General features: G+C 39.8%; 59 protein-coding genes (1 of these 59 only partly in view). 47 read left to right on the top strand and 12 right to left on the bottom strand.

All coding sequences use genetic code 11. The features are described 5' to 3' along the window. Positions 1–239, bottom strand: partial view of a MurR/RpiR family transcriptional regulator gene (locus I588_RS19555; RefSeq protein ID WP_010758597.1) — the beginning only. It extends 484 nt beyond the left edge of the window; 239 of the gene's 723 nt are visible here — the first part of the coding sequence; it begins with the start codon at positions 237–239; the stop codon falls past the left edge of the window. 157 nt (positions 240–396) lie between these two features. Here I588_RS19555 and I588_RS19550 point away from each other — a divergent pair, with 157 nt between their 5' ends. After that, on the top strand, positions 397–582 hold the full coding sequence (locus tag I588_RS19550; RefSeq protein WP_010758596.1) for a hypothetical protein: 186 nt from the start codon (positions 397–399) through the stop codon (positions 580–582). Between the two features lie 53 nt (positions 583–635). Continuing rightward, positions 636–851 (top strand): hypothetical protein, encoded by a 216-nt coding sequence (locus I588_RS19545; RefSeq protein WP_010758595.1) that lies wholly within the window; start codon positions 636–638, stop codon positions 849–851. Positions 852–934: 83 nt separating this feature from the next. Here I588_RS19545 and I588_RS19540 read toward each other — a convergent pair whose 3' ends face one another. Continuing rightward, positions 935–2875 (bottom strand): oxidoreductase, encoded by a 1941-nt coding sequence (locus I588_RS19540; protein WP_010758594.1) that lies wholly within the window; start codon positions 2873–2875, stop codon positions 935–937. A 15-nt stretch (positions 2876–2890) separates the two neighbouring features. After that, positions 2891–3400, bottom strand: a complete 510-nt coding sequence (locus I588_RS19535) for a DUF3237 domain-containing protein (RefSeq protein WP_010758593.1) — start codon at positions 3398–3400, stop codon at positions 2891–2893. A gap of 153 nt (positions 3401–3553) precedes the next feature. Here I588_RS19535 and I588_RS28075 point away from each other — a divergent pair, with 153 nt between their 5' ends. From I588_RS28075 to I588_RS19505, 6 genes are all read left to right on the top strand, one after another. Beyond that, entirely contained in the window at positions 3554–4807 is a 1254-nt protein-coding gene (locus I588_RS28075; protein WP_010758592.1) for a PucR family transcriptional regulator, read from the top strand. 471 nt (positions 4808–5278) lie between these two features. Further along, positions 5279–6745, top strand: coding sequence for a Na+/H+ antiporter NhaC family protein (locus I588_RS19525; RefSeq protein WP_010758591.1), 1467 nt, complete (start codon positions 5279–5281; stop codon positions 6743–6745). Further along, positions 6729–7928, top strand: a complete 1200-nt coding sequence (locus I588_RS19520; RefSeq protein ID WP_010758590.1) for an NAD(P)/FAD-dependent oxidoreductase — start codon at positions 6729–6731, stop codon at positions 7926–7928. Before I588_RS19525 ends, I588_RS19520 begins: the two co-directional genes overlap by 17 nt. Positions 7929–7940: 12 nt before the next feature. Beyond that, positions 7941–9749 carry an aryl-sulfate sulfotransferase gene (locus tag I588_RS19515; protein ID WP_010758589.1) on the top strand — a complete coding sequence of 603 codons (1809 nt, stop codon included), beginning with the start codon at positions 7941–7943 and terminating at the stop codon, positions 9747–9749. A 93-nt stretch (positions 9750–9842) separates the two neighbouring features. Beyond that, entirely contained in the window at positions 9843–10835 is a 993-nt protein-coding gene (locus I588_RS19510) for a YeiH family protein (RefSeq protein ID WP_010758588.1), read from the top strand. A 24-nt stretch (positions 10836–10859) separates the two neighbouring features. Continuing rightward, entirely contained in the window at positions 10860–11519 is a 660-nt protein-coding gene (locus I588_RS19505; RefSeq protein ID WP_010758587.1) for a Crp/Fnr family transcriptional regulator, read from the top strand. A gap of 98 nt (positions 11520–11617) precedes the next feature. Here I588_RS19505 and I588_RS19500 read toward each other — a convergent pair whose 3' ends face one another. Then, on the bottom strand, positions 11618–13525 hold the full coding sequence (locus I588_RS19500; RefSeq protein WP_010758586.1) for a BglG family transcription antiterminator: 1908 nt from the start codon (positions 13523–13525) through the stop codon (positions 11618–11620). 189 nt (positions 13526–13714) lie between these two features. Here I588_RS19500 and I588_RS19495 point away from each other — a divergent pair, with 189 nt between their 5' ends. The 8 genes from I588_RS19495 (at position 13715) to I588_RS19460 (ending at position 21291) form a co-directional block, all read left to right on the top strand. Further along, entirely contained in the window at positions 13715–14029 is a 315-nt protein-coding gene (locus tag I588_RS19495) for a PTS sugar transporter subunit IIB (RefSeq protein WP_010758585.1), read from the top strand. A 25-nt stretch (positions 14030–14054) separates the two neighbouring features. Further along, positions 14055–15323, top strand: coding sequence for a PTS sugar transporter subunit IIC (locus I588_RS19490; protein ID WP_010758584.1), 1269 nt, complete (start codon positions 14055–14057; stop codon positions 15321–15323). Between the two features lie 21 nt (positions 15324–15344). Then, on the top strand, positions 15345–15689 hold the full coding sequence (locus I588_RS19485) for a PTS sugar transporter subunit IIA (RefSeq protein ID WP_010758583.1): 345 nt from the start codon (positions 15345–15347) through the stop codon (positions 15687–15689). A 10-nt stretch (positions 15690–15699) separates the two neighbouring features. Beyond that, the gene (locus I588_RS19480) at positions 15700–16506 is read left to right on the top strand and encodes a histidine phosphatase family protein (protein WP_010758582.1); all 807 of its coding nucleotides are present in this window, start codon (positions 15700–15702) and stop codon (positions 16504–16506) included. Positions 16507–16828: 322 nt separating this feature from the next. Next, positions 16829–18262, top strand: coding sequence for a glycoside hydrolase family 1 protein (locus tag I588_RS19475; protein ID WP_010758581.1), 1434 nt, complete (start codon positions 16829–16831; stop codon positions 18260–18262). Further along, positions 18262–18861 (top strand): YczE/YyaS/YitT family protein, encoded by a 600-nt coding sequence (locus I588_RS19470; protein WP_010758580.1) that lies wholly within the window; start codon positions 18262–18264, stop codon positions 18859–18861. The genes I588_RS19475 and I588_RS19470 overlap by 1 nt, the downstream gene beginning before the upstream one ends. Positions 18862–19163: 302 nt before the next feature. Continuing rightward, complete coding sequence (locus tag I588_RS19465; RefSeq protein ID WP_010758579.1) at positions 19164–20444, top strand: L-lactate MFS transporter; 1281 nt, start codon at positions 19164–19166, stop codon at positions 20442–20444. Positions 20445–20733: 289 nt separating this feature from the next. After that, positions 20734–21291, top strand: a complete 558-nt coding sequence (locus I588_RS19460; protein WP_010758578.1) for a hypothetical protein — start codon at positions 20734–20736, stop codon at positions 21289–21291. A gap of 121 nt (positions 21292–21412) precedes the next feature. On the opposite strand, the gene I588_RS19455 is transcribed toward I588_RS19460, so the two are convergent. Beyond that, positions 21413–21778 carry a hypothetical protein gene (locus I588_RS19455; RefSeq protein WP_010758577.1) on the bottom strand — a complete coding sequence of 122 codons (366 nt, stop codon included), beginning with the start codon at positions 21776–21778 and terminating at the stop codon, positions 21413–21415. A gap of 287 nt (positions 21779–22065) precedes the next feature. Here I588_RS19455 and I588_RS19450 point away from each other — a divergent pair, with 287 nt between their 5' ends. The 17 genes from I588_RS19450 (at position 22066) to I588_RS19375 (ending at position 36385) form a co-directional block, all read left to right on the top strand. Next, complete coding sequence (locus tag I588_RS19450; RefSeq protein WP_010758576.1) at positions 22066–22758, top strand: MarR family winged helix-turn-helix transcriptional regulator; 693 nt, start codon at positions 22066–22068, stop codon at positions 22756–22758. Between the two features lie 17 nt (positions 22759–22775). Continuing rightward, entirely contained in the window at positions 22776–23207 is a 432-nt protein-coding gene (locus I588_RS19445; protein ID WP_010758575.1) for a GNAT family N-acetyltransferase, read from the top strand. A 155-nt stretch (positions 23208–23362) separates the two neighbouring features. After that, positions 23363–23521 (top strand): hypothetical protein, encoded by a 159-nt coding sequence (locus I588_RS27615; RefSeq protein WP_010758574.1) that lies wholly within the window; start codon positions 23363–23365, stop codon positions 23519–23521. A 303-nt stretch (positions 23522–23824) separates the two neighbouring features. Next, positions 23825–24280: a hypothetical protein gene (locus I588_RS19440; RefSeq protein ID WP_139244023.1), complete on the top strand. Its 456-nt coding sequence runs from the start codon at positions 23825–23827 to the stop codon at positions 24278–24280. Between the two features lie 252 nt (positions 24281–24532). Further along, the gene (locus I588_RS19435; RefSeq protein WP_010758572.1) at positions 24533–25000 is read left to right on the top strand and encodes a PTS sugar transporter subunit IIA; all 468 of its coding nucleotides are present in this window, start codon (positions 24533–24535) and stop codon (positions 24998–25000) included. A gap of 24 nt (positions 25001–25024) precedes the next feature. Beyond that, positions 25025–25861 carry a rhamnulose-1-phosphate aldolase gene (gene rhaD / locus I588_RS19430; protein ID WP_010758571.1) on the top strand — a complete coding sequence of 279 codons (837 nt, stop codon included), beginning with the start codon at positions 25025–25027 and terminating at the stop codon, positions 25859–25861. 11 nt (positions 25862–25872) lie between these two features. Beyond that, positions 25873–26175 carry a PTS sugar transporter subunit IIB gene (locus I588_RS19425; RefSeq protein WP_010758570.1) on the top strand — a complete coding sequence of 101 codons (303 nt, stop codon included), beginning with the start codon at positions 25873–25875 and terminating at the stop codon, positions 26173–26175. 24 nt (positions 26176–26199) lie between these two features. Next, positions 26200–27624, top strand: a complete 1425-nt coding sequence (locus tag I588_RS19420; RefSeq protein WP_010758569.1) for a PTS galactitol transporter subunit IIC — start codon at positions 26200–26202, stop codon at positions 27622–27624. A 2-nt stretch (positions 27625–27626) separates the two neighbouring features. Further along, positions 27627–28673 carry a 2-hydroxyacid dehydrogenase gene (locus I588_RS19415; protein WP_010758568.1) on the top strand — a complete coding sequence of 349 codons (1047 nt, stop codon included), beginning with the start codon at positions 27627–27629 and terminating at the stop codon, positions 28671–28673. Between the two features lie 25 nt (positions 28674–28698). Then, positions 28699–30765: a BglG family transcription antiterminator gene (locus tag I588_RS19410; RefSeq protein ID WP_010758567.1), complete on the top strand. Its 2067-nt coding sequence runs from the start codon at positions 28699–28701 to the stop codon at positions 30763–30765. Position 30766: 1 nt separating this feature from the next. Next, the gene (locus I588_RS19405) at positions 30767–31330 is read left to right on the top strand and encodes a hypothetical protein (RefSeq protein WP_010758566.1); all 564 of its coding nucleotides are present in this window, start codon (positions 30767–30769) and stop codon (positions 31328–31330) included. Between the two features lie 60 nt (positions 31331–31390). Next, positions 31391–32548: a lactaldehyde reductase gene (gene fucO / locus I588_RS19400; protein ID WP_010758565.1), complete on the top strand. Its 1158-nt coding sequence runs from the start codon at positions 31391–31393 to the stop codon at positions 32546–32548. A gap of 335 nt (positions 32549–32883) precedes the next feature. Continuing rightward, positions 32884–33741 (top strand): glycosyltransferase family 8 protein, encoded by an 858-nt coding sequence (locus I588_RS19395; protein ID WP_010758564.1) that lies wholly within the window; start codon positions 32884–32886, stop codon positions 33739–33741. Positions 33742–33783: 42 nt separating this feature from the next. Further along, complete coding sequence (locus I588_RS19390) at positions 33784–34560, top strand: CatB-related O-acetyltransferase (protein ID WP_010758563.1); 777 nt, start codon at positions 33784–33786, stop codon at positions 34558–34560. 677 nt (positions 34561–35237) lie between these two features. Continuing rightward, positions 35238–35441, top strand: coding sequence for a Blp family class II bacteriocin (locus tag I588_RS19385; protein WP_010758562.1), 204 nt, complete (start codon positions 35238–35240; stop codon positions 35439–35441). 383 nt (positions 35442–35824) lie between these two features. Continuing rightward, the gene (locus I588_RS19380) at positions 35825–36013 is read left to right on the top strand and encodes a leucocin A/sakacin P family class II bacteriocin (RefSeq protein WP_010758561.1); all 189 of its coding nucleotides are present in this window, start codon (positions 35825–35827) and stop codon (positions 36011–36013) included. A gap of 84 nt (positions 36014–36097) precedes the next feature. Next, the gene (locus tag I588_RS19375) at positions 36098–36385 is read left to right on the top strand and encodes a bacteriocin immunity protein (protein WP_010758560.1); all 288 of its coding nucleotides are present in this window, start codon (positions 36098–36100) and stop codon (positions 36383–36385) included. A gap of 229 nt (positions 36386–36614) precedes the next feature. On the opposite strand, the gene I588_RS19370 is transcribed toward I588_RS19375, so the two are convergent. From I588_RS19370 to I588_RS28240, 5 genes are read right to left on the bottom strand one after another with little or no spacing between them, the layout of a single operon-like run. Next, positions 36615–37982 carry a bacteriocin secretion accessory protein gene (locus I588_RS19370; protein ID WP_010758559.1) on the bottom strand — a complete coding sequence of 456 codons (1368 nt, stop codon included), beginning with the start codon at positions 37980–37982 and terminating at the stop codon, positions 36615–36617. 12 nt (positions 37983–37994) lie between these two features. Beyond that, complete coding sequence (locus tag I588_RS19365; RefSeq protein ID WP_010758558.1) at positions 37995–40145, bottom strand: peptide cleavage/export ABC transporter; 2151 nt, start codon at positions 40143–40145, stop codon at positions 37995–37997. Positions 40146–40173: 28 nt separating this feature from the next. Then, positions 40174–40923 (bottom strand): response regulator transcription factor, encoded by a 750-nt coding sequence (locus tag I588_RS19360; RefSeq protein ID WP_010758557.1) that lies wholly within the window; start codon positions 40921–40923, stop codon positions 40174–40176. A gap of 4 nt (positions 40924–40927) precedes the next feature. Further along, complete coding sequence (locus I588_RS19355) at positions 40928–42226, bottom strand: sensor histidine kinase (protein WP_010758556.1); 1299 nt, start codon at positions 42224–42226, stop codon at positions 40928–40930. Between the two features lie 43 nt (positions 42227–42269). Next, positions 42270–42392, bottom strand: coding sequence for an EntF family bacteriocin induction factor (locus I588_RS28240; RefSeq protein ID WP_010758555.1), 123 nt, complete (start codon positions 42390–42392; stop codon positions 42270–42272). A 211-nt stretch (positions 42393–42603) separates the two neighbouring features. On the opposite strand from I588_RS28240, the gene I588_RS28070 reads away from it, so the two are divergent. The 5 genes from I588_RS28070 (at position 42604) to I588_RS28235 (ending at position 44505) form a co-directional block, all read left to right on the top strand. Further along, entirely contained in the window at positions 42604–42732 is a 129-nt protein-coding gene (locus tag I588_RS28070; protein WP_010758554.1) for a hypothetical protein, read from the top strand. 43 nt (positions 42733–42775) lie between these two features. Then, on the top strand, positions 42776–42916 hold the full coding sequence (locus tag I588_RS27000; RefSeq protein ID WP_010758553.1) for a bacteriocin: 141 nt from the start codon (positions 42776–42778) through the stop codon (positions 42914–42916). Between the two features lie 103 nt (positions 42917–43019). After that, positions 43020–43643, top strand: a complete 624-nt coding sequence (locus I588_RS26530; protein WP_010758552.1) for a CPBP family intramembrane glutamic endopeptidase — start codon at positions 43020–43022, stop codon at positions 43641–43643. Positions 43644–43686: 43 nt separating this feature from the next. Then, positions 43687–43884: a hypothetical protein gene (locus tag I588_RS19345; protein WP_010758551.1), complete on the top strand. Its 198-nt coding sequence runs from the start codon at positions 43687–43689 to the stop codon at positions 43882–43884. A 342-nt stretch (positions 43885–44226) separates the two neighbouring features. Continuing rightward, positions 44227–44505 carry a CPBP family intramembrane glutamic endopeptidase gene (locus I588_RS28235; RefSeq protein WP_425387127.1) on the top strand — a complete coding sequence of 93 codons (279 nt, stop codon included), beginning with the start codon at positions 44227–44229 and terminating at the stop codon, positions 44503–44505. A gap of 423 nt (positions 44506–44928) precedes the next feature. Here I588_RS28235 and I588_RS19340 read toward each other — a convergent pair whose 3' ends face one another. Beyond that, positions 44929–45651 (bottom strand): CPBP family intramembrane glutamic endopeptidase, encoded by a 723-nt coding sequence (locus tag I588_RS19340; protein ID WP_010758550.1) that lies wholly within the window; start codon positions 45649–45651, stop codon positions 44929–44931. An 88-nt stretch (positions 45652–45739) separates the two neighbouring features. Between I588_RS19340 and I588_RS26985 the strand changes: the two genes are divergently transcribed. Next, positions 45740–46639 carry a helix-turn-helix domain-containing protein gene (locus I588_RS26985; protein WP_245569603.1) on the top strand — a complete coding sequence of 300 codons (900 nt, stop codon included), beginning with the start codon at positions 45740–45742 and terminating at the stop codon, positions 46637–46639. 112 nt (positions 46640–46751) lie between these two features. Here I588_RS26985 and I588_RS19330 read toward each other — a convergent pair whose 3' ends face one another. Then, the gene (locus I588_RS19330; protein WP_010758548.1) at positions 46752–47471 is read right to left on the bottom strand and encodes a GntR family transcriptional regulator; all 720 of its coding nucleotides are present in this window, start codon (positions 47469–47471) and stop codon (positions 46752–46754) included. A 192-nt stretch (positions 47472–47663) separates the two neighbouring features. On the opposite strand from I588_RS19330, the gene I588_RS19325 reads away from it, so the two are divergent. The 8 genes from I588_RS19325 (at position 47664) to I588_RS19290 (ending at position 57615) form a co-directional block, all read left to right on the top strand. After that, positions 47664–49025: an N-sulfoglucosamine sulfohydrolase gene (locus tag I588_RS19325; protein ID WP_010758547.1), complete on the top strand. Its 1362-nt coding sequence runs from the start codon at positions 47664–47666 to the stop codon at positions 49023–49025. A 15-nt stretch (positions 49026–49040) separates the two neighbouring features. Then, positions 49041–49964, top strand: a complete 924-nt coding sequence (locus I588_RS19320; RefSeq protein WP_010758546.1) for a PTS sugar transporter subunit IIAB — start codon at positions 49041–49043, stop codon at positions 49962–49964. Between the two features lie 24 nt (positions 49965–49988). Next, positions 49989–50819, top strand: a complete 831-nt coding sequence (locus tag I588_RS19315) for a PTS mannose/fructose/sorbose/N-acetylgalactosamine transporter subunit IIC (RefSeq protein WP_010758545.1) — start codon at positions 49989–49991, stop codon at positions 50817–50819. Further along, positions 50809–51627 carry a PTS system mannose/fructose/sorbose family transporter subunit IID gene (locus I588_RS19310; RefSeq protein WP_010758544.1) on the top strand — a complete coding sequence of 273 codons (819 nt, stop codon included), beginning with the start codon at positions 50809–50811 and terminating at the stop codon, positions 51625–51627. The genes I588_RS19315 and I588_RS19310 overlap by 11 nt, the downstream gene beginning before the upstream one ends. 17 nt (positions 51628–51644) lie before the next feature. Beyond that, on the top strand, positions 51645–53186 hold the full coding sequence (locus I588_RS19305) for a PHP domain-containing protein (RefSeq protein WP_010758543.1): 1542 nt from the start codon (positions 51645–51647) through the stop codon (positions 53184–53186). Positions 53187–53328: 142 nt separating this feature from the next. Beyond that, a complete protein-coding gene (locus I588_RS19300) occupies positions 53329–54444 on the top strand; it encodes an anaerobic sulfatase maturase (RefSeq protein ID WP_010758542.1) in 1116 nt (371 codons plus the stop codon). Beyond that, positions 54444–55223 (top strand): sulfite exporter TauE/SafE family protein, encoded by a 780-nt coding sequence (locus I588_RS19295; protein ID WP_010758541.1) that lies wholly within the window; start codon positions 54444–54446, stop codon positions 55221–55223. The genes I588_RS19300 and I588_RS19295 overlap by 1 nt, the downstream gene beginning before the upstream one ends. 817 nt (positions 55224–56040) lie before the next feature. Next, on the top strand, positions 56041–57615 hold the full coding sequence (locus tag I588_RS19290) for an ABC transporter substrate-binding protein (protein WP_010758540.1): 1575 nt from the start codon (positions 56041–56043) through the stop codon (positions 57613–57615). Positions 57616–57671: the final 56 nt, after the last annotated feature.

Below are 57671 nucleotides of genomic sequence, written 5' to 3'. Positions count from 1 at the left end.
GAGACCCCTTGACCACTGGGACGAAATTGATTTTTCAAGTAATAGAACAGCTCCAAATACCCCGAAAACTCCAGCTTCTGTGCTAAACGAACAATTGCCGCGGGTGAAGTAAACAAACGCTGAGCCAATTCACGTAGGGAAACCCCTTCCAATTGATCTACGTGACTAATCAGGTACTCAAGGATTTCTTGCTCATTAGCTGAAAGCTTTTTCCCCTTCATTATAATGTCCAAGTCCATTTGTTTTCACCGCCCCTTAGAAATAAGTATAGCATAACGGAGATTGTTGAATAGCAAAAATTATAGGAACGACTCTATCTAACTAAGGGTTAATTTTTTATTAAGAATCGCCGGGACTATGCGTATAGGTGAGGTAAACTAGAGAGGAGGGAATCCTATGATGGAGTTACAAATTGTACCTGATAAAAAACAGGTGCGTCTTCAGCAGCGTGTATTGTCGCGAACACTAACAGAAATAGTGTTTATCCATGAAGCCTATTCTCATGTAATCGGAACCGAAGCCAAGTGTGCTTTTTGCAAAAAAATACCGTCAGCTGCAAAAACAGTTGAAGCGAAGTACTGAACGATTAACAGAGCTTTAAAAGGAAGAATAAAAATCAGCAAGGGAGAAATTCAATGAATTCAGAACAGTTTGCCGAATTAGAAGAGTATGTACAGACGCTGGCCTTTCAAGTAGGCACATTGCGCAAGCAGCAGCTAACAGTTAGTCAAAAGCAGTCGCTGCAGCAATTAGAGGCAGATTATCAGCAGTACAAAACCTTATATGATCAAGCAGTCGCAGAACAAAAATCATGCCAGATACAATCAGTACAGGTAAAAGAAGAATGGTAAAAAGATCCAGTACATTTGCAGAAATTCTCTAACAGTTTAGAGCTGCTGCATAAAACGTACTGGATCTTTTCCTTTATCAATTTTTAAATGGCGCTGCCAGCATAAAAGCCGTCGCGAATCGCATCTCCGATTTTACCGATTTTACTACTGTCACCAACTACTCGGGTTTTGGTGTGGTATTTTTCCTTAATGCCGTTAACAGTCGAGAGTACTGGCTTCATACCGAAAGCGTTAATTACAGTATCTGCCGGAACTTTTTCAGTCGATCCATTGGCTGTCTCTACGACAACTCCATCCGCCTCAATCGCGGAAACCTTTGTGCTTGTCAGCAGGGTGACATTGTTAGCTGCCAATGCGTTCATTAAGGAGATCCGGTTGATAAACATCGCATCTTCCGCACAAGCTTCCTTCATTTCAATAATAGTAACCTTTTTGTTCATTTCCGCCGCCATTTCCAAGGCACCGTCACAGCCAGTAGAACCGCCGCCGCAGACGACAATATTTTCGCCTTTGATTAAGGATTCATCTCGGTGAGCGGCTACCATCGTCACCACATTCGGTAAATCAATTCCCGGTAGGTTTGGTACTAACGGTTCAGCCCCACAGCCTACAAAAATTTGATCACATTCGGCTAAAATTGGATCATCTGGAGAAACAAAGGTGTTCAGCTGAACGTCCACACCCAGTTTTTGCAATTGGGTCTCATACCAGTCACTAAGTTTTTGGATATTTTGTTTAAAGTTAGCGGTAGCGACATCTCGCATAATGCCACCCAAGCGATGGTTAGCTTCAAACAAGGTAACTTTGTGTCCTCTTATAGCAGCGACACGTGCTGCCTCCATTCCAGCTGCTCCCCCGCCAACTACGACGATGTGTTTTTGCTGATCAGCTGCTTCTAGTTTAAAGCGACGTTCTTCCATGGCTTGGATATTCACTGAACAGCTCAGCTTCGTATGGTTGTTCCAAATTCGTCCGATACAGTTTTCATTGCAGCGAATGCACGGACGCACATCTTCTCGTCGGTTTTCCAGTAATTTATTTGGCAGTTCAGGGTCGGCAATTAATCCGCGGCCGATCATGGCAAAGTCAACATTGCCGGACTCAATCAATTCTACTGCTGTTTCTGGATTATGGGTTCCAGCATTCAATAAAGGAATCTTCACAGCTTTGCGCGCAGCTTCGGTTACATAAGACATACAAGATTCACCTAAATAAGAAGGAGGGAAAATGTAGTCTAAGGTTTCGTAGCAGCCAGCATCAATATCTAAGGCATCGACACCTTCTTCTTCTAGCAATTGGATCAAAGGAATAGAATCCTCCAAAGTTCGGCCGCCTTCAAAACGGTGATCCAAGGAAATCCGGAATAGAATCGGCATGTCTGGTCCCACCGCTTTACGAATGGCCTGGATAATTTCCCGTGGGAAGCGAGCAAAGTTGTCTGGTGACCCACCATATTCATCGGTTCGTTTATTCCAAACAGGAGACATAAACTGGTCAACTAAATAGCCGGCATGTGCATGAATTTCCACGGCGTCAAAGCCAGCATCACGAGCCAAGCCAGCCGCAAAAGTAAAGCCATCCATAACTGCCTGAATGTCTTCCTTAGTCATCTCGCGACAAGGAACATTGGGATCAAAAGCAGATGGAATCGGTGAAGCGGACATTGGCGGCCGGCCTAATGTATCTGGAAAGGCATTCCGACCAGTTCCGCAAGTAATTTGGCAAACCACTTTGGTACCATAGCGATGAATCGAATCACACATGGAGGTCAGGGCCGGCATCACAGTAAAGGAATCCAGAGTACCCTCCATAGAGCCCTGAGCGATTTCTTCGTTTAGCGGCTGACAGCCTAAGATGATCATTCCGGCACCACCTTTGGCCCGTTCCACAAAATAATCAATTTCTTGCTCGTCCTTGCGACCGTTAGCAAAAGCTGAGTTAGTTCCCATCGGCGACATCACGATCCGATTTTTTACTTCCATTTTTCCAATTTTAAACGGGGTAAACAATGCACTATAATTCATAAAATGACCTACTTTCTATTCGTCTTTGGCAAAGGGAGTCGCATAATAACGATAAACATCATATTGGATCACAATCGGATCACTGGTAAAATCAACGCGGCCAATTCCAAAGCAAGCCACTCGGTTGCACCAGTCGTAGCGGGGATCATCGGTATCCAGCACAGGCATTGGCTGAGTGCCCATTACAGGCGGGAATTTTCCATTGGCATAATCCGCAGCCGCTTCTTCTGAGCCTAAATCAATCCGGCCTTTATAGAACATGTTAATGTTGGCACCATCATCAGTTTGAATCATCGTTCGGCAGTCCACATCAACAATCCCGTTTGGATGAACAGTAGACCAATCCGCCCCAACTGGCAAAATTTTTCCTTGCAGCTTCGGTCCCCAAACTTTTCCACCAGCAATTGTTCCCGTTACTCGCGTACCTCCCGTTGGCAGCTTTTGAATGAACATGTCGGCATTAACGTCGATTGAATAAGTGAAAATGTGCTCAATTTCGAATTTGTTCAGCTTAAAATCTTTCATTTTTCATACCCTCCTAAATAATTATTATTGTGAAAATAATAACATGTAAACGTTTTTAAGCCATCGGTAAATTCAATGATTTTTACGGACTGTATCGTCAAAAATACCAAGTAATGCTAAAATTAGATTATCAAGGGTATTGGGGGAGAAGCAATGAATGCCTACACAGAGAGTATGCTGGCTGAGTATACCAATCAAGTAATCAGCCATATAGCCAAGGGCTGTACCATCGAAGAATTAGTTGTATTTACCTATCAAACCTTTGATCTGTCGATCATCGTGACCGATCCTGGATATCGTTTTATCACTTATGCTGGGGATGAAGAGGTGGGTGATCCTTATTGGCATCAGATTATTCATAGCGGAGAACCCACAGACCATACGATTATGGAACACTACATTAATGATGGTCTGATGACCGCCATTACCAGCTCAAAGGAGGCTCTTTACATTGACTGGGGTGTTTGTGAAGACTATCCTCAAACCTGCGGACCGGTCTATATTGATAGTAATTTAGAAGGCTTTGTCAGTGTGTTGTTTATAGATGAAGCGCTGTTGGATTTTTCCTTGCAGTTAAACAACCTGTTGTGTCAATTCTGTACGATTTTGATGCGGTCGAAGAATTTCCGCCTGAAGTACGCCATCAATCCAGTGAAGGAGCTGCTGGCACAAAAATTCTTTGATACAGTAAATTACCCAACTGTGGCTTCTTTAGAAGAATATTTGGCTACTGTTCAAATTGAAGAGCCCTTTTGTATTGCTGTTCTATCAGAAAGGGATCAAGATCCAGTCGTTTTGTCGCACATTGAAAGTCGGATTGTTAAAGGCCGCTCAGATATCCTTTATTTAGTGAAGGATCAGAAACTCTATTTACTGTTTCATCAGCTGGAACAAAAAAAACTGGAATCGAAATTTTCAAATCTTGTTCAGAAGTACGGGATCTATTGTGGTATCAGCACAGTTTTTACTTCATTAACGAATCGCCATGTTTATGTCCAGCAAGCGGAGTTAGCTTATCAAACGGCTAAATTGCTGGAACAAAGCAGCTGTTGTATATCTTTTGCTGAGACATTGTCAGAAAGTCTGTTATTGCAGCCGGTGCAGAAATTATTACCTGAAAATATCGTACCGAAGTCGCTGCAGCGATTAATGAACTATGACAAAATGCATGAAACGGAATTGGCCAAAACTTTAGAAATGTATTTGTACCAGCGAAATGATATTAATAAAACATCTAAGGCACTTCATATCCACCGTAACACACTGATTTATCGTTTGAATAAAATCCGTGATTTAACAGAGACTGATATTGATAATCCCAAGATGGCATGGGATTTACAGCTAGCCTTTCAAGCAAAAAAGATATTGGAAAATGTGAATCTGAACCTGAATTTAATACGCAGGTAAAAGGCAGAGACTGGATGTTGTAATTGCTCGGCTTAATGTCAAAATTTACACTTTAGTTGATGCTATCGAGAAACTGTTAACAAACTTGAATATACTGACTAAAAGATTAGCCGAACGCTAATCTTTTTTTGTTGTAGTCTTCTTCAATAACTTTCACGCATTGCTTTTCAGTAATAAATGAAAATGTTTATTTATAAAACAGGCGGGTTATTGCTGTTGAAAATCAGCGGTCATTGTGATCTTTCGCACATTTTGTAAAAAAATTGGTTAGTAATTGATGAAAGTGTCAGAAAGGCGACATTTTTTTCAAAAAGGATATGATAAATTCTAATTGTGAAATACATAACAATGAAACGGGCAATTCCCAATTAAAACTATAACAATAATCAAATTTTGAATAAATAGAATCGCGTCAACGTAGTGGATCAGATGGTTGCAACACAATTTTTTCAAATTGAAAGGAGCAAACAGATGGAAGAGAAGCAACAGCCAGCGATTGAGTTTTATGGTGGCAAAAAAATGGCCATCCTCCCGATTGTGATTTACATTTTTATCGGCGCCGTATTGGCAATCGGGTATCAGTATTATTCAATGAGAGGTTTAGTAGTTGCAGCATTTATTGGGTTAATTGTCGGTTTTTTATTTGTAAAAAACAAGTCAAAATATTGGGATATTGTCATTGGCGGACTGACTCAGTTTGGGAATGCAAAGCTTATTTTCACCTTCCTGCTCATTGGGATTTTTACTCGCCTGCTCTTAACAGGCGATATTGGAAGCGGCTTCATTTGGCTTAGTGTCCAATTGAAGGTTTCTGGTAGTCTGTACGTTATTTTTGCCTTTTTAGCATCAACAATTATTGCCATGGGGGCTGGTGCGCCGATAGCTGCCGTGTTCTCCGTTGTACCAATTTTTTATCCGCCTGGTGTTCTGCTTGGTGCACAGCCGGCGGTCCTGATCGGCGCTTTACTTAGCGGTGTTTTCTTTGGAGATGCCCTGTCACCTAGTTCACAAGTAATTAATACAACCATCAATACACAACACGACGCAAAAACGAAGGAACCAGCAGATTTAGGAATTGTCTTTCGCGAACGAACACCGATTTTAGTGGCAACTGCGATTTGTTCAATGGTTTTATTCTTCATCTTTGGCAATGCCAATGTTGGAGATGTTCAAGGAAATTTGCAGCTGGTCCGCGAGCTGGCAAATGTGACGGGCTTGTTCATGCTGATACCAGTGACTATACTGCTGACCATCAGCTTCAAGACCAAGAATTTGTTTCTTGGCTTGTCCTTCGCTACGTTAATTGGTTTTGTAGTAGGTCTGGTGAGTGGCAGCTTTGCTTTGTCTGACATTGTTGCCTTGAATCCCGAGCATACACAAATCAGCGGGATTATATTCGACGGTATGTACAGTATGGTGGACATTACAATTTCCACGATTCTACTGTTCGGTATGATCGCTGTCGCTGTTCAAGGCGGCGTGATTCAATTAGCTTGCGATCATATTTTAAACAGCAAGCTTTTACAAACGGCAAAAGAAGCGGAAATTGTTATCGCTCTTGGTACCGGAGTGGTCAATGTTTTACTGTCAGGCTGTGTGCTGCCGGGCATTCTATTGTTCAGCAATATGGCTGATACCATCGGGCAACGAAAGAATATTTCACCTAACCGACGAAGCTATTTAATGATCGGAATGGCGACTAATATTACGGCGATTGTCCCGATTAACAGTGCGTTTGTAATGGGAATTATCACCATTATTAATGAAATGGGAATGGAGCAAAGTGTAGATGTGACGCCATTTGCCATATTTGCTTCCTGTTATTATTGTTTGTTGCTTACGTTTGTGTGCATCTACTGGCTGTTCTTTAAAAAAGAAAAAGTGGTAGATCATATGCCAAATGAGAAAGGATGTAGTCAAAATGGATCATCAGTATGAGGTCATTATCATCGGCGGCGGTCCTGGCGGTCTCGCAGCCGCAATCTATGCCGGCCGAGCCGAAATGAAAACCTTAGTCATCGAAAAAAGCGGCTACGGTGGTCGAATCAAGGAAACCAGCGAAATTAAAAACTATCCAGGAACAATCTTTGATTCCGGCGAAGGGCTTATGAAGAAATTCGAAGCCCATGCCAAAAGCTATCCAACCGTTGAATTCAAACGAACGACTGTATCAGAAATTGAAGAAAAAGACGGCCTGTTTACAGTAAAGACCAAACGCCGCGGCGATTTCCAAGCCAATGCCGTCATTATGAATACCGGAACGGAACCTCGAGTACTGGGGATACCCGGGGAGAAAGAATTTGTAGGAAAAGGCGTTTCCTATTGTGCTACCTGTGATGCTGAATTCTTTAAGGACAAAGAAATTCACATTTTAGGAGCCGGTGATCAAGCGATCGAGGAAGCGGAATTCTTAACCAAATTTGCAAAAAAAGTCAGCATCATCGTGCTGAAAGACGAAGGTTGTCTAGATTGTAACGAAGTCGCAGCCAAATCAATTGCCAGCAATCCAAAGGTGCATTTCATCTGGAACGCAACCTTAGCTGAACTCAAAGGAGAAGAACGTGTCGAAAGTGTTGTCATAAAGAATGTTAAAACAGGCGAACAATTTGAAGAGCCTTCCAGCGGTGTCTTTTTCTTCATCGGAATGATGCCAAAAACCGAGCTGGTGAGAAACATGGTTGATTGCACACGACAGGGCTTTATCTTAGTCAATGAAAAACAAGAAACTAGTAAAGCCGGTCTGTATGCCATCGGTGATTGCACCAACACCTTCCTACGCCAAGTCATTACGGCTGCAGCAGATGGTGCCAAAGCCGTGGTAGCTGTAGAACGCTATTTGAAGGAAAAGCATGAACTAGATGCGCTCTTGGCAGATACAACTGAAAATGTCGCCTTTATCTTCTACAATCCTTACCAGTCAGAAGACATCGAAGCCTCCGGACAGCTGGAACGTCTGCTGAAAGAGGATTATAAAATTTACAAATATGATATCAGCCGTCAAAATCTATTGTTTAAACGGCTAGGCCTGAAGGAGACCGTCAGTGTCGCCTTATATGAATCAGGTCAATTGCAGCAAGTTGTTACGGATTTAGAAGCAGTGCTTCAAAAAATAAAAAATTAGGAGTGAAGAAAAATGGGTCAACCAAAAGTATTTCCACATGGTACAACAGTCTACAATCCTGAAAAATGCTGGAACGGTTATACAATCGTACCAACAATCAATGATGGTGTATTGCTCTTTGACATGAATGGAAACGAAATCCGTCGTTGGAAAATGCATGCAATGCCGCCAAAATTATTGCCAGGCGGATATGTATTAGGTCAATCTGGTTTTCGTCATCCTGATTACGGTATGCAGGATGGTGTGAACGTGATTCAGATCGACTACGATGGAAACATTGTTTGGGAATTTGATCATTATGAAGAAATTAATGATCCTGGCCGCGATCATCGCTGGATGGCACGTTCTCACCATGACTATCAGCGTGAAGGCAACCCAGTCGGCTACTATGTCCCAGGTATGGATCCAAAACCATTAGAAGGCAACACCTTAATCTTGGCACACCGCACCATCCACAACCCCAAAATTTCTGACAAACGCTTGTTGGATGACGTAATGTACGAAGTGGATTGGGAAGGAAACATTTTATGGCACTGGTCAATCAGTGATCACTTTGACGAATTAGGCTTTGACGAAGTGGCAAAAACCTTACTGTTCCGTGATCCCAATATGCGTTCATCTGACGGCGGTGTCGGTGACTACCTGCACGTTAACTGCATGAGCTACCTTGGACCAAACAAATGGTACGACCAAGGCGATGAACGCTTCAAACCAGAAAATATCATCTTTGACTGTCGTGAAGCAAATATTTTAGCCATCTTAGACAAAGAAACCGGCAAGATCGTATGGCAAATTGGACCAGATTTCAATGCTTCTCCTGCTTTGAAGAAACTAGGCTGGATCATTGGTCAGCACCACTTCCACATGATTCCAAAAGGCCTGCCAGGCGAAGGAAATCTAATGGTATTTGATAATGGCGGATGGGGTGGATACGGCGCACCAAATCCTGGCTCTAAGCTAGGTGCGAAGAACGCCTTGAGAGATTACACTCGTATTTTGGAATTTGATCCAATTACGCTGGAAATCATTTGGCAAGTGACACCAAAAGAATTAGGTCATGCTATTCCAACGGATGCAAGCAAGTTCTACAGTCCATATGTATCAGCAGCACAACGCTTGCCAAACGGAAACACATTGATTACTGAAGGTTCAGACGGACGCTTGATTGAAGTGACGCCAGATCATGAAATCGTATGGGAATGGATTTCGCCTTACTATACTCATAGCAAACCAGGTGAACCAACCAATAACATGATTTATCGTGCGTATCGTTACCCATATGATTATGTACCACAAGAGCCAACACCAGAAGAAGTAGCAATTGAACCAATTGACAACATTACTTACCGTGTACCAAATGCAGGTGCTTTCGGGGCGAAGAAGGTTATTGAAGTTGAGGGATCATTACCATACTACGCAGAGGTTGCACTATGTGTAGCTACGGACGATGAAGACGATGTAGTTACCCGCGAAAAAGTCTTTGATGTAGATAAAGAATTCTTTGTTCCAATGGCTGCAAGCGACTTCGAAGTCGTAACAAGAAGCGATATACCAGTACTTGTATTGTTCGGTGCAGAAAGATGTCAACACTGTAAAGCTCTCCACCCAGTATTGGAGGAAGCGCTGAAAGAAGAATTCGATGGCAAATTCACGTTACGTTATGTGGATGTGGATGCTGAAAAAGATTTGGCAGAAAGCCAACGAATTGCTGGTATTCCTGTCGTCGTTATTTACAAAGACGGAAAAGAAATGCAACGCTTCAACGGAGAACGTGATTACGATGACATTTGTGATTTCTTAGAGGATGCATTAAAAGGATAAATACCAATGAGAACACTCCTGTCTAAAATCTAGACAGGAGCCGTTCTCTGTTCGTGTTCTATCTGAAAATTTTATGACAGTAGGTGAAGAGTAATGGAAATAATGAAAAAAAGAAGCTTTTGGATTGCGGCAGCTGTAACCTTGGCCTGTTCTCTTTTAGGAAAATATACAGCGTTGCTTCCGGGAGCGAAATTGATTGGAGCACTTGTGTTATCTCTTTTGTTTGGGATGGTGCTGCAGATTCTCCCTTCAATCAAACAACAAGCTGCTGATGGTATTGGTTTTATTTCTAACAAATTTTTGCGTTTAGGTATTATTTTGCTAGGCTTTCGCTTGAATTTAATGGATTTAACCGAATCAGGAATTAAAACAATTGCATTGGCAATCGTGGTTGTAACCTTTACAATTGTATTAACCTACTTTTTATGTAGAAAACTAAAGGTCAGCAAGGAATTAGCTATTTTAGCTGCTTGCGGTTGCGGAGTTTGTGGTGCAGCAGCTGTAATGGGTGTATCTCCGCAGGTCAAATCAAAAAAAGATGATGCCGTATTAGCGGTGGCGGTTGTATGTATATTAGGTACTTTGTTTACCTTAGTCGAAATCGCTCTTAAACCGATATTAGGAATGACGGATGTACAATTAGGGATTATGAATGGTGCCTCCTTGCACGAAATTGCTCATGCTGTAGCTGCTGGTGGTGCTAATGGTGAAATTGCATTGAATATTGCCTTGATAATGAAGCTTTCACGAGTCTTACTGCTGGCTCCGGTAGCCTTTATCGTTGGTATTTGGTATCAAAAAAGCTCTAGCACTTCACAGGAAAAACAAAAGCTGCCAATTCCTTGGTTTATGGCAGGTTTTCTCGCTTCAAGTATTGCCGGATCTTTTTTGCCGATTCCTGTTAGTGTCATTAATCAACTGGTAGCTTTAGCGTATATTTTTCTAGGGATGGCGATGGCTGCTTTAGGCTTAAGTGTTAACTTTAAGGTTATCTCTGAGAGAGGAGGCTCGGTTCTTTTTGCTTCTTTTATCAGCTCGACCTTGTTGCTGTGCTTGGTAGTCACTGCCAGTTTATTGTTTTTCTAGAAAACAAGAAGGGGTGCATTGCATATGGATCAGCTAAAGTTTATTGATTATTGTCTCAACCATCCACTTGTTACTGTCAATGGTCAAGAGAAGGCCTACAAAAAAGGTACATTACTAACAACAGCTGGTGCCGAAATCACTAAAATAGGCATTGTAACAAAGGGTGTTTTGAAAACCTGTAACTATACCCGTGTTGGTAAAGAATTATGCAGCACCATTTTTGACCAGGGAAGTGTAGTTTTGGAATACTTACATCTAATGAAAAAAAGATACTATACCTTTGATTTGATTGCTGTCTCGCCTTGCACGATTTGTTGGATTCCGATTAAGATTTTTGATGAGATTGCGCTAAACAATCAGCAAGGTTTGGCTTTGTATGTTGAGCATTTAGCGCATCGTGGCATGGAAACCCAGCGCTTAGTCAGTTGCTTAGGATATAAGACTATTCGAGAGCGCATTTGCTATTGGATTGCCAGCTCCAATAACAACTTGGAGTTGAATCAAAAGAATATTCCCAAAAATATCAAATTACCCGGATCACAAGAACTGTTTTCCGCTTTGCTGCATGTCACCCGTGCCTCGATCAGTCAAGAGCTTAATCGTATGGAAGCAGAGGGATTCTTTACCCGGAATCGAAATGTGTTAAGCAATGTGAATGACACGAAAATTCTGGCCACTTTATAGTAAACAATGTCGATAACCTGGTTGTCGGCATTTTTTCTAGTACGCAAAAAAGACCGATAATTTACCGGCCTTGAATGACATAAAACAAACGATTTTTATCAAATCTTCGAATAGATAAACTGTCGGAATTCACCAAAGGTTTTCAACTTCTTAATTTCCTTGTAGGTATTCGGCTGATCAAACAAGGAGATCAAGGCCTCGTAAATATCTGCAAATCGCCGTCGATCGACATCGTTAATTGCTGCTAGTAAAACGACATGAACACGTTTATCACCCCAAACAATACCCTTATCGGAAACAGCGACACTAATCATTGTTTTGTGAGCATCCATGTAAACAGAGTGAGGAATGGCAATTGATTCAAAGGCTGTGGAAGAAGCATTTTCTCGTTCCAACACATGACCTAGAAACTCTTCTGGCACAATATGTTCACTAGCTAGTTTCCCGCAAATTTCTTCGACTACCTCTTCGCGTTGACTACCCTGCAGCTGACTAGTGAAGAATTTTTCATCAAAGTAATCATCAAAATTCTTTCGTAAAATATTTTTCTTCCAATCCAAACGTAAGCTGCCGAATTCATTAATCAGCATCAGCCGCTGTTCCTCCGTGAAGAAGGGAGAAATATGAATGACTGTGTAAGCTTCCGTCTTGGGTACTGGCAGCGTGGTGAGCAACAATTCAAAATATAATCCTTCTGTTTCAGAAAACTCGGAGATCACAGTTTGGATATTCAGCTCATTGCCAAAATGCTGGTTTAACTGCTCATACAATTTTACGTCTAAGTTCATATATTTAGGACATAGCAATACTGCTCGTATTTTGGACTGATTTCGTTTCTGACCCTCCAGCTCGGAACCAATATGCAAAGCAATATAGGCCGTTTCGTCCTCGCTGACGGGAATATTCAGCAGAGAGCTTAAGCGCAGTGAAAGATAGACGGCAATGTCATAAACCATCGGGAAATCCCGTTTCAACGAGCTGCGCATCGGATTTTTCAAAGAGTTTTCCTGCTTAGCACGGGAGTATAGGCCGCTAATGTGCAGTGAAAAAGGGACAACGAAATTTTCACTGCTTAAATTAATGCCAAAGGTTTCACGCACATCCTCCAGTACCGTTTCCACAGACTCAACAATGTCATCGCCAACAATTTGTTCTAGCTCCTTCAGATTATTAGAAGGAATATAGTTGGCATTGGCTTGAAAGATCATATGAATTTCCTCTTTTTCCAAACGATTCAGCTTCAAGACAAACACTTCTTCAATTTGCTCAATCATTTTGGTTACTAGCTTGGCTTTATCTTCTCGCAGCCAGGAGCTGAACCAATTGCGGGTCACCAAGGTTTTGTCATTGCGCACCGATTCCAGCAAAATCAGCAGATGCATCATCAAGTTAATATAAGAAAAGTCATTTAGATGATAGTTGGATTCCTTCATGATGCCGTCAATAATCCCTGAAAGCTTCTCGATATCCGCTTCATCGAAATTTGCCGCTAATACATCTCGGTCCACAAATTTATGTGGGACCTCCTCAAAGATGATGTAGGATACTAGACGCCGTTTCTCCTTTTCTTCACCAATAATGTGAATCATATCCTGTTTGATGACAAATTTTACATGGTACTTATCATAAGTTTTATTCATCCGCGTAATGTCCGATTTCAGAGTAGAGTAGCTGACAAATAATTCCTCAGATAAGTCAAACAGATTCAGGCTCTGATTTTCAACCAAAATCTTTTTAATAATATAGAAGGAACGTTCCTTGAAGGTTTGTGGTAAAGCGTTATCATTTTCTGGTTTTTGCAGCAGCAGCTGAGCTTCCTTGGCATGTACAGTATAACCAACATTAGAAGAAGAAATCACTGGAGCATCTCCCAACTGATTCAGTTCGTAAATGTAGTTTTTAACGGTTCGGACGGAAACATTCAACTTCTCGGCCAGAATTCTTGAAGAGACAGGTTGAGTTTGCAGCAGCAATTCTTGAAGTAACTGCTCTTGTTTTTCTTTCATGGGCTGTCCGCCTTCCTATTGGGAGTTAGTACCATTATAACTGTTCTCTTTACAAGAAAAAATAGAAACTTGCACCATCACCGTGCAACTGTCTGGTTGAGGCGTGTGCACTGTATGGGCAATAATAAGGATGTAAAGAACAACTGAACGTGCACAGAGGTTAAAAAAAACTTATCAGGAGGGTTTTAAATGGAAACGGTTAATATTCTTTTATGTTGTGGTGCTGGGATGTCCAGCGGATTCTTGGCTCAAAAAACACGAAAGGCTGCGAAGAAACGCGGCATCTCAGGAACCATCGACGCTAGAAGTGAAAGTGAAGTAGCTTCTTACTTCGATTCAATCGATATTTTACTGTTAGGCCCGCATTATGCTTCCTTCAAAGATGAAATGGCACAACAAGCTGCTCCTCATAACGTAGTAGTGGATGTAATTCCACAAGATATTTACGGCATGCTGGATGGTGAAGGATTACTTGATTTTGCCTTGGAAAAATTAAACGCATAAATTAAACATAAAGGAGTAAGTGGAAATGAAAAAATTTATGGACTGGTTAGCGAATTCCTTCGCACCAAAAGCTAAGACCTTGACGCAAAAACCGGCAGTCGCTGGGCTTTCAAGCGCCATGCAAAAACTCATCCCATTTATTATGACGGGATCGATAGTCTTCTTTTACAACGTTTTTCGTTCCTACATTCCCAAGCTGCCGGATTTAGGAAATATCTCCAACTACTCATTTGGGATGATCGGTTTGATTGCGGCCTTCATGGTAGCCAATCAATACATGGAGAAATTTAAACATGCGAATTACTCTATTACAGCTGGGATCGTGGCTATTTGTTCCTTAATGATGACCTTGCATCCAGTAGGTGCTGAAGAAGGCGTCTATGACATGGGGCGAGTTGGTCCAACGGGAATCTTAATTGGGGTTATCACTGGAGCAGTGGTCAGTGTGATTTTCCATTATTACAGCAAACTGAAATTATTTAAAAATAGCGAAATGCCGGACTTTGTCATTGAATGGATCAATAACATTATTCCGATCTTCTTAAGTCTTGCGTTATGGTCAACTTTGATTTTTGGCTTGAACATCGATATTTTCCAAGTGATTCTGAACCTGTTTGAACCAATTCAAAACTTTGGTCAATCACTGCCTGGTCTGATTTTACTGGTGTTGATTCCGGCTTTCTTCTATTCAATGGGAATTTCCACCTGGTTATGGTCAGCTATTCAAAATCCGATTTTTATTGCCGGGATTGCAGCGAACGCACTAGCTGTGCAAAACGGGGATCCAGCGATGAATATCGTAACCAACGAAACAGTTTACAGCTTAGGCTTGATTATGATGGGTGGAACTGGAGCAACCTTAGCTTTGAACCTGTTAATGTGCTTCTCAAAAGCCAAAAAGTTAAAAACCTTGGGACGAATTTGTATTGGACCATCAATATTCAACATTAATGAACCAATTGTGTTTAGTACACCAGTGGTTATGAATCCGATCTTAATGCTGCCAATGTGGATCAATTCCATTACCGGTTGTTGTGTCATTTGGTTCGCAATGCGCGGCGGTTTGCTGAATATTCCGGAGCAGCTAATGCAGGTGGCCCAAATACCAGCACCGATTTCTAGTGTGATGATTTTACAGGACTTCCGAGCAGTTTTATGGTATGCCTTGCTGTTTGTAATTTACTTAGGCACTTGGTACCCATTCTTCAAAGTATATGAAAAAGAAGTATTGGCAGAAGAAGTAAAAGAGGAAAAAAAGGAAGTAGAAATGACAGCACCTGTTGAAGCAGTCTAAAAAGATAGGAGTACAAAGGATATGATGGAAGAAAAAGCATTACTCGAAGAAGAAAATGAATTGATTCCTGTTGCTATGCAGATCATCCTGCATGCCGGCAATGGACGCACAAAGGCTCAAGAAGCCATTAAACATGCAAAAGTTCAAGATTTTGAAGCGGCGCGCACTGCTTTAAAGGAAGCTAAGGACAACATTGTCTTGGCGCATCGTTCACAAACGGCAGTGATCCAAAATGAAGCGGCCGGCAAAAGCTATCAGCCTTGCTTACTGTTCACTCATGCTCAGGATCATCTGATGACAATCACCAGTGAGGTTAATATGACCAGAGACTTAGTGGATATGTATGAGTTAGTGCTGCAGAAGTAGGAGGTTCAGAATGAAGAAAAAACTATTGTGGCTGCTGCCTCTCGCAGCAATTCTGCTAACGGCTTGCGGCACCAGCAGTGGTGAAACTGATGAATCGGGTACAGCTGCCAGCGCCCCTAATGAACCGAAAGAAACAACTATCTATTTAGTCAGACACGGCAAGACTTGGTTTAATACTCAGAACCAAGTTCAAGGCTACAGTGACAGCCTGCTGATCGAAGAGGGAGAAAAGCAGGCACAATTGGTGGGTAAAGGGATGAAGGATATCGAATTCACCGCAGCCTATTCCAGTGACCTTGGCCGTCAACGCAATACAGCGAAGCTGATTTTGGAACAAAACCAACACGATATACCGCAAATCACGGAAAATATCGGCTTTAGGGAAAAGAATTTCGGCAGCTTCGAAGGTCTCTCCAATGACGACATGAACATTGCAGTAGCGAAGGCGCTGAATCTAGATTATCCCGAAGACAGTGATGAGCTGTGGGATTTCCTGAAGGAGCAGCTGACTGAAGAAGAACTAGCTAACAAAGTGGCAGAGGTCGATCCAACACAAACGGCTGAGACCTATAACGAAATGCATCAGCGGGTTTCAAAGGTCATGCCAGAGGTGATGAAGGAAGTGGATGCGCAAGGAGGCGGCAATGTATTAATTGTCTCTTCTGGTGGAATCATCCCAATCATCTTAGAAAGCATTGCCCCAGGCGAATACCAAGGAGAGAAAATCGCTAATTGCAGTGTCACCACCTTAACCTATAAAGACGGCAAGTATACAATCGACAGCATCGGTGATACTAGCTACGTCGATCAAAACTAACTATTGTGAAACCTGAAGCAAGTCCGTTATTGACCATCCTTCAGTTTGCCAGTTGCCAGCTCTGCTTTTCCCAGTTTAATTTGGCTAATGAACTTTAAAAAAGTAAAGAGACATTAACCAGACAATAGAGTTTAGCAGAGTGGTATGCGTATGAAAATGAAGACAAATTTGAAAAATTTGTTTCTTTATAACTGAATTAGCCTCATCAAGTAGAGGAAGATCAAGATTAAGAACTTCATGCTCCCGCACATACCCAACTAGCACCGTAGTGGATTAATTTTCACTACACCATAGATTATTTACAAACTAGAGGAGGATTTACATGAACAACGCATTTCCAAAAGACTTCCTATGGGGAGCATCAACCAGCGCCTACCAAGTCGAAGGTGCCGCACTAGAGGATGGGAAAGGACTATCCCAGCAAGATATTATTAACACTGAACGTCACGAAAAATTTGGTTTTGCCGATGCCAGCGTCGCCAGTGATCACTACCACAAATACAAAGAAGATATTGCTTTATTTAAAGAAATGGGCTTCACCAGCTACCGCTTTTCAATTGCCTGGTCACGAATTTTTCCAAATGGCGATGGCGAAGTGAATGAAGCCGGTATTCAATTTTATCGTGACTTAATCAAAAAATTAAAGGACAACGGCATTGAGCCAATTCCAACGTTGTACCATTATGACTTGCCTTGGCCATTAGTCGAAAAATACGGCGGCTGGTTGTCTCGTAAAGTAGTAGACGATTTTGCGAATTTCGCAAAATACGTGATCAATGAATTCAAAGACGATATTAAATACTGGATTACAATTAATGAACAAAGCATCATCGTGCAGTATTGGACACAAAAATGCTATATTTTGCCAGAATACCAAGACAATAATCAACTGCGTTATCAAATCAATCATCACATGAATCTAGCACAAGCTCTTGCCTGCAAATATGTTCATGAAGTCGGCGGCTTAGCTGGCCCAGCATTGGGCTATGCACCTGTATATGCTCGCACCTGTAAGCCTGAAGATCAACTGGCGGCTTTAAACGCCAATGATTTACGTAATACGTATTACTTAGATGTTTACTTCCGAGGTTATTACAATGTGGCAGCACTAACTTACTTGAAGCAGCATGGCTTGGCTCCGGAGATGGAAGAAGGCGATGAACAATTATTTGCTGAAAACTTATCCGATTTCTTTGCCATCAACTATTATGACAGCCAGTGTGCCCATGCCTGCCCAGAAGACATCACAGAACACAGCTGGTCTGGCTACAACCTAACTGGTAAAAAGGGTGACATGTCCGGATTTGAAACCCACCCAGGATTCTATCAAATGTGTCCGAATCCGGAATTGAAAACAACTGACTGGGATTGGGCGATTGATCCAATCGGGTTGGAGTATGTCTATCGCGATCTTTACACTCGTTACCGTGTGCCATTCATGATTACTGAAAATGGCCTGGGAGCGTACGATGAATTGACGCCAGATGGAAAAGTACACGATGATTACCGGATTGAATACTTCCGCGAACATATCCAAGCAACAAAACGTGCGATGGATCTTGGTGTTGAAGTAGTAGGCTACATGCCTTGGTCTGCCTTGGACTTGTTATCCACCAGCAATGGCTACAAAAAACGTTATGGCCTAATCTATGTGGACCGGACAGATGATGATGTAAAAGAATGCAAACGAATTAAGAAAGATTCCTTCTACTGGTATAAAAAAGTCATCGCTTCTGATGGCGTAGATTTGGATTAATGAAAATGTTCTTACGATATTTGATTTCGGTGTTAGGCTCCTCGCTTGTTGGGGTTGGTGTAGGCCTGTGTGTCACCACCGGCCTAGGAGCCGATGCCCTTGGTGTTTTGTGGGAAGGGCTGGCTATACATCTTCCGCTAACAGTCGGACAAGCTTCCTTGCTAGTAACCTGTACCTGTTTAATCATTGTAGCAATGATTGACAAGAAAGAGTTGGGCTTAGCAACTGTCTTGAATCCGATTGCTACTAGTATTTTCACGGACCTAGTCATCAAGCAGATCAGCGTTGATGGACCTGTTGGGTTGAAGGTGCTGCTGGTGGTCATTGGAATTTCCTTTATTGGGATTGGGTCAGGAATTGCGGCAGCTACGAATACAGGTAAGGAAGGGTATATTGCTCTCAGCTTTGCCCTAAGTAATCGTTTGTCGGTTGACTTGGCTAAAGTACGAATGGGATTAGATTTGCTTTGCTTTGCGGCTGGAATGCTGTTGGGAGGCAAATTTATGATAGGACCGATTTTTGGTGTCCTGTTGATTGGTCCGCTGCTTAAGCTGACGAGTCAATATTGTGGTAGAAAGATGATCATGATACTAAGATAATTATGAAAGAAAGGCAGGGTCTGACTGGACCTTGCCTTTTTCATATACGGCATAAAGTAAATTGAAACGAGGATATACCAATTGATCTGTTTTCCAAAATTTTTATAAGTAGGAAGTGGCCATTCTTTTTATTCAATTTCTAATCAAACCATAAAGAAAGAGCGGTTGAACTTTCTTTATTGGAAGCGTATACTCATTATTAATTACTAACGAATCGCTTTTTTTTTGATACAAACAAAATTTTTTTGCGCTTTTAATAACAAATGTTATTTATATGAGATCAATTGGATGGAGGGAAATGGATGCAAAGGTTGAAAAATAGGTGGTTGATTGCTTTATCTGGGGTGGTGATTCATCTATCGATTGGTTCGGCGTATGCGTGGAGTGTATTCAAGGAGCCAATTAAAGAATTGACAGGCTGGGATAAGTCTGCGATTTCTTTTGCATTTAGCTTGGCAATTTTCTGTTTAGGTATTTCAGCAGCATTTATGGGACGGTTTGTTGAAAAGTTTGGTCCGCGCAAGACGGGGATGATGGCGGCGATTTTCTTTGGGCTGGGGATTTTTTCTACCGGCTTCGCTATTTCTCTTCAGTCATTGCCGCTGCTGTATTTAACTTATGGCTTGATTGGCGGAATTGGCTTAGGAGCAGGGTATGTAACTCCTGTTTCGACGATGATTCGCTGGTTTCCTGATCGTAAAGGACTAGCTGCGGGACTCGCTATTATGGGCTTTGGCTTTGCCTCCATGATTACTGGACCGATTGCCCAGCAGCTGATGCTTCATATGGGGATTTCGACAACCTTCTATATTTTAGGTGTTGTGTATTTTGTGGTGATGTTTACAGCTTCGCAATATTTAGAAAAGCCGCCGGCAGACTGGGTACCAGAAGGCTTTGAGGCAAAAGAAGAAAAGGTAGTTAAAACTTCGGGTGTCCAACTAACAGCCAATGAAGCAGTTAAAACCAAAACCTTCTGGCTGTTATGGTTCATGCTGTTTCTCAACATTACCTGTGGCATCTCGCTAGTTTCAGAGGCTTCCCCCATGGCCCAGGAAATTACTGGCATGTCCGCAACTGTGGCTGCCACTATGGTTGGCGTGATGGGTGTCTTCAATGGCTGCGGCCGATTAGTATGGGCAATGATTTCTGATGTGATTGGTCGAAAAAATGTTTTTACTCTGCTGTTTGTGATTGATGTGGTTGTTCTGTTGGGACTGTCAGTAGCGAAGACGCCCCTGCTGTTTGCTGCAATGATCTGTTTAATTATGACCTGTTATGGGGCTGGGTTTTCAATTGTACCGGCTTATATTGGTGATGTCTTTGGAACTAAAGAGGTAGGTGCGATTCATGGCTATATTTTAACTGCTTGGGCCGCAGCTGGGATGTTCGGACCGATCTTCTTAGGGAAAATTACCGAGCTCTTCCATTCTTACACAACAGTTCTGCGCATTTTTGCGGTTTTTGCGACGATTGGTTTCGTGGCATCCATTCTCATTCGGACAGCTATGAAACACCTAGGCAAGACAAAGATACCTAAAGACAACGAACTTCATAAAGTAGCAATCCATAAAGGAAAGCACTAGGACGATAAACCTCAGAGTAAAATCTGGGGTTTTTCTTATAGAATTTGCAGCAATAAATTAAGATTGGAATTCAAGTAGGACGTATCAAGCTTAAGGATGCTAAAGACAAGCTGAGACATTCAATTTATAAAAAGACCCAAAACCTGTTTATTTCGTGTTATATTTTGGCATCAAATAAAAAGGGTGAAAAAATATCGCTAGAATTTCCGTTAAAAAATTGAAAACGAATAATTTTCATGTAAAATATAAATGGGTAAAATAAAAAATGGAAATTGAGAAGGGGTCTATTATGAAAAAGAAAATGGTTTGTGTTTTGTTTGCAATGGTAACAATTCTGAGTTTAACAGCGTGTGCAGGTAACCCAAGAAGGGCATCCCGGCCAGCCAGAACAACAGAGGAAACTTCATCAATGGTTAGCGAAACAACAGAGGAAACATCCAGCTCGGAATTACTAGAATCGTCCAGTTCAGAGCTGCCAGAAACTGGAACCACAAGTTCATTTGGAAATTCAAGCAATTTCTCCTTGATGGTGGAAGCTGCTCAGTCACAAGTTCCCAGCTTGATGGAGCAAGTTGGAGGTATGTACTCAAATATTACTATTACTGAGGGAGAAAATACCACGATTGTTTATACTTATACTTTTGCGCAAGATCCAGGAGTAGAGGTTGACAGTGAGGCATTAAAACCGACAATGGTTAAAGGTATGAAGCCAGTAATTGATGGAATGAAGGGAATGTTCCCAGATATCAAATTGCAAGTACTTTATTTAAAGCCTGACGGTTCAGAGCTAGCTAACTTTGTTATTACCCCAGAGGACACCAATCAGCTTCCAGATGAGCCAGCATAAGATTCGAAGATATATGAAGTAACACAATATACAACAAGCAGCCAGACAGTTTTCCTGTTTGGCTGCTTGTTTTTATGGAGATTTAACAGAATATCTCTTAGAACCTAAGTTATCTACTCTTCTATACTGCCTGCTGATAGAATAGTGAACAAATTGAATGCAGAATAATACTTAATAAAAGCATTGCTGGTATCCAAGGAAGAACCATTAGCAGCATTGCAGGTAGAAGCAGCCCGAGTATCACGGAGCCTGCTGCAAGATTAAGTGTTGCCGAAACAATAATTCTCCATCCCCTGCTCAGATTCGTGCCCTCCCAGACTACCGGATAAAGAACCGTTAATACACCACTGGCGATTACTCCGCAAATTACTGATGTTAATAAAATTTCCAGCATCTGATCCGTTCCCTTTACTAATACCATAATTCCCGTTAACCAACCAAAAATTCCAATTGCTACCTGTCCAAATTTCACACTGTTTTTTTTCATCCTTCATTCCTCCAAATAATTTTATCTTCTTGTTGAACTTAGAATAGCATGGGACCATTCTTGAGAATATTTCTTTTTGATTTGTTGCAAGATTTATTGAGTTTGTTGCAAAACGAAAGAGGTTAATAATTGTTTTACTTATGAAAGGCTTGATATGATGGCCTTTTCAAAGCGGGACAAATATTTTGTGTAAAAAAATAGTATTAGTTATTGACAAATGTTAGGTACCTAAGTATAATTTGTTTTATCAAAGGTTAGGTACCTAACTAAATGGAGGAGGAAACGCTATGAGCGAGTATACAAAAGAATTATTGCAGCGTTTGTCTTATGTCGGTCAGGCTAGTCGTCGAGTAATGGATGCTGGAAAATGCGAGAAGAAAGCTCCTACACAGCAGCTTATTTTAGATATTTTAGCAGAAGAAAATGGGTTAACATCAGGTGTTTTAGCAGAAATATTGGATGTTCGTCCTAGCTCATTAACAGAAGTATTGAATAAATTAGAAAGTCGTGGCGAAATTGAACGTCGGGAAGACGAAACGGATAAACGAATCAAGCGGGTCTACATCACAGAGGAAGGTCGTAAGAAGGTTAGTCCCTCAAAGCAAAAGGAAGAGCGGTCAGAGGACTTCTTTGCTGGCCTAACAGCAGATGAACAGCACACTTTAGACCAATTGTTAAACAAAGTAATTGCTGGCTGGAGTGAAGACTTCGGTGAAGGTCCTGATTTCCCCAACAATCCTTTTGAGGCGATTGAAGCGCTGAAAGAAATTCGGATGCAATTTGATCCCATGAGGACTGATTTCGGGCGTATGACACCTCATGAACGACGCAAATTGAAACGAGCTTGGAAAGAAAAAATGCGCAATGAATTCCGGGGACGCGGCTTTGGTCCAAATCATTTTGGTCCATGGGGCAACGGTGTAAACCCTGATTTTTCGGATGACAAACAATCCCATGAAAATGATTGGGAAAACTGGTAAAAAAGGAGGTCCTGAACATGGAAATACGAATTGCAGAACATTTTAGCCAAGAACACTGTGGTGCAGTTCAGCTGCGCCAGCAGGTTCTTGGCAGCAAAATTGATTACAAACAAGAAGAAAAGCTGCATATTTTTGTGGCAATTGAAGATGGCAAGGTGGTCGGCACTGCCTCGGTTCAGTTGTATCGCTGGCGGATCGCCCGTGTACGACAGGTCGCGGTGCTGCCAGAATATCAAGGTAAGCATATCGGCGACCAGCTGATGGCCAGCTGTGAAGCCTTTGCCAAGGAACACAATCATCCAAGACTGATATTGACTGCCCGTAAGGTGTCAAGCTTATTCTATTTAAAACGGGATTACCACATTTTCCTGTTTGCCTTTCAAAAACAGGCGATTGATTTCTTTTGGATGACCAAACGTCTTGATGTGTTGGAAACGATCGAAGTTTAGACATTATTTGCTCTGCCGGTGAAGAATTATTCGCGCCCCTCCCAGTATTAATCATAGATAAAGCACACTAGCTCTATGCTTACCAGTGTTTAGACAGTAAGCGATTCATAGAAGAATGGTAGTTGTGCTGAGAATCGAAATAGGAGGAATGAATCATGAAAGAACTATTTGCACCAAAGAAAGAACAACCAAAGGAAAGCAAGCTGACACTAAATGAATTAGAGAAATTGAAGATCGAACTTGAGGCTAAATCTAGGTTATTTGCTACCTCAATCGGATTGGTAAAGCCCAATCGGGAGTATGACTTTGGATAATAAGAAAATAAAGCGATTCGTCTGGACTTGTTAAAGTGGTGGAGGAATTGCTTTTTATTTGTTTTGAATGCAGAAAAGAGAGCAAGATATTTGGGAAAGTAATTCATGAAATTTTTCCGAATTTGAGATGTCTGCAGGCGACAAGCTCAGAGGTAAAAGACTTGAAAAATGAGAAACCAGGTTATGAAGGAATTTAATCGAGTGTAACAGGAACTTTTTTAATTGATTGCCTTGCAATTCTAGATGCTATAATGGTTTTGAGTCTAGTTGCAAGCGGTTCATCAAAAGATTAAGGGGTATCTTATGAAAAAGAGGGTCGGAATATTGTTAGGTTGTTTGGTGCTGGTTTTATTTGGATTCGTAGAGGTGAAAAATGCAGGAAATAAACGCTCCGCTTCAGATAATCATGCTAGTTCAACAGAACCGTCTTCAAGCAGCATAATGAACAATAATTCAACTGTAAATAGTTCCTCATATGCTGAAGACATTAGTTTTATAGAAGGCTATTACTGGGATGGCTATTTTGATCATCGGGAAAAGATTCAAGATTCCATGGAGGAAGAAGAATATAAGCGTGCTCTATTTGCCAGTTATATACCGGATGTTATACATGGTTCAGGATACTTATGGTATCGCTTGGATGGTGTGAACGTAGAGGTTCCAGATGGCAGTTATGTGAAGATTACTTATAGTGGTCCTGTACTTCAGACGTATCCAGCGATATTTTCTAATGTGTTGGAGGTAGAGGTGGTTGAGTAGGGAAACAAAGTAATTATTTAAGCGATTTTTTTAGGAATCAAATCAGACTAAATTCTTAAACAATACTGTTCTATTGGGAAGTTGTGCAAGCAACTTCCCTTTTGTGTTTATTATGTTAGGAATAATAAATGAAACAAGAGAACGTCACACTTTTTTTTGCAACGAAAGATTTTTTTGTGATGAAAGCGTATACTAAGGCCTTTTTTCTGGTGGTATGCTAACAGCATAACCTGATAGAAAGGAGGGCAATGAATGATTATTACCAAAAAAATGTTTCATCCGGAGCTTGTAGCGATTCACGAAAAGGCGACTGATTTTTCAGGGTTAGTTGATTTTGTCTCACAGAAATTGAGCCAATTGAACTTTATTCAGGACAGCTATCCCAAGGCGATTAAGGAACGTGAAAAGGAATATCCAACCGGATTGGAAACACCAACCTTTGCAGTCGCGATTCCTCATACTGATCCAACCCATATTAAGGAACCGTTCATTTACATTGTCAAACTGAAACAAGCAGTTTCTTTTGGTCAAATGGGAACCACAGAGGAATTCATCCAAGCAAAATACGCATTTTTCTTAGGCTTTGACAAAGGTGAAGATCAATTACAACTCTTGCAAACTTTAATGGCAATGTTTACAAACAGTGAAGTGATGAGTGCATTAGAATCTGAAACAAATGAGGCAAAAATTTTGGAAATAGTGACTAACTTTTTTGAATAGAAAATAGGGAAAGAAGGACAAGAAATGATCATCCATGATATTTATGAAGCACCTTTTATTAATGAAATGTGTGAGGTAACAAAAAATTTATGGCGCAATGGCTGGGACGAACGGAATGGTGGTAATATCAGTTACATGCTGGATACAGAGGAAGTACGTCTGTATTTAGATTTGGAAAGAAGTATTAATGAAGCTGAATTAGACTTTGAAGTAAAAGAGCTAGCGGGTAAAATTTTCTTAGTGTCTGCTTCAGGTAGCTATTTCAAAAACATCTGCAAGAATCCTGCAAAGAATTTGGCCATTGTAAAAATTACTGATGATGGAAAAAAATATCGTGTTTTGTGGGGCTTAGAAGATGGTGGTGTACCAACAAGTGAGTTAGCCTCTCATTTAAAATGTCATGCAGTACGTCTGGCACAGGATCCAGATCATCGCGTAATTTTACATTGTCATTCCATTGCTATTTCAGCAATGACATTTGTTCACGAACTGGATGAAAAGAAATTCACTCGTTCTTTATGGGAAATGATTACTGAATGTTTGGTTGTTTTCCCAGATGGTGTATCGGTTTTGCCTTGGATGGTTGCAGGAACAGTTGAGTTAGGTTTGGCCTCGGCTGAAAAGATGCGTGACTCGCGTGTAGTCATCTGGCCTCATCATGGCATTATGGGTGCCGGACAAACAATGGACGATGCTTTTGGTTTAGTAGAAACAGTTGAAAAGGCTGCAGATATTTATATGCGTGTAATATCCGTTCCAGGAGGCTTTAAGCAAAAGATCTCCAGTGATCAATTGTGGGCTCTTGCAGATCAATTTGGTGTAACCCCGAAAGCGGGAATTTTAGAAGATCGAAAAAACTAGGAGGAATTAGAATGGCAAAAAGATTAAATGTAATTTCAGTATGTGGTTCAGGAACTGTAACGAGCTCAATGGTAGCGGGGAAAGTAAAAGATTTCTTGGATGATATGGGAATTAAAGCAAAAACGGTGGAAGTGAATCCTGGTGGAGTAGATGGAGAAATGGCTTCAGGAAACTGGGACTTAATTGTTCATACAAGCCCTTTAAAAGGGAAATATGATATCCCTACAATTAATGCGGTAGGATTATTATCTGGCATGGGTGAAGATGAATTTTTTGAAGAGTTAAAAGAAACAGCAGAAAAATTAGTTAATTAGGAGTAAACAAAAGGGGGAAGTGCAATGTTAGATGTTTTGTCTAATATAATGGATGCTTTTGGTGCGGCGATTGTTGTACCAGTTATCATTTTCTTTATTGCTTTAATCATGAAGGTAAAACCAAAAAAAGCATTTAATGCTGCGTTGAATGCAGGAATTGGTCTTACTGGATTTAATATGATCATTGGTGCATATACACCAATTGTTACACCAGCCATCAATCGAATGGTTGAAGAAACTGGAGTAAATTTACGTATATTGGATACAGGATGGCAGGCAACAAGTGTGGTTGCTTACTCGACTCAAGTAGGGATGATCTTTTTAGCGCTAGGTTTGATTTTGCAAGCCGTTTTATTCGTTGTTAAATTTACCGACATTTTTATGCCATCTGATCTATGGAATAATTACTCCTTCATGTTATGGGGATCTATGCTTTTTATTTCAACAAAGAATTTATGGCTATCGATTGGGTTGATGGTTCTATCTAATCTGTATTGTTTAGTTTTTTCAGAAATTGTAGCAAAGAGATGGTCAACTTATTATGGATATCCACGATGTACGATGACTGCACCACATCATATATGTTCAGTTCCTTTGGCAATGGTTATGGATTTTATTTTGACTAAATTGGGAGCGAACAAAGTCCGTTGGAATCCTGAAACGTTACAAGATAAATTAGGTTTTTTAGGAGAACCAACTTCTTTAGGGTTTATTCTTGGTCTTGCTTTAGGTCTAGCAGGTAATTTTATGCGTTTGGACACACTAACAGGCTGGGGAGACATCATGATTATCGGAATTGCGACTTCTGCTATTATGGCAATCTTTCCGAAAATCGCAGGAATTTTTGCTTCTGCATTTACAACAATTACCGATGCATCAAAACGTACAGCAAAGTCTGGTGGAAAAGACCGTGTTTGGTATTTAGCTATCAATGACGCTGCGGGTTATGGAGAAACAGCAACAATTTTAACAGGTATGCTGCTTATCCCAATTGTATTACTTATGGCGATTTTCTTACCTGGGAATCAAACCCTGCCAATGGTGGACTTAATTGCAATCCCTTACATGATAGAATTGATCATTTGTATCTCTAATGGAAATATTTTTAAATCATTGATTAGTGGTGCACTTTGGTGTGCAGGCGGGTTATATATAATTACTGCAGTCGCCCCTATATTTACGGCTGTCGCAACAGAAGTTGGTGTGAATTTGCCTGAGGGAGCAATGATGATCTGTAGCTTCGCGGTAATGACCAATCATATTATGGGAATTTTGTTCCTGATATTTATGACCCAAAATCCACTGTGGATTGGTTTATCCGTAATTGTCTACGTTGTTTTATACGTTGTTGTACGAATGAAAAAAGAATCGATTCATGCTTATCTAGAGAAAATGGCACAACTAGAGGAAGAAGCTGGGTTGATTAACGAGAAAGGAGCTGCTGTATAGCCATGTCGAAAGTTATCGTAGTCGGAGATGGATTAGTATCAGCTGAGGTACTAGAACAGGCAGCACTTGAATTGGCTATTGAACAGCCAATTGAGGTAAAAAAATATGAATGGTACAGTGAACTGAATAAAGAGCAATTTCAAGAAAAAATAAAAATAATTGAACAAAATGGACCAGAAAATGTTGATATACCTGAAGGGATTTTATCGGATTTATCAGACGCAGACTATCTTTTAGTTCATATTGCTCCGATATCAAAAGCGATGCTAGAAGCTGCTCCTAACTTGAAATTAATTGGAACTTGTCGAGGTGGATTAGAGCATATAGCGTTAGAAGAAGTAAAAAAAAGAAAGATTCCTTTGATTCATGTGATTCGAAATGCAGAACCTGTTGCTGATTTTACAATCGGATTAATCTATGCGTTAACACGAAATATTGCTTTTTCTCACCAGCAAGTTATGCAAGGAAAGTGGCCAAAGCAATTTCCTAATGACCCCTATAAAACAACGCTAGCTAATCTAACAGTAGGATTGGTTGGCCTAGGTTATATTGGAAAGTTAGTCGTTAGACGATTGAATAATTTAGGAGTCAAAGTTATGGCATATGATCCGTTTGTCGATCGAGAAAAAATTAAAGCTGAAAACTTGGCAATTGAATTTATGGAATTGGACGAATTATTTGAACAAGCCGATATCCTCTCACTTCACGTGAGGGTTACACCTGAGACCACAAATATGATCAATAAAGAATTGTTTATGAAGATGAAGCCATCTGCCTATTTAATCAATACTGCACGACCAGACATTGTTAACAAGGCTGATCTCATTGAAGTGCTAGAAACTCATCAAATAGCCGGCGCAGCAACAGACGTTGTCTGGGAAGAACCGATCCAGGCGGGGGACCCTTTGTTGAAGCTGGATAATTTAATCATCACATCACATATTGCGGGAGATACAATTGATGCGATTCCACGTTCTCCTTATTTATTGAGGGATGTTTTAAATGATTATTTTAAGCGTGGAACAAGTGATATGTTGATCCGTTTATAAGCAATGGACCAAGGAGGAAATAATCATGGATATGTTGGAGATACAGTTGCTGAAGACGATTCTTTTAAGTAATAGCATTTCTTCAACTTCTTTAGAAACAAAATTCAATCTGTCAAAAGGTAAAATTGATTACCGGATAAGGAAAATTAATGCGGACCTTGAAATGAGTTCTTTAGGAAAGATAAAAAAAGAAGGAGTGTTTTTTACACTCACTGGAGACGAAAAAGAGATCAAAAGTTACGTGGCTAAAGTGTCCCCAACAATCCATTTCTCTGATAAAGAAAGAAGCAGCCTCCTTTACATGATCATTTTATTAAACCAAGAAGAAACATTGCAGACATTAGCTGAAAAGATGTTCGTTAGTAAAAACACAGTTATTAAAGATAAAAAAAGGCTGCAGGCTGAGCATCTGGATCCATTGGGAATTAAGCTAGGTTTCTCAAGAAAAAAAGGGTTCTTTCTAACAGGAAATGAAGTAGAAATTCGTCGTTTAGGGATCAAGATGATTAGAGAAATCGAAAAAACTGAAGATAGTTTAGAAAATTATTTAACAGTTATTGGTGTTAAAACATCTGTATTAGAGAAGATTAAAGAAAGGATTCATCATTTAGAGCATGAATTAGGGTTAGAATTCACAGAATTAAAATTGCAAGATCTCTACTTGATTAGTTACATGTGCTCTACACGATCTCAACAGGAAAATATGATCAGAGAAGGTGAGATTGGCAGCTATGTTCAAATGGTAGAAAAAGATTTCTATTCTAAAGTTTATACTGCCTTAAAGCCTTTCTTTAGAGAAAAAAATTCATGGATTGAAGTTCATTTTATTTCTATACAGCTACTAAGCACGAGTCTAATCAAAATTCGTTCTCCCTATAAAGATCTAGAGCTGTTAGAAAAAATAAGAGCCTTTATCAACAACTTCGAAATTTTAGGCATTACAGATATTAAGAATAAAATTCATTTAGAAGAAGCATTGTATCAGCATCTTATTCCGGCCTATTATCGTATCAAGTTTGGACTGCCAGATAATGAAATGTTGTCCTTGGATAGTATCGAAAACTATGAATTTATTCATCCTTTAGTCAAGCAGTCTATTGGAATGATTGAAGCGTATTTAGATATTTCTTTTCCTGAAGGTGAGTTGATCTACATATCCATTATTCTTCTTAGTTTTATTAATGAAGAATTAGATAATAAGAATAAAAAGAAGCGCGCAGTTGTTATTTGCCAGCATGGTGTATCTGTTTCCAAATTACTGCTAGGGGAGTTAAAGCTTCTTTTTGCGGATATTGAATTCATTCAAAACATGTCGCTAAGGGAGTTTTACCAAGAAGACATGGAAAAGATCGATATGGTATTCTCCACTGTCCCTGTAAATACAACGAAAGAATTATTTATTGTAAATCATTTACTTACAGATGAAGATAAACTTCAACTAAAAAATGAAGTCCGGCGGAGAGTGAATTTTGATCGATCAAGGATTGGTTCAGAAAATAAAGAACTAATCAAAAATGTCATCAACATCGTCAAGAAAAATACGAATGTAGTAGACGAAGAGCAGTTGATTAAGGAACTGCAAAATTGTGTTCTTTCTTCTGAAATGAATTTAGAGGTTAAAGCCTATCAAAAAAGAGATCCGTCGCTAGTCGATCTATTACCAATCTCTCATATTCAGATATATCGAAAAGTGGCGTCGGTAGAAGAAGCAATTCGGATTGCAGGAAAACCACTGATAAAAGAGGGGTATGTTTCTCCTGACTATATTGAAAAGGTGATAGAACATCATGATCCGGAATATCCGTATTCAGTTATTGCTCCCAATGTGGCAATTCCTCATGCTGGTCCTGAAGATGGCGTCTATAAAATTGGAATGTCTCTGTTGAAGCTAGACGAACCAGTTGAATTTGCGGAAGGAATTTTTATCAGTCTTATTATTGTCATTGCCCCAAAGGATAAAAAGAGTCATATTAAGGCTGTAACACGGTTATACGAACTTACGAAAGAGCAGGGGTTTACTTCTGTTATGAAAAATCTGCGCTATGAGAAGGAAATTCATGAGTTTTTCGAAATGAATTGTGGGAGGAATTGAAATGGGAGGCCAAGGGATTTTATTGCGTAAAGTTACGCTGGATAAAACATTGAACCAACTGCAAATTTTTTTAAAGGGTGCTTTAATGATTTTACTGATGTATCTAATTAATGGCTTATTCTTAGAGAAAAACTTTAAATCCTCGGATATTCAATTGTTAGCTGCTCTTTATCTAGCTGTTTTTCTAGGATTTTTGTTTTTGAGAAGAAAAAAGAAGTTTTCAAAAGACAATGTTCTTGTAGATGCGATTAAACAATATTTTGATATCGATGAGTTTAGTGATATTGAAAAGCTAGATAAAAAACTAATCAAGGAAATTAAAAATAACCGTAGATTTGTCACAAACAAAGGGCAAGTAGTCGGTACAGAAAATTTTCTTTTATTTGATTTAATAGATGGTCAATTCAAATTGATTCCAGTGAACAGTATCCAGAAAATGGCTGTTGGGAGTGTAGACAATCGATATTGTGTACAGATAGAAACGAATGTCCAATTTGAAAAAGTTTTCTTCAAAAGAAAAAGAGAAGCCGAGGAGCTAATAAAGGAATACTGTACCAATTATTGAGAGAGCAAGTTGGACAGCATGTACGTGAATTCTGTTCCAAAAAATTTAAGGAGAAATGATATGACAATCAATCGAATGATTTTAAACGAAACCTCTTATTTTGGAAAAGGCGCGATCAATGAAATTCCCGCTGAGGCTAAAAGTAGAGGCTTTAAAAAAGCTTTAGTAGTGACAGATAAAGACCTAATTAAGTTTGAGGTAGCTACTCGTGTAATCAACCTGCTTAATGAGGCTGGGTTGGACCACGAAGTATATGATGGAATTGTCCCTAATCCAACGATACGAGATGTACAAAATGGTGTAGCTGCATGTAAGAAGGCGAATGCTGATTACATTATTGCCATTGGTGGCGGCTCACCAATTGATACTGCAAAAGCCATCGGAATCATTATGGAAAATCCAGAATTTGAAGATGTGTTAAGTTTGGAAGGAACCGCCGAAACTAAACACCCTGCTTTGCCTATTTTAGCAGTGCCGACAACCTCAGGAACTGCCGCAGAAGTGACGATTAATTATGTAATTACGGATGAAAATAACTCTCGTAAATTTGTGTGTGTTGATCCTCACGATATTCCAGTTGTTGCCTTCGTAGACAGTGATATGATGATGGGAATGCCTAAGGGGCTGTGTGCTTCAACTGGAATGGATGCTTTGACACATGCCATTGAAGGTTACATTACTAAAGGTGCTTGGGAAATGACAGATATGGTTCATCTCAAAGCAATTGAAATTATCAGTCGGTCCTTAAGAGACTCAGTTGCAGGAGAACAATCGGCTCGTGAGGAGATGGCTTTAGGGCAGTATATTGCAGGGATGGGATTCTCTAATGTAGGTCTAGGTTTGGTTCATGGTATGGCTCATCCGTTAAGTGCTTGGTATAATGCGCCGCATGGAGTAGCCTGTGCAACTTTACTACCACTAATTATGGAATTCAACAAAGAATATACCGGTGAAAAGTATCGAGATATTGCTGTACAAATGAATGTTGCTGGAGCTAAAGAAATGTCACTTAACGATGTCAGAGATGCTGCGGTACAGGCGGTTAAACAATTAGGAATTGATGTTGGTATTCCTCAAAGCTTAAAAGAATTAGGGGTAAAAGAAGAGGACATTCCTAAGATTGCAGAAGATGCATATCGAGATGTTTGTTCTCCAGGTAATCCTCGAGATGCAAGCGTGAAGGAAATCATTGAGTTGTACCAGTCAATGATGAAATAAATATGTTATGCAGCGTAGATAATGAACTTATCTGCGCTGTTTTTTCTATTCTCATAACAATCCATAATATATGGCGCTAGAAAAAACAGCTCTGATTAGGTATTCATGCTTTTTGTATAGATGCGAAAACAAACACTAAGATAATCAGAACTGTTTTGCAGCATCTTTGTACTATCTAAAAGGGTTTCTTTGAAATTTTTGTTAAAACCATTCATTTCCCAAGTTTGGGAGAAAACAGCAGACGATAAATTCTACGTTATAAAATAGGATTAGAAAAGATCCTCCATTCAAGAGAATAAGGGGGTACTTATTAAAAGATTTTTTGGATGTGAATTATGAAGAAAAGGGCAGTCGTTTATTGTGTGTCTGGGCCTCATATACAATTAGCTGCAGTATCAATTGCTTCAATTGTACATAATTATGAGGGGAAAGAACCCCTGGATGTACTAGTTGTTGTAAGTGAGCTAGGAAATGAAGAAATAATAAAGCTGAAAAGTATCGCTAAATTTTATGGAGAAAAAGGCATATCTATCAGTGTCTGGTATCCTCCTGAAATAGTAAAAGGTATAAAAAACTATCATAATTCGCGGTTTCCAGAAGTCACCTTGTGGCGTTTATTTCTGCCTTCATATTTTAGTAGCTATGAAAGTATTCTGTATTTAGATAATGATACGATTGTTTATGATAATGTAATGAACTTTTTTGAGCTTATATCTGAAGACAAGGCGATTGCGGCAGTACGAGATTTTTATTTTACGATTATTAGCGACAAAGAGGATAGTGCAGAGCATTTTGGGGTCCAAACGATGAAGAACTATTTTAATTCTGGGTTTCTCCTTTTTAATGTCGCGAAATTCAACCAGCTGATTAAGCCTGAAGAGATTTTAAGTTTGATAAACAAGAACGAATATCTTTATTTAGATCAAACGATTCTAAATATTCTTTGCGAAAAAAGTGTTCGTTTACTGCCTTATGAGTATAACTATCAAAAAGATGATTATTGGCTATTTAATTGGGCCCAAAGTACAAACCCAAACAAATTCTTAGAAATTCAAAAGGCTAGAGAGCAGGTAAAGGTCCGACATTTTGTGGAGTTTGAAAAATATTCAATGCCGTGGGAGCATCTTTCTACACTGGATCAGTGGGAAAGCGACTTTTGGGAGTATTTGTATGCGATAAAGAAAATGGATTAGAGGACAAATAGGGAAAAACTCTAAACGGGTTAGGGAGAAAGCATGAGAACAATTGAAATCACACCGGAAATTAGGAATCATTTTAAGAGACAAGAAATATTTTTTTCAGTGTATAAACAGGAAGGGCTGGCAGACAATCATTATTTAACAATTGATGAAGCTTTTTATATGGAGAGTAATTGTATTTACACAGTGAATTCATTTGATAAATCATTACCAACTATGGGAATGTACAGTTATTCTTCAAGTATGCTTCCTTCAAAAACTACTATTGGACGGTATTGCTCGATTGCTTCGAATGTTAAGCTGATGTCTGCGCAGCATCCGCTCACTCGATTTACCACATCTCCTATAACTATTCCTGGAGAGATTATTGGTCAATCATGGGATTTTGTTCAAAAAGCTCAGGTCGGTGGGTTCGTCCAAACACCATTTGATCAGCAAAAGAGTACCGAAACAGGAGTGACTATCGAGAACGATGTCTGGATCGGACAAGATGTATTATTGAAGTCAGGGATTTGCATTGGAACGGGTTCAGTAATTGCGGCTGGTTCAGTGGTAACCAAGGATGTCCCTCCCTATGCAATTGTCGGGGGAGTTCCAGCTAAGATCATTCGTTATCGGTTTAGCAAAGATATCTGCCAGACACTATTAGCGTTAAAATGGTGGGAGTATCCTGTCTGGAATTGCCCAACTATTTCTGGTGATGAATCCATTGAATGGTTTATTGAGAAACTTTCAACTTGGGTAGGTCGAGAGTCCATCGAAAAAGTTCAACCTGGACGTATTGAAGCTGCAGATTTGATTAGTATGGGTTAGAAGAGGCAAATGAAAAAGATTTTTGGTCGGTCAAAATGTTGTCATGATATCAAAATTATGAATAAGACTTTTTCTGCAGATATACACATTTTTACTAAACAAAGGATGATTTAAGGTGGAATTCTATGGTTCAGGTCTATTTTTCATATGAATAAAATAGCTGTGATAAAGTACTTTTGTGCTAAAGTAACTTGAAGGAGTGTACCGAACTATTAAATGAGTTGGCTAACGATTCTGACAAAAGTCACTACAGCAGGTATTAGAAACCTATAAAGAAAAATTAAAAAAAAAGAATCCTCTGTGTCCTTTATTTTGAGTCGGATGAATCTAGATAGTTCAAATGTACTTAAAGAAGATGGGATTGCTTTATCAACTAGTCGATCGAACAAACTGAAAAAATTATCTTCTCTATCGAACATTAAATATGGCTATTAATAAAGTAGAACTGCTAATTAGCATAAAAGCTAGACCTAATGCAAAAAGGCTTAGCTTTTTTTTGTGATGTTAAATCTATGAGTTTTAACGTAAGTCAATTTATTGGAAAGGAAATGGCTTCCTTATTTCTTCGTTCAAGAAGAAATAAACAGTATTCAAGATGAATTTCTCCATGAACAAAGTAGATATGTTACATTTTTTTTGTACATGTACAAAAAAGTTTATAAGGAGTGTATTGAATTATGCAAAACGTAAAAGAATTAAATATTCAAAAAATGCAAAAAATTACTGGGGGTAATAGTTGTACTAACGGAACTATCGGCGGCGCTATCGCTGGTGCTCCTGGAGGTCCTTTAAGTTTCTTAGCTGGAGCAGCCGGTGGTGCTGTAGCGGGCGGTTGTATTAAATTTGGTTACAATAAAACTCCAAAACATGGCTGGAATTAAAAGAGCTGTTCTCAAAGGAATAATCCAAATAATAATGTTCATGCTAATTATTTGGATTCTCCTGTCTAAGTCTTCAAATTTTTCGATGCAAAATTTCTTAGCAGGAACTCTAATTTTTACATTGGGTGTTATAGCAAATATTTACTCAGAAAATTCCCAATAGAAAAAGACTGACGCAACAGCAGTGATGGACTGTGGACAAACGTAATCAGATTATTGATTGCGTCTGAGTAAGGCTTTTTCTGTAGATGTAGAACATTTTTTACTAAACAAAGGAGGCTTTAAAATAAATTTCTCTGGGTTCAGGATGGTTTTTCACGCGAATAAATTAGCTGTGATAAAGTACTTTTGTACTAAAATAACTTGAAGGAGCATACCGAAATGTGCAAAACATTAAAGCATTAAGTGCCAAAGAACTGATAGAAATAACTGGTGGAAAATACTACGGCAACGGTCTATCCTGCGGGAAATATTCGTGCTCAGTAGATTGGGGCAAAGCGATTGGAATTATCGGGAATAATGCCGCAGCAAATTGGGCTACAGGTGGAGCTGCTGGATGGAACAAAGGATAGCTGTGTGCAGTTGAGATAGTTATTTTTTATAAGGATTTTAAGTGATAAAACAGACAGTTTGAAAGAAGTGAAATAGATAGTAAGTTGAAATGGTTCTCAGGTGGAAAAGATCGAGGAGAACAAGCGGTAACTATCATTACCGAACTATTGAATGAGCTGGCTAACGATTCTGACAATAAGTTCTTGCAGCAGATATTAGGGACCTATAAAGAAGAATTGACTAAAAAAGAATCCTCTGTGCCTTTTATTTTGAGTCGGATGAATTTAGATATTTCAAATGCACTTAAAGAAGATGGAGTTGCTTTATCGGCGGGTCAATCGAGCAAACTGAAAAAATTATCTTCTCTATCGAACATTAGATATGGCTATTAATAAAGTAGAGCTGTTAATTAGCATAAAAGCTAGACCTAACACACAGAGGTTTAGCTTTTTTTGTGCTATCAAACCTGTGAGTAGGGCTTTTTAACCAGTCATCGCATGAGTAAAAGAAATGGCTACATTTGGTTGCTGTGTTTTGCAGCTAAATTGCGATGCTAGTAGTAACAGCCCCACAAAAAATGAGACCGGCCAATAAAGCCGATCTCCCTCCATAAAAAGACACTTACTCTTGATTTAACAAGATATCTTTTATCTTTTGCCAATAACTTTTCTTGCCGACAACTAAGGACAGGTCGCCAGTCAATCCATAACGAGTGACTGCTTGATCTTCGATGGGGAGTTGTCCCTCCACCTGATAGAAGGCGCCGTCTTTTGTCAGATCGCTGGTTTCCGCAATTCGCGTTAGTGTGCCATCTATCCTTTTTTCAGTAACCCCTTTTTTATCTAACTTAAAGTGAACAGGCATCCCTATTTTGACATGACTCATTTGGTTCGCAGGAATTTGAGCAGTAAAAGCCATCGAGTCTTTTGGCTGATTTGGGTACAGCTCTGCCACCAGACTTCCCTTTGGCAGCTCAGAGATATTTTTACTTTCTTCGTTTAAGTGAAGAACACCATCTGAGGGAGCCAGCAATTGACTGTTTTTTAATTGCTCGTTTAAGGATTGCAGGCTGCTGTTGTTGTGAGCAATTGTTTCGGTAATCTCTGATAATTTTTGCTTTGCCTCAGAGATAGCCTGCTCTTTGCTCTGGGTATTCTTAGTGGCTTGTCCATTGATCTCGTGTTCAGCCGATGGAGGTGCTGCTAACTTTCCTTGTTCTAGCTGCAGCTGTTCGATTTCATTTTTGAGCTGACTTAGCTGTGTATCAATTGTGCTTAAGATAGTGGCCTTTAGCTCTTCCTTTTGCTCATCAGGACTAGCAGCCAGCTGTGCCTGCCAAGTCTGATATTTAGACGTGATGTCTGAAGGAAAGCCTGCCAAAGCTTGCTGGCCGGCCCAAGCAGATCGAACCTGCTGCCACTGGCTTTGTTCAGCTTGTCGTTTAGTCAGTTGATCCGTCAACTGAGTATTGGTTTTGTTGAAGGCATCCTGTTGCTGCTGCTGATTGGTTCGCAGCTGTTGATTGCTTTCCTGAATTTCTTCCTTTGCTGCTAAATAGACATTTACCCGATTGGCGTAACCGTAAGAATCTTCTGCCGCAAATAGATTTTTTTCCTGATTCAGACTGTCAATAAAGGTGTGAATCGCTTGTTGTTGCTCCTGTAAGGAAGTATTTTGCTGCTCCAGCTGCTGTTTTTCGATCTCGATCCCGGTTGTATCAAAGGACAGCAGCAGCTCGCCTTTCTTGACTTCTTTATTTTCAGCTAAATGATTTACTTTTATTTTTGCATTTATTGGTGTTTGCAGCTTTTTTGTTTCTAAGGAGGTAATCCGAGCCTTGGTGCGGATGACTACCTCGGTCTTGCCAAGAAACAAAAACAAGCTGCCTAATACTAAGACCCCAATTACTGGATAGAGAACCCAGCGATAGAAGGTAGAGTGGTGTTGAGCATAGACGGTGGAATGATCCAACCATTGATTGTTTTGCATCACAGAGTCCCCCTATATTTCCCACAAGCGTTGATACATTCCATGATTGCAGCGTAATTCTTCATGGGTTCCTTGTTCCACCAGCTGTCCTTCATGCATAACCAGGATTTGTTCACAGGCTTTAGCTAAGGATAGGTGATGGGCAATGAATAGAATCGTTTTATCCTCTAGCTGCAGTAAGTTTTGCATAATAGCATGCTCCAATAAGGTGTCCAATCCGCTGGTGGCTTCATCTAAAATCAGTATATCTGCATCCTGCAGCAGTGCTCGAGCAATCGCTAAACGTTGGCGTTGCCCACCAGATAAGTTCGCGCCGCCTTCCTCTAATAGAGTCTCAAAGCGTAAAGGCTGCTGATCGATAAAGGAAGTGAGCTGAACCTGCTCACATACTGCTAAAATTCGCTCAAAAGGCGGCAGAGATGCTAAGCCAAAGGTAAGATTTTCCAAGATTGTTCCGCTGAAGAAAAAAGACTCCTGGGGAACATAGGTCACTCGCTGCCGTAATTCTTGCGACTGAATATCCAGAATATTGACGTTGCCAAAACGAATCTGCCCCTCGCTAGGAGCATAGAAATTAACCAGCAGCTTCGCTAAGGTTGATTTTCCTGAACCGCTGACACCAACAATCGCAATTTTACTATTGGGTGGAATAGTGCAGGTAATATCGATTAAGGTAGGCAGCTTCATCGTGTAGGAGAAAGAAAGCTGGTCTAGCTGAATTCCTTGCTGGAAGATAGTAGAAGAGAAGTGTTTCGCAGCACCTTGTTCTTCCTTTTCAGAAGAAATAGCAAAGATTTCGTTCAACCGTTTGTTGGCAACCTGAGCTGTTTGCATTTTCACCTGCAGATTAATGATATTTTGCAGCGGATCAGTAAAGAAGACCAGTAGTGCGTTGTATGTAATCAGCTGACCAATACTAATTGAGCCATCGATAACGTAGTAAGACCCTAGCCACAAAATCAAGGCACTGCTCACCAGCTGGATGGCTTGCTTGATTCCTTGTTGAACATTATCTAAAGTGACCGTCTTAAAGGAGGTCTTCATCAATTGGATAAACTCCCGATCCACCCGATTATAGACTTTTTCTTCGCCATTGTAGGCTTTAATCGTTTCAATCCCCTTTAAACTTTCAATAATACTGGAATTCAAAACTGCACCAGCCGACATTTCTGCCTGATTCGCCTTCTCGTAGCTGCGGACAAAAGCTAAGATCGCAGCCAAATAAAAAGGAAGAGAGGCCAAGGTTATCAAAAAAAGCGGTCCGTTTTGAATCGCTAAGGTTGTTCCTACAATGAAAACCATCCCGATATCCAAAAATACTGATAATGTGGCACTGGCAAGCGCATCGATAATCTTATTTGCATCTAAAAAGCGAGAAATAATTTCCCCTGATTTCCGCGTAGCAAAAAAACTCATCGGTAAAGTCAGCACATGCTTAAAATAGCGCAGCATGACTGCCATACTCATTCGCTGCCCTAAAATCACCAACAGATAATTACGGCTGTACTCAAACAATACTTTAAACAAGTACACAGCGATTAATCCTGCTGAGACGATATTTAAGGTAGACATTGCTTGATTCGGAATGAAGAAATCAAGTATTCCTTGGAAATAATAAGAGCTGGCAATACCAAACAAGGTAATAAATAAGGCTGCTAGAACAATATGAAAAATAAGTCCTCTTTGCTGCCACAAAACCGGGAGAAAAGAGGTTAGGCCAGCAACCTTTTCTTTGCTCGGCTGGTACTCTGCTGCTGGAGTCATTAGCAAAAGTACTCCAGTCCACTCATGGTCGAAATCGGTAATCTTCTTTTTAAGCTTTCCTTGACCAGGATCAGCAATGAGTAAGGTATCCCCTTTTACGCCGTATACGACAACATAGTGCATATATGTATCATCAATAATCACATGAGCAATTAAGGGAAAAGGCAGCTCTTTTTCCTGCCACACGCCTTGATCAGCTTGAATCGCTTGGCAGTCGAAATTCAGCTGCTCAATGCACTTTTTCAAGCCAAAGGCGGAGGTTCCTTCTAAATCGGTTCCCGACAGCTCCCGCAGCTTATGGATCGGTATTTTGGTTTTGTATTGCTTTAGAATCATGGCGATGCAGGCAACGCCGCAATCCTTTTCATCCTGTTGAGGAATAAATGAGATAGCAGTCATTTGAACAAGGCTTACTCCCTTCAATAAGTTACTTCATTTTTTCTAACCGTTCCTTTAGCTTCTTAGCTTTACCTAAAGCAAAGGTACGGCTTAGCTCAGCATTGAAATGAATTGTACGGTTAGCAAAATCTATTTCTCGAGCCTTTGTTAAATTCACTAAACAAGAACGGCTGGCTCGAAACAATGCGGGATAAGCTTTCTCCAAATCCTGCAGCTTGCCGTAGAATTCATAGTGGCCATTCACAGTGTGCAAAACCACACGATGAGGAATAGTTGAAGGCTCTAGGAACAAAACCTCAGCCAAATTAAGGTTGAAGGTCTGAGTACCAATAGAAAAGGTAAAATTCTGCCCCTGATCATTCTTAGCTGTCGCAATTCGCTCTTGAGCTACTGACAACAGCTCCATAATTTCCGTCCGATAATCCTCCAACGGTTGGTCCTTAGTAATGAAGCCTAATGCCTCCACCCGTCTTTTTAAAGTAAGGGGAGCCAGCTCCTCATGAGTTGTAATAAAAATAATTTTCGCCTGTGCATCAGCATTGCGAATGGTTTCGGCCAAGTCAATGCCGTCAATCTTATGGTTCAAATCGATATCTAAAAAATAAACCCCGTTTTTTGGTTGAAATTGCTGCAGGTATTTCTTTACCTCCAGCGGATTCTGAGTCTTTAAGACTACCTCAAAGGGATCATTGTGAAATAACAAATAGTTTTGGATGATCGTATCCAGCTGCTGCAGCTGAATCAGTTGATCCTCACAAATAATAATTGGATAGCTCATGCAACTACTTCCTTTCAAAAACGGTAATAATTTGAGTTGAGAAGGTATGTTCATCCTTTTCATACTGCACATATAAGTTTGGATACTTTGTTTTAAGTTCTTGGATGTTGGAGAGTCCTAAGCCTAAATGATCTTGTTTGGAAGAGAATCCAGGCTGCAGCAACTGAGTAATACTTGCACCTGATTCCTGATACGTATTCTGCACCAAACATTCCAGTTGCTGATTGTCTTGGTAAAGCAAAATGGAAAGCGCAGGTTTTTCAAACCCTCGGGCCGCTTCAATCGCATTGTCCAGTGTAATTCCCAGAATACGAATAAAATCAAAAACCGGAATCGGCAGCTCTTCAATCTCCTGTCGACATTCAAAAGAACAAGCAATCTGATGCTCTTGAATGACCGACAGTTTACTAATTAGCAGACTCTTCAGGTACGTATTTTTTACGTTTTTCAAGTCATTATAGGACCAAGCAATTGAAGCAAAATACTTATCCGAATAATTCTCCAAGCTAATTACTTGTTGCAGCAGCTCCGTGTCCTGACTTGCGACAGAAGATTCTTTCAAGCTTAAGATTAGATTTTTATAGTCATGCTGAAACTTGCGCATTTTCTGCTGATTCTCTTCTAATTGATCGGCGTATTCCTTAAGATCGGTTAGCTGCTGCTTGAATAATTGCTGCTCGAAGGTTTCCTTTTGGCGAGCTGTTTCGCGAGCAAAAACAATAAGCAGGAAAATGGTCTGAGCTATTAGAAAAATGACCAGTCCGGTTATAAATCGATCAAAAGCCTCATAATAATGAGCAGCATAAGCAATCAGAAGGGTTACTGAAAACAAGTACCCTAAGAGAATGGAAGAAAACTGAGAACTGTATTTCTTGAGTATTTGTTCTGCTGAAAAACGGTGGAGGGCAAAGAGAACTATTAGTAAGACAAGAATATCAAGAACAACCTCATTCATGATAAATAACCATCCCTTTACTCCCGAAAAAGAAACGAAGGGAATGATTCCCGCCGAGACTAAGATTGGAACAAAGTAGCTGACTAGCATACTCAACATGATTGTATTCAAAAGAATATAGTTGGGTTCTTTTTTTGATTTTAGCAGGTAGTAGCATCCAACAATTGTTAGTACATCAGAAAAATCACTGAATACTTCTACTAAAAAGGTAATTGGCAAAAGAACCAGTAACAAGATCATCTTTTTCTTAAGGGGTACTCCACGATATAGACTGAAAAAGATGCCATAAAAATAGAACGAAGATAAAAACATCCGTAAAATGTACGCTTTCGTATCAATTTGTACCATTTGATTCACCTCTTGAATATGAGTATATCAGAGGCAGTAAAATCTAACACTTTCTAAAAAATGACCATAAACATTGTGCAGGATTACCCGTGCTTTTACCTAATTGTCCACGGTTTCCCCCTTGTACTTGTTTTAGTTGCTTTTCCGATAATTGTTGAACGTTCATAAGCTCACTCCTTTCATTGATTGAAATTAGTATGGCATAAAGCATTCCTGTATATAAAAATATGTCCTGAAGGTAGCTAAATGTTGTCTTGAACGGTTGATGAAGCAGAAAATAATCGTTTAGGATGAAAAAATATAGGTTCAGGATGTTTTTCTCAAGCTTCAAAAGAAAAGAAGTACGATGGAGGTACCAGATAAGGGGAGGTGAGAATATGGACAAGTATACACAATTATCTGCTGTGCAATTACGAGCAACTGTCGGTGGAAAAAGAACCTGGAAAAACTTTGTTAGCTACATGGGCAGCTATTACAAAGGATTGTGGGACGGCTTAGTCGGTTAAGTTTCCCAACAAGTAATTAAATCAAAAAAGGAGTGAAGAAGAGATGAACTATCAAGTACTTAATGAAAAGGATCTTCAAGCAATTACTGGTGGCGGTCAATACGATAAGACGGGTTACAAGATTGGAAAAACAGTAGGCACGATCGTAAGAAAAGGATTTGAAATCTGGAGTATTTTTAAATAACTTTCGCTTCCCCACATACTTAAACCCTAGGCAGGCAATTCCCCAAGCTCTCCGTTGTCTGTCTAGAGTTTGAGCAGGACGAGCGTTTAGAAAGAGAGAACCAATGAAAAAAAGCCGCTATCTATTCGTTATCATCCAGTTTCTTTTTGCACTTATTCCCCAAATTTGGATTTATCTTTTTATTACTAAAATGGGCTGCAGCTTCACCTATGGACTAAGCGCATTCTTTGCTGCTGTGATTCTGATAAATCTCTACTTGGCGATCTATTTTTTTGAACAGATAACAGCTATAAAATTAACCATTAGAGGGATTCACTTGAAGCAGCTGCTTTATTATACTTTTTTAGCAGTAGGGTTAAAGATTCTTTTTGGTCTTCTGGCGTATTGGGCTGGTTACACAACACCAGACAATGAAGAGGCAATTCAAGGATTGTTAGGAGAAATGCCCAAAGTAATTTTTACACTATTTGCCGTAATCAGCGGTCCTATTTTAGAAGAGCTGGCTGCTCGAGGATTCATCATGGGATACATATTTAAGCAGCATAAACCACTGGGCTTTTTAGTAAGTGTTGTCCTATTTACTACGCTTCATCGCCCAACTAGCCTAGGCCAAGTATTGATCTACTTAGGTCCATCAATAGCCTTTTGCTGGATTTATTACGCCAGTGATCGACTGGAATATTCTATTGCTGCGCACGTTATAAACAACTTGCTTGTTTTACTATAGCTCTTAGTCATGAATGGCTAAAAGATAGAAAGGAGGAATTCAAATGTTTTTATTGAGAATCCTGCTATTGATTGTACTGATTGGATTAATTGTCTATATCAACAATAAAAAGCAGACTCTGCCACGAAATTATCGCTGGCTGCTTATCGCCGCTATTATTTGTATCATCATTATAGAAATTGTCACCAGCTCTGTTGCTACCAGCTTTTTACAGGGATTAATGGACGGTCTAACTCAGTAAAGAGGGAAGAGAGGTGAGGCACAATTTTATACCAAAAGATTCAGAAATACGCCACAGGAATAGTCACTTTTTTCGGGATGGTGATTATTTTATAGGTGCCGGATGTGGTTGCTTTACGCGCAAAAACAACTCTTAAGGATCTGCTGGTACCGCTAGTCGCTGCTTCGCTTCTATGGATAATGATCCTCGTATGCCAAAGTCTTGGGATCTTTCAGCTCAGAGATTGGCGAGTTCATTTGTCTGATATAAAGCTAGTCCTAATAGGGTTCCTGATTTTTATCCTCGTAAAAGTATCCGGTGGAAAGTGCTTATGTTGCTCATCCTGTTTGGATTTAATTTTTACTGATCGCAATTGTAGGGCCGATTATGGAAGAATTTATCTTTCGAGGATTTCTGATTAATTACTATTTTTCTGCTAATTATAAGGTGGGGATAGTAGTTAGTAGTTTGCTTTTCGGTCTGTTCCATCAACCAACTGATTTAGTCAGCTTACTTATTTATGCATCAAGGGGGTTAGCACTGGGGATAATCTATCAAAGAACGAAAAGGATTGAGATTGTTATTCTTATCCATTGTTTGAATAATTCACTAATGTTTCTTCCTTACTTGTTTGGAGGGTAAAGAGATAATAGAAAGGTGAGTATCTTGAAAAATACGGATTACTTTAGTAATGTTTTGACACTAACTAAAACAGTTTTGGAAGATTCTGATATCCAGAAAGATAAAGTACTTTGCAATATTTTTAGCAATATTTTTAGAAAGAATCAAAATGAGTGCTCTTAAGGTGAGTTCTTTTATGATTACAAGAAAGAAATTCAACCAGCAGTTAGCGGGTTTATGATTAGAAATGGATTCTCTACTCCCAAAGTGTTATTGGACTTGCTTTCTGTGATACGTATGCCGAAAGCTTGGTCAGGGTTATAGTCAAAAAGCTTTAAAACGTATCCAGTAGGTGAACGGCGTTTTAAAGTTTTTTTTTGAATTAATTTTTTTAGAAATAACTTATCAACTATGAAGCTATATTCTTAACTAACAAATCTTTAACTAAACAGCCGTTTTCCCACGTAATTGACGTTTAGGCAAAACAATCAAAAAGACCATGTAGCATACTGATAAAAGAGAGACTGCCCAGATGTTTTGCTGTAAAGAACCGCTCATAGATAATGAGGCCAAGATATTGAATGCTGCATGGAAACCGATGACTAAATAAAGTGAGCCAGTTGAATAATACATCAGCGAAAATACACCACCCAATAATAAAGCATTAATGATTTGCAGAATGACCAAGACAGGTGCTGTTTCTGGGTTCAATCCACTAGCAATATGCAAAATACCGAAGATACTACTAGAAAACAGCAAGTAGATCTTTGGACTTTTGTCTTTCAAAAAATAGAAAAAGATTCCCCGAAAGAGCGTTTCTTCTACAAAGCCTACCAAAATCATCTGAATCCCAATCAATAAAATAGTTGAAATCGGCAAGGAAGTATTAAGGCCCAAAATCGCTGGTTGAATAAGGACGATCATTGCAATGAAGCCTAACCAGTAATTAGTTACAGTCCCTTTTTTAAAGCCAAACTGTTTCAGGTTAGGCTCTTTTTTCTTCATATAGAAAAGCAAAAAGAGGGCAGACAATGCGAAAGCCGCTATTTGAGAGAGAATAATTCCGTTTGTATCCATTGTCAAAATCACACTTGCTGCTGAAAACAAGCTAATAATCATCGTTAATCCAACTGCGAAGCCTACCAATTTAAAATATGTTTTACTCATTTTGTTCCTCCTGTAATTCGTTTTTTACACTATAGCATGGGCTTCTTGGTGAAACTTCGCTATAATTCCTGTATACAGGAATTATGAAATGGAGATAGCTATGTACGGCGAAATCATTAAGCAAATTCGTAAAGCAAAAGGATTTTCTCAAAAGGAAATTTATACCGATGTCGTTTCAAAAACCTTCTATAGTGATTTTGAGGCAGGAAAATATTCTGTGGAGATTACTAAGTTTGAAGGGTTCATCAAAAATTTGGGGATTACCTATCAAGAATTCGAGTATTTCAAGAAGCAATCACAGGCTGATGAGGCGAAAGCTTTAGAAGAAAAAATTGATCAGCTTTATAAAAGCGGCAAATTTGAGGCCCTTTATGATATTTACGAAGAATATAAGCAGCACCAAGCGATCGAGCTGCGTTATTTAGCAATTCAGGCCTACCTTTTAGTACTAATTACGAACACCAATTTTTACAAATTTTCCCGAGACCCCTTCAACGAGATTTTGGCTGAGCTAGAAAATGCTAAGATGTGGACATTGAAAGAAATCAAATTGAGCAAGCTAGTCTTATTATCTCTGTCAGAAAAGGAGAAGGAAAAAGCTGCAATTATCTATCAGCGGATTGGGCAGGAATTGGAGAAATATCAGTCATTTGACAGCAAAATTTACTATGAGGAAATGGGTGATTTATATTTCAATCGAGTCCAAAGCTTATTAATCACCAATGATGTTCCAGCTGCTCAAACAGTTTTCAATGAGTACCAGCAAACGATCCAGCAGTCAGATAACCTGCATCTGATGATCCAGTTGAAGTTCAGCGAGAATCTGTTGCAACTTTATGTAGACTATCCAGATTATCAGCCTAAAATGAAAACTTTGCTGCAGCAATTAAGCGAGACGGCGACTTCGGAAACACATTTTTATGGAATCATTTACCAAATTCACCAAGAAAAAGCCAAAAGCTATTACGAGCGTTATCGGAAAAAGTAGGGCGTGCGAATAGTGTAGCAGTGTAAAATGAGAGAAGTTGGATGTGCTAACAGCACATGAAAGCCCTACTCTGGCGGGAGTAGGGCTTTTGCATTGTACACCGTTTTGCTGCCTATTTTATTTTAATAAAATGGGCTTGATACTTGGTAGAATCAAAAATAGTACATGTTTTATGCAGCGGTAAAGCCTCTTTCGTATAGGCGAGGTGGGTAACCTCAAGCAAAGGAGAATTGAGTGAAACATCGAGATACTCATGTAGTTTTTCGTCAGCAAGAATGGCGTGGACAATTTGTTGACTATAAACGACTGAAAAGTTTCGCTCTTCCTCGATATATCTCATTTTTGATCCTGTAAGATTGGTAATCGTAAAATCAGGGAAGTGTTTAGTGGGCATGTAGCCATATTCAAAACAGTAAGGTTCGTCATCCGCAGATAGGATTCTCTCATAATAAAACAGCGGATCTTTTTCTTTTAAATCTAATTCTTTTGCCAATTGATTGGAGGCGAAGGTCAACTCAAATTTGAGCACCTGGGCTGAGGGAACTTTCTGCATACTGAGCATTTCTTCAGAGAAGGAGCGAATTTTTGAGGAACGATCTAAGGTTGTTTTTACAGGGGAGTAAGTCACATGACTGCCACTTCCCTGTATTTTTTTTACATAACCATTCTCAGCTAACAGTTGAATCGCCTGACGAATGGTCACTCTTGAAACATTATATTTTTTTCCTAATTTAGCTTCTGTTGGTAAAATATCCCCCTTTGAATAAAAACCCTCTTCGATCTGCTTGCATAGGTCATTAAAAATCGTTTTATAGAGTGCTTCTGAGGTCATTGGTATCAAACCTTTCTTGTTTTATTAAGATGAATATAGCGATAAAAAAAGCATTTATAGGAGAATTTGTTCTATTTCTTTCCAATTTGTATTATACCAAAAAAATTTGTTGTATCAAAATTGCCTCAACCAGTTGTTATCGTTTTCACAGGGTGCTATATTTCAAGTGAAATCAAAAGAAGGAGGAAGCTGATGAATATCATTTATATTCATACTCACGATACAGGACGGGTGATAAGTCCTTATGGTTATGGTGTGCATACGCCAAACTATCAGGAGCTATGTGAAGACTCTCTCTTATTCCAGAATGCCTTTAGTGTTGCTCCAACCTGCTCCCCTAGTCGTGCAGGCTTATTAACAGGGGTATTTCCACATCAAAACGGCATGTTAGGACTTGCTCAGCGAGGCTTTAACCTAGATAAGGAACGCCATCTCGCTCATTTACTAACAGAGCACGGATATCATACAGCGTTATGCGGGGTGCAGCATGAGATTGGGTATTATACAAGCCATGAAATGGCCATCGGTTCATTGGGATACCAAGAAGATTTAAGTGCGGATCATTCGAAATATTTTGAGCAGGATTTAATTTACTGGGATGAAGAAAATGCGGATAACTTAGTAAGTTGGCTTTCAGCATATGATTCTGAAAAACCATTCTTTGTCTCCTATGGCATGCATGCAACGCATCGCGCCTTTCCTGATGAGATCCATGAAGAGGAGGACCCTAATTATACACAGCCGCCAATCAATATTCCTAATAACGAACTAACTAGAGAAGACTACGCACGCTTCAAAACAAGTTTGAGAACGGCAGACGAAAATGTTGGGGCAATCATAGAAGCACTAAAGGAAAGTGGTTTATACGATGAAACCATTATTCTATTGACTACCGATCATGGCTTAGCCTATCCCTTTGAAAAGTGTACGTTGAATGATAGCGGTGTAGGTGTGTTGCTAGCGATGCGTGTCCCAAATTCTAAACAGAAAATGAAAAGCTTTGATGGATTGATTTCTCATGTCGATGTACTGCCAACCTTATGTGACTTGATTGGTTTGAAAAAACCGGAGTATTTAGAAGGGCAAAGCTTTGCTCAATTATTTACAGGCGAAGACTATGATGGAGACGACGCAGTTTTTTCGGAGATTAATTTCCATACATCTTATGAACCGGTTCGATCGGTCCGAACGAAGAGATATAAGTATATCCGCTTTTTCGATACAGAGTATTTAAAGGTCAATCGATCAAATATAGATGGCTCCTCAGTTAAAGAATTCTATGCCGAGAATGGCTTGGATGAAGTAACCAAAGATGCCGAATGTCTATACGATCTTTATTATGACGTTTACGAAAAGAACAATTTAGCAAAAGATGAAAGCCGCAAGAAAGAATTGTACAAGATGAGAGAGCTGTTGAAGGATTTTATGGTACGTACCAATGACCCGCTTTTAGCAGGACCGATTGAAATTCAAAAGGAATGGAAAGTGAACAAGCGAGAAGCCTATTCAGCGGGATCAAAAAATGTGATTGATTATGACAGTTGGGGTGTTTAAAAAAGGAGGATTTATATGAGAGCAATCGTTTTTGCCGGCCATGGGGACTTACCTAAGGGGATGAGGCATTCCATTGAGATGATTACTGGTATTGAAGAAAATATTTTTGTTGTCTCTTTGTCACCAGAAGATGGAAAGGAAGAATTTCAAAACAAATTAACAAACTTGGATGCTCAATTAGCGGATTATACAGAAGTACTGTTCTTTGTTGATTTACTTGGTGGGTCTCCTTGCAATGGCGTTGTTGAGAAATACTTTGACAATGAAAAAGTGCATATAGTGGCGGGAATGAATTTGCCAATGGCCGTGACGGCTGCACTGGGAGAAGTACCTATCGAACAAATTATTCAAGAAGGTAAGACCGGAATTATTGATGTGAAAAATCCTCAGCAAGCAGCACCCGCTCCAAAAGAAAGACGTGATGCACAGTCTGCTTCAGCCAAAAGCGGTGAGCCATTTGAAATCAAGAACGTCCGTATTGATGCTCGAGGGATTCATGGTCAAGTTGCTACTGCTTGGACACCTAAATTAAATATTGATCGAATCATGGTGATAGATGATCTTGCGGTGAAGGATGAGATGCAGAAGATGGCTTTGAAAATGGCTAAGCCAAATTCAGTGAAGCTCTCGATACTATCCACCAAAAAAGCGGTTGAACGATTAAGTAATAAAGATTCTTATCCAGGAGAAAAGCTGCTGGTAATTCTTCAACGGGTTGAAACTTTGAAGAGGTTAGCAGAGCTGGGGTATCACTTTAAGGATGTAAATGTGGGCAATGTGCCTAACCGTCCTGGAACAACTTCTTATCGAAAGACCGTACATTTAACAGAAGAAGAAGTGTCTATTATTAAAGGGTTGATCCATGAGGGCACTCATTTTACCGCCCAAATGGTTCCTAATGATGCGAAAGTTGATTTTGATGAAATTATTAATAAATAAAAAGGACGAATAGGAGGAGAAAAAATGGCATTATGGCAAGCACTTTTAATTGGTTTGTTCGCTTACCTTGGGCGTAATCAGGTACCGTGGTTGTTTGGGACAACGGGTGGATGGTATGGGATTGGCCGTCCATTGGTAGCTGGTTTGATTTGTGGCTTTATCTTAGGTGATGTGAAGGCGGGAGTACTTTGCGGAGTAGCTGTTCAAGCGATTTTTATTGGACAGATCACACCTGGTGGAGCAGTACCTTCTGATCTTAATCTGGCAGGCTTCATTGGGATTCCACTAGCTATAGCAGCTGGCGGCAATGCAGAAACTGCTGTGGCATTCGCTGTTCCGTTGGGCGCATTGGGGGTAGCATTACACAATTTTACGATGACTGTTCAAGCTGGGTTTTCCCATAGAGCAGATCGCTGTGCGGAAAAGGCAGATGCTCGGGGCGTTCGAATTTCTAATATTATGGGAACATCGGTGTCCTTTGCTGAACGTTTTCTAATTGTATCCTTGACTTGTTATTTTGGCGCACCATTTGCAGAAAAACTATTAAATTCGCTACCAGAACTTGTGTTGAACTTTCTACAAATCGGCGGACGTATGCTGCCAGCGTTAGGGTTTGCTATCTTGTTGAAGCAAATTGTTGAAGAGAAGTGGATGATTTTCTTATTTATTTTTGGCTGGGTATTTGCTTCGTCATTCCAACTTACCACCACAGCTTTAGTTTTTATTGCGATTGCTGTTTCATTGATTTATGTGATGGCTAGATACAACAAAAATGACAGCGGTACACCATCGGCTTCAGCAGTTAATGAGTCATTGTCATTTTACCAAGACGAGGAGGGGAATTATGAAGACTAATGTAAAGTTATCAAAAAAAGACGTCTCAATCGCTTCATGGCGCTGGATGTTCTTTGCCTTAAGCTCTCATAATTATGAACGTATGATGGGAACGGGCTTTGCTCATTCACTTTCAGGATCATTGGAGAAATTGTATAAGGATGACAAGGACGGATTGAAAGCTGCGCTAAAGAGAAACTTGGCTTTCTTTAATACGGAGCCACAACTTGGTGCGATTATTCCCGGAATTTCGTTAGCTCTGGAAGAAACTTACGCAAACGATGAGACCTTTGATGAGGACATTTTGACTAGTACGAAAAATGCGTTAATGGGTCCCCTAGCTGGTATTGGAGACTCCATATTAGTGGGAACATTGAATCCGATTTTATTAAGTATCGGAATTGGGCTATCTGCCAATGGATCAGCTGTGGGCCCTTTAACCTTCTTGATTTCCTGGTTAGCAATAGTCGTTACCATGAAGTACTGGCTATTTGTGAAGGGCTACTCGTTGGGACTAGATGCTGTTAAGATACTGACCAATGAGGCAATGAAGGTAAAAATAACTACTGCTTTAACAATGATCGGCTTAATCGTAATTGGCGGAGTTGCCTCTAGTACGATTCAAGCACCGATTGCTTTTCAATACGTATCCGGTGATATGACGATTAACATTCAAGAGATACTTGATAAAATCATGCCTAACTTAATGCCTTTGATTGTGGCGCTTGTCAGCTATCTATTAGTAGATAAAAAAGGCTGGTCAACCAATAAATTACTGTTTGGTATTTTAGCATTTGCAGCTGTAATGGTTGTGCTAGGTATCATGTAAAAGAAAGAGGCTAACGAATGAACTATCAAGATTATATTACTGATTTACATTTGAATCTTCATCCTAATCAAATTGACCTGTTACCTAAGTGGTATGAGCATAGTAAACGAGTCGTAGACTTCTTCACCTTAGCCTATTATCCGTATCACATGGTGCAGTGTCCAGGCGGTTTTAAGGCAGAAGAGGAGATTGACTCTAAGTTAATGCAGGAGCAATGGGCTTTTATTAAGGAGTATCTGGGAACTAAGAATAAAACAGATAATTATATCAGTTTCATTGGGTATGAATGGCAGGGGACTGGAGAAGACGGCGACCACAATATTTATTTTAAAAATGACCAACAGGCAACTATTCAGCTTCCGCCACGTTATCAGGACCTAGTAAGAATTTTTCAAAACCATGCAGTGATGGGGATTCCTCATCACTTGGCCTATTCATTGGGGAATCGTGGTAAAAATTGGGCAACGCATGACGAGCAGTTTTCACCATTTGTAGAAATTTATTCTCACCATGGCAGTTCTGAACGAGATATGACCAATCTAACAATGGAACGCCATATTCATATGGGGCCGCGGATTGAGGATACCTCGGTTGTTTCAGGATTGAAGCAAGGAAAGCATTTCGGTATCATCGCTTCAGGAGATAACCATGAAGTACCAGCAATGGTAAAGTATGGCAGAGCAGGTATTTGGGCTTCGGACTATTCAAAAGAAGCTATCTGGGAGGCATTTAAAGAAAGAAGAACCTATGGCTTTACCGATTCGAAAATTAGTGTCTGGATGCAATGTGCCGATCATCCGATGGGGAGTATTTTTAGTACCGATCAAAAAGAGCTGACAATAGAGGTTGCCACAGTAGCGAACGGAAAAATTGAACGAATAGAGCTGTACAAAAATGGTGAATTGGATCAGATCCATCTAGGGAAGAGTGGAAGTCAGTCGGATGATCTTACACCAGTTAAAGTTAAGCTTCGTCTGGAATGCGGCTGGGGACCTAATGTCAAATTCTTCCCTGAATTTAATGAAAAAATTTGGCAAGGGGAACTTGTTGTTGATGGCAAGATAATTTCTGTTGAGCAAGTCTATAGCAGCTTTGATAATTCGTATGAACGAATCAATGAGCAGAAAATATCCTTTCAAGCAAAATCTCAAAAAAATAGTGGGGATCATTGGATGAGAGATGGGGCCATGCGCAATGAAGGATTTATCTTTGAAATTGAAGCCGTTCCTTCAGCAAAGGTGAGCTTAACCATCAACGGACGACAAGAAGACTATCAAGTTTCTGACTTACTTCATACTAGTCAGCTCATTGTTTTTGAGGATGAGGCGAAAGAATTAATGAAGGAGCAAGCTGGGCTAGAGGAATATTATCGCAGTGACAGCTGGTACCATAATGCGTATAAAGTGAAACTTTATCAAGCTGCAACGGAAGAACAATATAAGGTTACTGATCAATTTGTGGTACCTGTAAATGAAGAAGAAACCAGTTATTTCATTAAGATCGTTCAAAGTGATGGACAAGTCGCTTGGGGATCACCGATCTGGATTACTAAGCAGTAATATTCGCATTTAGCCTGGAAATTCTGGACAGGCCGCGACTGATTAATTACTTATAACCAAGGTGAAGGTCCTGCACAAAACTGTGAAGACCTTTGCCTTTTTACAGAAACAGACCATGGGGAATTAGATAAGGGGAACCAAGATGAAGCATATTTCAGTTCTGATAAAACCAGCCTCGTCCTTATGTAACCTACGTTGCAGTTATTGTTTTTACGCTAATGTTAGTTCGTTAAGAGAGGTGCGCTCTTACGGAAAAATGAAGGCTGACGTTGCCGAAAAAATGATCGGAAATATTTTTATTGATCTGGACCATGGCGATTCTTTATCCTTGGCTTTTCAAGGGGGCGAACCTACATTAGCCGGACTGGACTATTTTAAAAACATTGTGGAACTAGTGAACGCACAGGAAAAAAGAGTCCGGGTTAATTATGCGCTGCAAACGAATGGAATTGTCATCAATCGTCAATGGTGTCATTTTCTGAAGGAACATAATTTTCTTGTGGGGTTATCGATTGATGGTCATCCGCTTTACCATGATATGAATCGACTAGATCCACGGGGACGTGGAACCTTTAGGAAGGTTATGCAGACGAAAGAGCTATTTGATGAATTTGGTATTGAGTACAATATTTTATGTGTACTGACGGATCCTTTAGCTGAAGAACCTCAAAAAGTCTTTCAATTTATTAAGGAACAAAATATCCGGTTTATACAGTTTATTCCTTGTTTAGACGATCTAGATACTGCAGAAAGAAGTACCTATGGATTGACACCGCAAAGCTTTAACCGCTTCTATCAAAAAATGCTGCACCTGTGGCTCAAAGAGTTAGAACAGGGCCATTATATTAGCATCAAGCTGTTTGATGATATCGTCAACCTGTTAATAAGAAGCCAAGTATCAGCTTGTGGCATTTTAGGGAATTGTCAGGTGCAGTATGTAATAGAGGCCGATGGCAGTGTGTATCCATGTGATTTCTATGTGTTGGATGACTATCGAATGGGCTATATTCAAGAAAAAACGTTGCGGGAGCTGTTTGAAAAAGAGATAACACGAAAGTTTCTATGCTCCCGCACCGATTTGCCACAAAAATGTACTACGTGCCCGTTTAGCAACATCTGTCGAGGAGGCTGTAAACGAATGAAGGATGCGATGTATGTAGATGAAGAGACTGATTTCTGCGGGTATCAAACCTTCTTGGAAACCATTGTTCCAGAGATTCCAAGAATAATGCAATTAGTGGAAGGGGCTAAACTGTGATGGTTGGATGGATATATTTTCTTGTCATTATAGTAGCTAACACCGTGGGGGCTGTTTCTGGAATGGGCGGCGGAGTCATCATCAAGCCTGTATTTGATTTTATTGGGGCTGATTCGGTGGCAACCATCTCCTTCTACTCAACGGTTGCAGTATTTACCATGTCATTCGTCTCTACATTCAGGCAATTAAAAAGCGGCACTAAATTGAATTGGTGTTTGATTGGTTGGGTGGCTGGTGGAGCAATCATCGGCGGTGTGCTAGGAAACATAGCATTTGAATTTTTCTTGCAGATATTTTCGGATGAAGCATTGGTGAAGTTGCTCCAGATTGTCTTAACGATGGTGACACTGATTTTGGCATTCTTATATACAAAATACGACTGGAAAAATTTCAAATTCGACAATGTTTTATGGTACTTGACTTGCGGTCTTGTTTTAGGCTTTTTAGCTAGCCTGCTAGGGATCGGTGGTGGGCCGATCAATGTATCGCTGTTAATGCTGCTATTCTCATTACCAATTAAAGAAGCAACAATTTATTCAATTGCGACGATATTCTTTTCTCAGCTGTCTAAACTTGCGACAATTGCGATTACTTCCGGCTTTGCCCGCTATGATTTAACGATGCTAATTTTCCTCGTTCCTGCAGCAATTATCGGAGGTCTTTTAGGGAATAAAGTTCGTAATATACTATCACCAGAAAAAGTGACCGAAGTTTTTCAAGGAGTGATCATTTTGGTCCTGCTGATTAACCTCTACAACGGTTGGCAAATTATTCATTAAACAACTAAACATACGCTGGTTGAATTCCATGCGTTTATAACTATTTCATGAAAAAAGATTTAAGAGCGGCTCTCTCTTAAATTTTTTTTGACGTTCACAGAAACGACAAATTTTTGTTTTCATATAAAATCACCGACTTCTTTTTCCTTCAATAATATTACCTTCTAATAGTTAAATCTATTTTATATGAAATAAAATGAATGAAGCATCTACTTCCATAGTAATGGCTGAGGTTATTCTTCCGTTATTTTGCCGTTAAAATTAGTTAACATCTCCTTGACAACTACTGAGCATGAGTGCTAATCTTTTGGGTAGTCGAAAGCGTTTTATATTTATTAGAAAACGCTGATAATAACATGAAGAGATGAGGTGAGAAAATGATCTTGAACGTTGATTTCAATAAAACCATTCGTTATTACTGAACGAGCACGGAAACCTTAGCGTGCTCTAAGTCAGTATGTAAAGAAACATTTTCTCATCTTATTTTATCTGATAAATAAACCGCTATTCTCGGGGGATTTTTGTGCCCAATTTTGTTAATGTCTTGTTTTTTTTGTGACGTTGCCGTGAATGTTGGCTTTTTTGATGTGTTCGAAAGCTGTGCTCTTTTTTGAAGGGCTTCGTCCACTGACTATTTATTGAGAATTGATGAGAAAGCATGCTGTTGATTCGGGATGCTTTTTTCGTACGCCAAAAATGCTTCTAGAAAAGCATCGTTCCTTGTGAATCAATATACTATGCTTCGGTCTGAGTTTTTTGAAATCAACCAATCTTTTTAAACTACTTTACCAAGAATGAAAAATCAGAGGAGATGTTAATGTTGAAAAAGTCAGTTTGGAAATATTTAGCTGTACCATTTTGTTTGCTTGTATTATTAGCTGGATGTGGAGGTTCTGGAGGGGATAAAACCGATGGCAGTAACGATGCAGCATCTGGTAAAAAAGACGAGCTTCGGATTGCCGTGTCTGCGAATCCACCTTCTTTAGATGCTCAGATCGCAAACTCTAATATTACAGCCCAAATCGGCTACCACATTTTTGAGCCGTTGTTTGCGATGGATGGCAATTTTGAGCCTCAGCCGGTACTTGCTGATTCCTATGAAGTAAGCGAGGGTGGCAAAGTATACACAATCAAACTTTTGAAGGGCGTCAAATTCCATAATGGCAAAGAAATGACTGCGGATGATGTAGTGGCGTCACTAAGTCGTTGGGTGAAAGACTCACAAAAAGCGAGCACCTTGATTGGTGGATCGACATTTGAAAAGGTAGATGATTACACTGTGAAGATGACTGCCAATGAAGCGTCATCGGATGTAATTACCGTACTTGCAAATCCGATTATGTTTGCGGCGATTTACCCTGCCGAAATCGTAGAAAAAGCTGGTGAAAAAGGGATTACTGAGTACATTGGAACCGGCCCTTACAAATTAGCCGATTGGAAACAGGATCAATACATTGAATTGGAAAAATTTGACGATTACAAGGTTAGAGAGAATGCGACAACTGGTTTGGCTGGCAAGAAAACAGCAGCTACCGATAAGCTTGTTTTTGACATTGTAACCGATGCATCAACACGTATTGCCGGTGCTAAGAACGGGCAGTATGACATCGTAGAGGAAGTTCCTCAAGATAATTATGAAGAATTAGAAAAAGCATCTAACCTAAAACTAGATGTTACTAAAGGCGGAACCCTGAACCTGTTCCTTAACACTACAGTAGGAATTATGGAAAAACAGGATATGAGACAGGCTGTATTGGCAGCACTTAATATGGATGATATTTTGCTTGCCAGCTATGGAAACAAGCAGCTTTTTGAAGAAAATCCAGGCTGGTTTAATCCAGATGATGCTCAATGGGGCAGCGAAGCAGGGAAAGAATACTACAATCAAAACGACCCTGATAAAGCAAAAGAGTTACTGAAGAAAGCTGGCTATAACAACGAAAAATTGGTGCTGGTAACCACACCAGACTATCCAGAAATGTATAACGCTACACTAGTTGTACAAGAGCAGCTTAAAAAAGTAGGGATCAATGCCGAAGTTGAAAGCTATGACTTCAGTACCTTTATGGAGCATCGTGCAGATCCTAACCAATGCAGTATGTTTATCACCAGCAACAGCTACAACGTTCTTCCGATTCAATTAACGGTACTAGATAAGACGTGGGCTGGGCTGGACCGACCAGAGGTTACGGACGGAATCAAAGCAATGCGCTCAGCTAATTCTCAAGAAGAAGCGAAGGCAGCTTGGGACGATCTACAAGAGTTCATCTATGAATACGGCGGCGCAACAGTTCTTGGTCACTTTACCGGGGTGAATGCGGTCAGCAATAATGTAGACGGCTACGAATATATGAGATTCCCAATCTTCTGGAATGCAACAGTCTCAGAATAAGTGATGGACGCGGTGAGCTGCTACGGCGGCTCGCCGTTTTTTCACAGAAGTATAGA

It is taken from the genome of Enterococcus pallens ATCC BAA-351, from assembly GCF_000407485.1.
Lineage (GTDB): Bacteria > Bacillota > Bacilli > Lactobacillales > Enterococcaceae > Enterococcus_A > Enterococcus_A pallens.
Note: the sequence above shows the minus strand (reverse complement) of the source record. Positions and strands in the feature narration are given on the sequence as shown.

Bases quoted from the DNA above. Each gene is read 5' to 3' on its own strand.
- I588_RS19420 (WP_010758569.1), top strand. From the start codon at position 26,200: ATGTTAGATGTTTTGTCTAATATAATGGATGCTTTTGGTGCGGCGATT.
- I588_RS19490 (WP_010758584.1), top strand. From the start codon at position 14,055: ATGAAAAAATTTATGGACTGGTTAGCGAATTCCTTCGCACCAAAAGCT.
- I588_RS19465 (WP_010758579.1), top strand. From the start codon at position 19,164: ATGCAAAGGTTGAAAAATAGGTGGTTGATTGCTTTATCTGGGGTGGTG.
- I588_RS19445 (WP_010758575.1), top strand. From the start codon at position 22,776: ATGGAAATACGAATTGCAGAACATTTTAGCCAAGAACACTGTGGTGCA.
- I588_RS19340 (WP_010758550.1), bottom strand. From the start codon at position 45,651: ATGAGTAAAACATATTTTAAATTGGTAGGCTTCGCAGTTGGATTAACG.
- I588_RS19455 (WP_010758577.1), bottom strand. From the start codon at position 21,778: ATGAAAAAAAACAGTGTGAAATTTGGACAGGTAGCAATTGGAATTTTT.
- I588_RS19450 (WP_010758576.1), top strand. From the start codon at position 22,066: ATGAGCGAGTATACAAAAGAATTATTGCAGCGTTTGTCTTATGTCGGT.
- I588_RS19535 (WP_010758593.1), bottom strand. From the start codon at position 3,400: ATGAAAGATTTTAAGCTGAACAAATTCGAAATTGAGCACATTTTCACT.
- I588_RS19410 (WP_010758567.1), top strand. From the start codon at position 28,699: ATGGATATGTTGGAGATACAGTTGCTGAAGACGATTCTTTTAAGTAAT.
- I588_RS19360 (WP_010758557.1), bottom strand. From the start codon at position 40,923: ATGAGCTATCCAATTATTATTTGTGAGGATCAACTGATTCAGCTGCAG.
- I588_RS19495 (WP_010758585.1), top strand. From the start codon at position 13,715: ATGGAAACGGTTAATATTCTTTTATGTTGTGGTGCTGGGATGTCCAGC.
- I588_RS19505 (WP_010758587.1), top strand. From the start codon at position 10,860: ATGGATCAGCTAAAGTTTATTGATTATTGTCTCAACCATCCACTTGTT.
- I588_RS19295 (WP_010758541.1), top strand. From the start codon at position 54,444: ATGGTTGGATGGATATATTTTCTTGTCATTATAGTAGCTAACACCGTG.
- I588_RS28240 (WP_010758555.1), bottom strand. From the start codon at position 42,392: ATGAACGTTCAACAATTATCGGAAAAGCAACTAAAACAAGTACAAGGG.
- I588_RS19370 (WP_010758559.1), bottom strand. From the start codon at position 37,982: ATGCAAAACAATCAATGGTTGGATCATTCCACCGTCTATGCTCAACAC.
- I588_RS19415 (WP_010758568.1), top strand. From the start codon at position 27,627: ATGTCGAAAGTTATCGTAGTCGGAGATGGATTAGTATCAGCTGAGGTA.
- I588_RS19325 (WP_010758547.1), top strand. From the start codon at position 47,664: ATGAATATCATTTATATTCATACTCACGATACAGGACGGGTGATAAGT.
- fucO (WP_010758565.1), top strand. From the start codon at position 31,391: ATGACAATCAATCGAATGATTTTAAACGAAACCTCTTATTTTGGAAAA.
- I588_RS19485 (WP_010758583.1), top strand. From the start codon at position 15,345: ATGATGGAAGAAAAAGCATTACTCGAAGAAGAAAATGAATTGATTCCT.
- I588_RS19385 (WP_010758562.1), top strand. From the start codon at position 35,238: ATGCAAAACGTAAAAGAATTAAATATTCAAAAAATGCAAAAAATTACT.
- I588_RS19395 (WP_010758564.1), top strand. From the start codon at position 32,884: ATGAAGAAAAGGGCAGTCGTTTATTGTGTGTCTGGGCCTCATATACAA.
- I588_RS19435 (WP_010758572.1), top strand. From the start codon at position 24,533: ATGATTATTACCAAAAAAATGTTTCATCCGGAGCTTGTAGCGATTCAC.
- I588_RS19390 (WP_010758563.1), top strand. From the start codon at position 33,784: ATGAGAACAATTGAAATCACACCGGAAATTAGGAATCATTTTAAGAGA.
- I588_RS19540 (WP_010758594.1), bottom strand. From the start codon at position 2,875: ATGAATTATAGTGCATTGTTTACCCCGTTTAAAATTGGAAAAATGGAA.
- I588_RS26530 (WP_010758552.1), top strand. From the start codon at position 43,020: ATGAAAAAAAGCCGCTATCTATTCGTTATCATCCAGTTTCTTTTTGCA.
- I588_RS19300 (WP_010758542.1), top strand. From the start codon at position 53,329: ATGAAGCATATTTCAGTTCTGATAAAACCAGCCTCGTCCTTATGTAAC.
- I588_RS19305 (WP_010758543.1), top strand. From the start codon at position 51,645: ATGAACTATCAAGATTATATTACTGATTTACATTTGAATCTTCATCCT.
- I588_RS19405 (WP_010758566.1), top strand. From the start codon at position 30,767: ATGGGAGGCCAAGGGATTTTATTGCGTAAAGTTACGCTGGATAAAACA.
- I588_RS19545 (WP_010758595.1), top strand. From the start codon at position 636: ATGAATTCAGAACAGTTTGCCGAATTAGAAGAGTATGTACAGACGCTG.
- I588_RS27000 (WP_010758553.1), top strand. From the start codon at position 42,776: ATGAACTATCAAGTACTTAATGAAAAGGATCTTCAAGCAATTACTGGT.
- rhaD (WP_010758571.1), top strand. From the start codon at position 25,025: ATGATCATCCATGATATTTATGAAGCACCTTTTATTAATGAAATGTGT.
- I588_RS19440 (WP_139244023.1), top strand. From the start codon at position 23,825: ATGAAAAAGAGGGTCGGAATATTGTTAGGTTGTTTGGTGCTGGTTTTA.
- I588_RS19550 (WP_010758596.1), top strand. From the start codon at position 397: ATGATGGAGTTACAAATTGTACCTGATAAAAAACAGGTGCGTCTTCAG.
- I588_RS27615 (WP_010758574.1), top strand. From the start codon at position 23,363: ATGAAAGAACTATTTGCACCAAAGAAAGAACAACCAAAGGAAAGCAAG.
- I588_RS19480 (WP_010758582.1), top strand. From the start codon at position 15,700: ATGAAGAAAAAACTATTGTGGCTGCTGCCTCTCGCAGCAATTCTGCTA.
- I588_RS19310 (WP_010758544.1), top strand. From the start codon at position 50,809: ATGAAGACTAATGTAAAGTTATCAAAAAAAGACGTCTCAATCGCTTCA.
- I588_RS19470 (WP_010758580.1), top strand. From the start codon at position 18,262: ATGAAAATGTTCTTACGATATTTGATTTCGGTGTTAGGCTCCTCGCTT.
- I588_RS19500 (WP_010758586.1), bottom strand. From the start codon at position 13,525: ATGAAAGAAAAACAAGAGCAGTTACTTCAAGAATTGCTGCTGCAAACT.
- I588_RS19510 (WP_010758588.1), top strand. From the start codon at position 9,843: ATGGAAATAATGAAAAAAAGAAGCTTTTGGATTGCGGCAGCTGTAACC.
- I588_RS28070 (WP_010758554.1), top strand. From the start codon at position 42,604: ATGGACAAGTATACACAATTATCTGCTGTGCAATTACGAGCAACTGTC.
- I588_RS19290 (WP_010758540.1), top strand. From the start codon at position 56,041: ATGTTGAAAAAGTCAGTTTGGAAATATTTAGCTGTACCATTTTGTTTG.
- I588_RS19525 (WP_010758591.1), top strand. From the start codon at position 5,279: ATGGAAGAGAAGCAACAGCCAGCGATTGAGTTTTATGGTGGCAAAAAA.
- I588_RS19315 (WP_010758545.1), top strand. From the start codon at position 49,989: ATGGCATTATGGCAAGCACTTTTAATTGGTTTGTTCGCTTACCTTGGG.
- I588_RS19320 (WP_010758546.1), top strand. From the start codon at position 49,041: ATGAGAGCAATCGTTTTTGCCGGCCATGGGGACTTACCTAAGGGGATG.
- I588_RS19330 (WP_010758548.1), bottom strand. From the start codon at position 47,471: ATGACCTCAGAAGCACTCTATAAAACGATTTTTAATGACCTATGCAAG.
- I588_RS19460 (WP_010758578.1), top strand. From the start codon at position 20,734: ATGAAAAAGAAAATGGTTTGTGTTTTGTTTGCAATGGTAACAATTCTG.
- I588_RS19345 (WP_010758551.1), top strand. From the start codon at position 43,687: ATGTTTTTATTGAGAATCCTGCTATTGATTGTACTGATTGGATTAATT.
- I588_RS19520 (WP_010758590.1), top strand. From the start codon at position 6,729: ATGGATCATCAGTATGAGGTCATTATCATCGGCGGCGGTCCTGGCGGT.
- I588_RS19515 (WP_010758589.1), top strand. From the start codon at position 7,941: ATGGGTCAACCAAAAGTATTTCCACATGGTACAACAGTCTACAATCCT.
- I588_RS26985 (WP_245569603.1), top strand. From the start codon at position 45,740: ATGGAGATAGCTATGTACGGCGAAATCATTAAGCAAATTCGTAAAGCA.
- I588_RS19365 (WP_010758558.1), bottom strand. From the start codon at position 40,145: ATGACTGCTATCTCATTTATTCCTCAACAGGATGAAAAGGATTGCGGC.
- I588_RS19425 (WP_010758570.1), top strand. From the start codon at position 25,873: ATGGCAAAAAGATTAAATGTAATTTCAGTATGTGGTTCAGGAACTGTA.
- I588_RS19475 (WP_010758581.1), top strand. From the start codon at position 16,829: ATGAACAACGCATTTCCAAAAGACTTCCTATGGGGAGCATCAACCAGC.
- I588_RS19355 (WP_010758556.1), bottom strand. From the start codon at position 42,226: ATGGTACAAATTGATACGAAAGCGTACATTTTACGGATGTTTTTATCT.
- I588_RS28075 (WP_010758592.1), top strand. From the start codon at position 3,554: ATGAATGCCTACACAGAGAGTATGCTGGCTGAGTATACCAATCAAGTA.